The sequence below is a fragment of the Streptomyces sp. NPDC048269 genome, from assembly GCF_040652395.1.
Taxonomy (GTDB): Bacteria; Actinomycetota; Actinomycetes; order Streptomycetales; family Streptomycetaceae; genus Streptomyces.
Genome location: NZ_JBEZLW010000030.1, coordinates 1 through 55,367 on the forward strand (window position 1 = coordinate 1; position 55,367 = coordinate 55,367).

Below are 55,367 nucleotides of genomic sequence, written 5' to 3' on the forward strand. Positions count from 1 at the left end.
CTCCTCACGTCTCGGCGTCCGGCGCCCGTCTGGGGCTGGGAACAGGCCGCCACCAATCGCTACACAGCTGAGGTGACCCGGCGGCGACCACCCCGTCATATGGCTGGTCATAAGCCGCCCGACCCCTCACCTGAGCACTCCCGTCAGGCGTCTGCGGGTAGTTGGGGGTACAGGAAGACGTCTACCGGCACCACAAAAGAGCAGAAAGGGCCGGTGGTGGGCGCCGGGCGGGCACGCCGGCGGGTGCCGGGCGGGCGCGCTGGCGGGGCGCCTTGCGGGCACGATGGCGGGCGCTGTGCGGGCACGCTGGCGGGCGCTGTGCGGGTAGTGCGGGGGCACAAAAGGACGGCTGGGGGAGTGTGGTGCCGGATTTCTCGGTCTCCTACTCCGGGAAGTGATCCACTCACCCTCAACTCGCATCCAAATGGGGGCAAAGTGCCCGCAGTTGCGTCCCTGGGACGTCCGCAGTGATCGTGGGCGGCTTTTGTCCAGCCCCGCACGGGCGTCGGACGCTTGGCGGCGAGAAGCGCGTAGCGATCTGACGCGTCTGCCCGCAGCCGCATGCCGGGAGACGTCCGCAGTGATCGTGGGCGGCTTTTGTCCAGCCCCGGACGGGCGTCGGACGCCTGGCCGTGAGAAGCGCGTAGCGATCTGACGCGTCTGCCCGCTGCCGCGTGCCGGGAGACGTGTGCAGTGATCGTGGGCGGCTTATGTCCAGCCCCAGACGGGCGCCGGACGCCTGGCCGTGAGAAGCGCGTAGCGATCTGACGCGTCTGCCCGCAGCCGCGTGCCCGGTAGACGTCTGCAGTGATCGTGGGCGGCTTATGTCCAGCCCCAGACGGCCGCCGGACGCTTGGCGGCGAGAAGCGCGTAGCGATCTGACGCGTCTGCCCGCCTGCCCGACCCCGAGGGCTCTCTGACCGCTGCCCGGTGCGGGCTGGGCCCGCCCGACCCGGAATCTCTTCCATGCGGGCCGTGTGGGTGTCTGCCCTTGCCCGCGCCCCCACCGCTGACCGGGGGCGGTGAGGTGGCTCGGCTGGCCCTGGGGGGACTGGGTCCTGCGTCCCTGATGGCCCTTGCTCCCCTCTCGAACACTGGTGACCGTTCTTTTGGGGGCTTCCCGTCTGTCCTCGAATGTTCCGGGTCGGGCCGGTCGGTCAAGGGTGGAGCGCAGCGACATCGCGAAGCGACGCGACGAAGGAGCGCCCTTGAGGGACCGGCCCGACCCGGAAGACGATGGGACGGACGGGAAACCCCCAGCCCCACCCTGATCCGGAGTAAGCGGCTCCCGACAACCCGAAGCCCCCGCCACCCCCTCTGATGCCGCTCCGCTGGGGTCCTGTCGCCCGAAGCCCCCGCCCCACTTCCCCGCCGCCGAATCAGTGGCTCCCGCCCCACCAAAGCCCCGCCCCACTTCCCCGCCGCCGAATCAGTGGCTCCCGCCCCACCAAAGCCCCGCCCCACTCCCCCGCCGCCGAGTAAGCGGCTCCCGCCGCCCGAAGCCCCCGCCCCCCCGTCCCCGTCCCCGCCCCCGCCCCCGCCCAAGGTCAGCAACCCGCCGTGATCCCGCCCCGCCCCCCGAAGCCCAGCCCCCCCCTCACCCCCCATACAACCCCCCGATCACCCCCGCATACCGCTCCGCCACAACCCCCCGCCGCAGCTTCAGCGTCGGCGTCAACGTCCCCGCCTCGACCGAGAAGTCCTCCGGGAGGACGTGGAAGGCGCGGATGCGGGCCGGGCGGGAGACCGTGGCGTTCGCTTCCGCCACCGCCGCCTCGATCAGGGCGTGGACCGCCGGGGTGTGTGGACGGGACGGGGCCCAGGTCGTGGTCCTCGCGGGCTGCCCAGGCAGTGATCTCCTCCGAGTCCAGGGTGATCAGCGCGACCGGGTGCGGGCGGTGGTCACCGATCATGACGGCGCGGGAGACGTAGCGGGAGCGCTGGATGGCGAACTCGACCTCCGTCGGGGTGAGGTTCTTGCCCGCCGAGGTGATGATCAGTTCCTTCTTGCGGCCCGTGATGCGCAGGAAGCCGTCACCGTCCAGCTCCCCCAGGTCGCCTGTGTGCAGCCAGCCCTCCGCGTCCAGGGCGTCGGCGGTCGCCGCCGCGTTCGCGTGGTAGCCGGGAAACACCATCGGCCCCCGCGCCAGCACCTCCCCGTCCTCCGCGATCCGCACCTCGCAGCCCGCGATCGGGCGGCCCACCGTCCCGTAGCGCACCGCGCCGGGGTGGTTGAGGGATATGACGCCGCCCGACTCCGTCATCCCGTACCCCTCGAACACCTCGATCCCGCACGCCCGCAGGAAGTCCAGGGTCGCCGGGGCGATCGGGGCGCCGCCGGTGAGCGCCCACTTCAGCCGGCCTCCGAACGCGCCCCGGACCAGCGAGTACAGCGACTTCTCGGCCGCCTCGTACTCCCCCCGCCGCTCCTCCGGCAGCCGCCCCTCCGCCTTTAGCAACCCCACCCGTACCGCCTCCTCGAAGCGCTCCCGCCCACCCTCCTGCGACTCCGCGAGCGCGAGCACCACCGAGTGCAGCTTCTCGAACAGCCGTGGCACGGACGGAAGGTGCGTGGGCCGGACCACCGACAGCTCCGCCAGTACGTCCTCGATCCGGCCGCCGAAGTAGCAGAGCTCCCCGCCCTCCAGCAGCGTCGTGAACTGGATCAGCTGGGCCAGCAGGTGCGCGAGCGGCAGGTAGAGGTACGTCGAGTCGCCCGGGCCGCCCTTGACCAGGGGGAGGGTGGCGTCCTGGATCGCGCCGAGGTTCCCGTGGGTGAGACGGCAGCCCTTGGGGAGGCCGGTGGTGCCCGAGGTGTAGACGATCGACGCGTCTGCCTCCGCTCCGACGGCTGCGGTGCGCGCGAGGAGTTCGGGCTCCGGCACCTGCGGCAGGGCCGGCAGCGCGTCCATCGCCACCACCGCCCGCAGCGCGGGCAGTTTCCCCCGCAGCGCCTCGACCCGTACCGTCTGCGCCTCGTCGTCGCAGACCACGGCCACCGCCTCGGAATCCGCCAGCACCCAGGCGAGCTCCTCCTCCCCCGCTGTCGGATACACGGGTACGAGGACCGCGCCCGCCTCAAGCACCCCGAAGTGGGTGTACGTCCACTGCGGCCGGGTCTCGGCCAGTACGGCGACACGCTCGCCCGCGGCCACCCCGAGACCGAGCAGCGCGCGCCCGACGGCCCGTACCTCCGCGCCGAGTTCCGCGTACGTACGGGTCTGCCAGCCGCCGTCCGGCGCCCGGAACCTGAGGGCCGTCTCCGGCCCGTACCGCGCCTCGGTCCACTGGGTGAACTCCGCCAGCGTGCTCGGCCGACCGTCCATCGCATGCCTCCCCGGGGGTTGGTGACCCCCGATGCTAGGCAGCCGGGACGGCCCGGCGGCATGACCGGAAGCGTCACCCCCGCTGACCGCAGCGCTCAACTCCCGCCCATCGCCCGCCCACCTCCAGTCCACCGCCCGCTCGCCTCCCGCCCATCTCCAGCCTGTCTCCCGCCCATCGCCCGCTCTTCGGGGTGCGCGTTCGGTGTGCGTCCAGTGTCCATCCGGTGTTTGCCCCACACGCCACAGGAGATTCATTCCGGCCACAACCAACAACTTCCGGCCAAGCAATGCGTAGGTAAAGCGCCGTCCGATCCGGGAATGCGCAGGTAGGCGTAAGGAACACCGCTGCAGGCCTTACTCGTTGGCCGTTTCGCCAGTGGTCAAGTGATCGCCTTGTAGGTAACGTTCTGGTGTGCCCGGCGCCCCGAAGCAGGGGTACCGAGCACCGCCGGACTTCTCCCTGACCAGGAGCGGCTCGGCAACGACCAAGTAATCGGGGGAAAGAAGTCCAGGGGGGACCCTTTCGGTTTCCACGCCTGTTCAGGTCGCCCACTCGGGCTTCCTCCCCCTTGCGACAACGCAAGGGAATCAAATGAATCGCAACACCCTGCGGATGGCGGCCGTTTCGGTCGTCGCCGCCATCGCCATCGGGGGAGGCGCGGGCCTGGCCCAGGCCTCCACGGCTTCCGTGGCCGCGCCCCCGACGGTTTCGGCCACCCAGCAGGCCGAGGCTCAGCAGGCCGCGCGCGCCCTGCTGGCCAGCCCGCTGGCGGCCGAGCTCTCGTCCGCCGAGCGGACCGAGATGAACAAGATAGTCAACGGCGAGCTCTCCGCTGCCAGCAAGTGGAGCGCCATCCGGGCCGCCTTCAGCAAGGTCGGCGGCTTCGCCAAGGCCATCGCCGGCAAGTACAGCGACTTCAAGAAGTGGTACGACGGCCTGTCCTGGTGGGTGCGTGCGCCTCTCGCAGCCATCTCCCCGGGCCTGACGCTCCTTGAGATCTACAACGCCCTCCACTGATCGAGTGGCGTGGGCCGGGTCCGTCCGGGTCTTCCCGGGCGGCCCCGGCCCGCTACCTGCCAGGCGGAGACACGTAGAGCAGGCAGAGCAGGCAGAGCACGCAGAGACGGAGCGTCCGGGATGACCGACACCAAGTCCGCCCGACCCCGCGCGGCCGGCGAGAGCACGTGGGCACTGCCCCTGCTGACGCTCGTGCCGGCGACGGCGATCAGGCAGTTCACCGACCATTCCACGCCGTGGCTCGTGATTTCCTGGGTGTCCTGCGCCCTGTCCGCCGTATTGCTGGCGGCCGGCTGGGCGACGGTGACCCGGCACGGGATGCGCGGACCCTTCTCCTGGGCCGTCTGCGTTTTCGCGCACGCGGTTTTCGCCGTGCAATTGATATGGCTCGTCCGGAGCTGAGCACGGAGTCGAATCCAAAACTGCGCCCATAACGGCGCCCAAAACGACATCCGAAACCGGATCCGAATTCACGTCACAATTGAGCAAGTCAATCGGGGGAAGAAACCCGTGGGTGACAACCCTTCGGTTTCCACGCCTGTTCAGGTCGCCGGGTGCGGGCTTCCTCCCCCTTGCGATAACGCAGGGAGACCCTACATGAACCACCGCTCCAGCCATTCGGAGCCGGGTGGTGTGCTGGTCGAGGCGGAAGGCCTCGGCCGGTCCTTCGGCACCAAACGGGTTCTGGACGACGTCTCGCTGACCCTCCGGGCCGGCGAAGTGACCGGCTTCGTCGGTGCGAACGGGGCCGGGAAGTCCACCACGATCCAGCTGATGCTGGGCCTGCTGCACGGTGAGGGCCGGACCTCCTACCTCGGCCGCCCGCTGCGCGCCTGGGGCGCGCCCGGCACCGTCGTCGGCGCCGTCCTGGGAGGCGTCGCGGGCCATGCGAAACATCGCGTCCGCACCCACCTGCGGATGGTGGCCGCGGGCTCCGCCGTACCGGACCGACGCGTCGGGGAACTCCTAAACACCGTCGGCCTCACCGAGGCGGCCGGGCTGCGCCTGGACCAGCTGTCGCTCGGCATGTCCCAGCGGGTCGCCATCGCCCAGGCCCTGCTGGGCGATCCGCCCGTGCTCGTCCTCGACGAGCCCGCGAACGGGCTCGACCCCCATTCCATCCGCTGGCTGCGGGAGTTCCTGCGCTCCCAGGCCGACCAGGGCCGGGCGGTCCTCGTCTCCAGTCACTTCCTGGGTGAAATGGAGCAGTTGGCCGACCGGGTGGTGGTGCTGTCGCGCGGCCGCGTGGCGGCCTCCGCGCCGATGGCGGAGCTGCTGGCCCGCGCGGCCGACCGGCGGGTGGTGAGCGTGGAGTCGCCCGACCTGGCGAAGTTGGCCGCGCTCGTCGAGGCGCGGGGCGGCCGCCTCACCCCCACCGGCACCACCGGCACCACCGGTCCCGAGTGCACCACCGGTCCCGAGTGCACCACCGGTCCCGAGGGCGGCGCCTGCGCGCACATCACCGGAGTGGACCGGGTCCTGATCGGCACCCTCGCGGCCGAGAACGCCGTGCCGCTGTACTGGCTGCACGAGGCGGGTCCGTCCCTGGAGGAGTTCTACCTGGGCATCGCGGAAGAGGAGTTCAAGATCTCGTGAGGTCATCAGCACCGGCGGCCCCCGCGGCCGTTCCCCCCGTCGACGGCCGCCTGCCCCGCACCCCCGTGGCCGTCTCGCCCACGGAGGCCTTCCGCAGGGCCTGCCGGTACGAGGGTCGGCATCTGGCGGGCCTGCGCTCGACGTGGATCCTGCTCGGCATCGTGGCGGTGCTGAGCCTGCTGACGGGCATCACCGTGCTGCTCGACCTCGACGAGGACCGGCCGGTCAGCGCCTCCACCATGGCCGATGTGATCGCGTGGACCCCGCTCGCGATGCAGGTTCCGGCCCTGTGTTTCTTCCTCCTCGTCCTGGGCACCGGCCCGGTCTCGACCGACCTGGTGCGCGGGGGCGCCCGTACGACGTGGCTGGCGGTCAACGGCCGGGGCACGGCCTACGCCGCGAAGTGCCTGGTCGGCTTCCTGGTGGCGGCCGCGACGGCGGCGGGCAGCGCCCTGCTCGGGGCCCTCTCCTCCTCGGCCGTCCTGGCCGCGGGCGGCGCCCCGCAGCCCGCCTGGGGCGGGGTGGTGGTACCGGTGCTGCGCTTCACGCTGTGGATGGGCTGCTGGGCGCTGTTCTGTCTGGCGCTGGTGTCCCTGGTGCGCAGCCGGATCATCCCGGTGCTGGTCCTGTGCATGTGGCCGCTGATCGTCGAGCGGCTGGCGGGCGGGGCGCTCGGCTACCTGCCGGGACTGGACGGGGTGGGCGACTGGATGCCGTTCGCGGCCGGCCGGGCGATGCTGACCGATGTCTCCGCCTACCCGGCCGACGACCGGCCGTTCGCACAGGCGCTGGTCGGGTCCCATCTGTCCTCGGGTACCGCCACGGCGGTGTTCTGCCTGTACACCGCCGTGATCGCGGCGGCCGGGTGCTGGGCGTACTGCCGCCGGGACGCCAGGACCGGCTGATCCTGCCTCACCCCGAGCCGCCGCTTCCGTATCGCCCGGCGGCGCGGGGAGTTACCGTCGGTCCCATGGGGAGGCGGACGATCACCGTGCACCATGTGCGTGCCGTGCTCGCGGGGGCCCGCGGCAGCGGCATCGACACCGTGCCGCTGCTCCAGGAGGCGCAGATCCCGCCGCTGCTGCTGGGCGACGACCGGGCGCGGATCACGCCCGCGCAGTTCGCCCGCTTGTTCCGGGCGCTGTACCGCACCACGCAGGACGAGTTCCTCGGCCTGAGCGCGGTCCCGAGCCGCCCCGGGACCTTCGCGATGATGTGCTACGCCTCGCTCGGCTGCCGGGATCTGGGCGCGGCCATGGCGCGGGCGGCCGCGTTCTACGGGCTGTTCCCCGGCGGGCCGGAGCTGGCGCTCGAAGTCGAGGGCGCCGAAGCCCGGTTCACCGTGCGCAACGACTTCGCCCGGGACGAGGAGCGCTTCCTCACCGAGTGCGTGCTCGCCATCTGGCACCGGCTGAGCAGCTGGCTGGTGGGCCGGCGCATCCCGCTCGCGTACGCCGCCTTCTGCTATCCGCCGCCGCCGCACAAGGACGAGTACGAGGTCCTGTTCGACTGCCCGGTCCGCTTCGGGGCCGGGCGTACGGGCGCCGCCTTCGACGCGCACTGGCTGACCGCGCCGCTCGTACGGGACGAGCCCGCGCTCGACGCGATGCTGCGCCGGGCCCCCTTCGACCTGCTGTCGCGGCCGGAGTACGGGACCACGGTCGCGGAGCAGGTGCGCCGGGCCCTCACCCAGCAACTGCGCGTCTCGCCGCGGCTGCCCGAGCTGGGAGAGGTCGCGGCGCGGCTCGCGGTGTCCCCGGCGACGCTGCGGCGGCGGCTCCAGCAGGAGGGGACGTCCTTCCAGCAGCTGAAGGACCACGTGCGGCGGGACGCGGCGATCGCGGGCCTGGCGGAGAGCGGTGAGCCGATCGCGGAACTCGCGGCGCGGCTGGGCTTCTCGGAGGACACCGCGTTTCACCGGGCGTTCCGGCGGTGGACGGGCACCACGCCGGGCGCGTACCGGATCGCGTCGGGCGGGTAGCGGACCCTTACCCTGCGGGGCAAGGCCGCCGGGATCGCCGCCTGCGGGGCAAGGCCACCGGGATCGCCGCCTGCGGCCCGACCGCGCGAGCCCCCGGGCTCCGCCCGTACCCTGCCGGGCCAGGCCGCCCCGGTCCCCACCTGCGACACCGCCGCGCAAGCGCCCCCGCGCTCAAACGTTGGGGGGCTGAATTCGGTCGGCGTACGCCTGCATGTGGCGGCCGTAAGCCGCGCAATGCCCTGCCAGGCGATCTGGGTGCCACGCAGGGGCAATTCCAGCCCCGCCGGCGTTTGAGGCGACCCCCAAGCCCCGCCGGCGTTTGAGGCGCGAGAGCCCGGGGGCGGAGCCCCCGCAACGGCGCCGCACCCTTGTCCACCGCGGGCCGACTGCCGCGTACCGGCAACTCCAGCCCCGCCGGCGTGTGAGGCGACCCCCAATGCCCCGCCGGCGATTGAGGCGGCAAGACCCGGCAACAATCAGCGGCGGCGCGTGAAAAGGGCGGCCAGCGCCGACAGCGGCAGGCCCGCCAAGCCCAGCGCGGCGAGCGCAAGGGTGCCCAGGTGCAGGGCGGTCTCCCAGGTCTCCGGCCTGCCGTAGGCCCGGTCGCCCAGCACCCGCGCCTCGCCCTCGAAGGCGAGCTTGCCGCCGCCGTCGCGCGTGATCTGGTCGGCGTACGCGTACAGCGTCCCGGTGTGCGCGACCCCGCGGGCCGTCCACCGCGTGCCCTCGCACTTGGCGGTGGCCCGGCTCCCGCCCCCGCCCCCACTCCCGTCCCCGCCCCCGCCGCCACCCCGGACGAAGCTCTCCGTCCCGCAACGTGACGGCAGTTCGACGGTCGTGGCCGTGCCGAAGGCGTACGCGGCGCCCCACCCCGCGGGCTTCTGGGAGGCGCTGCCGACGTAGAAGAAGAGGCCGAGGGCCAGCCCTGCGAGGACGAGGCTGAGCGTCGCCCGCTGCTTGAACTTCTCCCCGCGTGCGGCCACGGAATCCCCCAAGGCGGTTGTGTGCACGTCAAATCGACAGATTCGGGCCACCGGGATGGCCGATTCCCGCCCCTGCGTGTCGCGCGTTTGTACAGCACCCGCGTCCCACCCGACAAGGCCTGCGATTCCCGGCCAGGAAAGCTGAGCTGCGCGGTCAGCGACCTTCTGACCGGTCGGTCACTACCTTCACCTCACCTGCCCCCACACGGACCGTCCTTGGGAGAGCCGCCCATGCGCATCCGCAGCACCGCCCTCGCCGCCGTGGCCGCCCTGGCCGTCTCGGCCTGGATCCCCGCCACCGCCGCCCGGGCCGAAGAAGCCGCCACCCGCCCCGGCGACCTCGTCAGCAGCGCCCCCTCCGCCTTCCACCCGCTGCCCGGCCAGCCCACCAACACCAAGGCCTGGAAGATCCACTACCGCTCCACCACCGCCGACGGCGCGCCGAACACCGTTTCCGGCACGGTCGTCGTCCCGCAGGACGGCCGCACCGGCCCGCGCCCGCTCATCACGTACGCCGTCGGCACCGTCGGCATGGGCGACTCCTGCGCGCCGAGCAACAACCTCCCGTACGGCACCGCCATGGAGGCCAACCTCATCCAGCAGCTCACCCTGCGCGGCTGGGCGGTGGTCGTCACCGACTACGAGGGCCTCGGCACCCCGGGCGTGCACACCTACACGGTGGGCCCCTCCGCCGGGCACGCCGTCCTCGACGCGGCCCGTGCCGCCCAGCGCCTGCCCGAGGCGGGCCTGTCCGTCAGCGGACCGGTCGGCATCATGGGCTACTCCCAGGGCGGCCAGGCCAGCAGCTGGGCCGCCGAGCTGCAGGGCTCGTACGCCCCCGAGCTGCAGGTGAAGGGCACGGCGACCGGCGGAGTCCCCGGCGACCTGCTGGAGGTGGCCGAGTTCAACAACGGCTCCTACGGTTCCGGGCTCATCTTCATGGCGGCGGCCGGACAGGACGCGGCCTTCCCCGAACTGCGGCTGGACTCCTACCTCAACCCGGCGGGCAAGCTGCTGGTCGCCGGAATGAAGGAGAACTGCGTGGCGATCGACTCGATCGCCGGCTCCTTCAAGCGGATCTCCGACCTCACCACGCGCGATCCGCTCGCCCAGCCGGACTGGCAGGCCCGCCTGAACCAGAGCAGGCTCGGGCGGACCGCCCCGGCCGCGCCGGTGTACCAGTACCACGCGCTCGCCGACGAGTTGATCCCGTACGGGGTGGGCCGCCGGCTGCGCTCCGACTGGTGCGCGAAGGGCGCGAACGTCGAGTTCGACACCATCTGGGTCGGTGAGCACGTCAGCGGCGTGATCACCCACTCCCTGGCGGCCGGCAACTGGCTCGCGGACCGCTTCGCCGGACGGGCGACCCACGCCAACTGCTAGGCACTGTCCGGGCGTCAACCCTGCCCGGCCCTGGGCCCGGGCCCTCCGGACCTGACCCTGTCCCCCCTGCCCCGCCGGTCACTCTCCGGCGGGGCAGGACCGCGTCCCGGAGGGCAGCCGGCCATCGAGCAGGAAGCGGTCCGCGTACTCCCGCACGCAGGCCGAGGTGGCGTAGCCGGTGTGCCCGTCGCCCTTGTGGTCCAGGACCACCGCCGAGCCCAGCCGCTCCGCCGTCTCCTCCGTCCACTCGTACGGGGTCGCCGGGTCCCCGCGGGTGCCTACCAGCAGCATCCGCGGCGCGCCCGGGCGGTCGATCTTACGGATGAAGTCGGTGCCCGCGGGGCGCCCGTAGCAGGAGAGCACCGTCATCAGCTGGCGCGGCCCGAAGACCTTGGAGGCCTTGAGGAACTCGGCCTTCAGACCACCCAATTCCCTTTGTATGGCTGCCGGGCTGGCCGTGTCGTTCGACCGGTCCGGGTCGTCCGCGCAGGTCACGGCGGCGAGGGCGGCCTCGGCGTTGTCCGCGGGCACCGTCCCGGGCCCGTCGTCCCGCTCCTCGTCCTCGGGGAGTTCGGCGGGGTCCGTCGGCCCGCCGAGCTGGAGCAGCCCCACCGGGTCGCGGTTCCGCTCGGCCATCGCCAGCGCGTCGGCGAGGGCGGGCCACGTCTGCCGCGAGTACAGGGCGGAGGCGATGGAGCCGACGGCGTCCTGCCCGGTCACGTACGAGCCGTCGTGGCCGACCAGCGGTTCCTGGTCGAGCCGCGTCACCAGCGCGTCGACCTTCTCCCTGGCGGAGCGGGTGTTGCTCCCGTAGACGCAGCCCTCCCTGTGGGCGCACCAGGACAGGAAGTGGTCCAGGGCCCGCTGCTGACCGCGCGCGGTCATGAGGGCCTGTTCCGCAAGTGGTTCCGTCAGGGTGTCGACGCCGTCGAGGACCATGCGGCCGGTGTTCCCCGGGAACTGCGCGGCGTACACGGCGCCGAGCCGGGTCCCGTAGGAGAAGCCGAGGTAGTTGAGCTTGCGGTCGCCCAGCACCTGGCGCATCACGTCCATGTCGCGCGAGACGTTGACGGTCCCGATGTACGGGAGGACCGGGCCGGAGGCGAGTTCGCAGCGCCGCACCACGGCGCGCAGGGCGGCCAGCTGCGCGGCGGCGTCGCCCGCGACCTCGTCGCCGGTCTGCTGGGAGCCGGCGCAGGAGACGGGCTCGCTGTGGCCCACGCCGCGGGGGTCGAAGGCGACGAGGTCGTAGCGCTCGTTGAGGTCGGCGAGGGACGTGGGGTCGGCGGCCAGGCCGGCGATGCCCGGGCCGCCCGGGCCGCCGTAGTTCAGCAGGAGCGAGCCGAGGCGCTCCTTGGGAGCGGAGGCCGGTATCCGGGCCAGGGCGATCTCGACCGTGCCCTTGGCGGGGGCGGCGTAGTCCAGCGGAACCCGGACGGTCCCGCACCGCATCCCGGCGGGCACGGGCTTCTCGGGGCAGTCCCCCCACCGGATGCGCTGCCCGTGGAAACGTTCCAGCGGGTCGCCGACGGCGGCCGTGGGGGCCGGGGCGACCCCGAGGCCGGCCACCAGCAGCACGCAGGCGGCGGTACGCGAGCGGGGGCGCCGACGGTACCGGAGGCTGTGGCGGGGGCTGGGGCTGGGGCTGGGACTGGGGCTGGGACTGGGGCTGGGACTCGGATGCACTGCACCCTCCTCGGGCGGCCCCCCGGACCAGTCTGCCCACCATAAGCGCCTGCCCGGGCCCCCGCCTGCCCAGTCCCGTCCCGGCTCACGTCAGGCGGCGGAGCCCTGCGGGCGGCTCCCCCTCCCGGCGGGGCTGTTTTTGGCCCGTCCGGCGTTTTGAGGACCGGTTCCGGGCAGAGCCCGGGGAACGGTGGAAGGGCGGGGCGGGAGACGGCCACGCGCAGCGGCAGCCCGGCCCGCGGCGGGTCGGACCCGGGCAGCGGCAGCCCGGCCCGCGGCGCAGCCCACCGCACCGGGGGTCACCGGTCGCGCGGCCCCCGGTACAGCTCCTCGATCCGGTCCCGGTAGTCGCGGGCGATCGCGCCCCGCTTGAGTTTCATCGAGGGCGTCAGGTGCCCGCGCGCCTCCGTGAAGTCGCCCGGAAGGACGGCGAAGCGGCGGATCGACTCGGCGCGCGACACCAGCTGGTTTGCCTCGTCGACCGCCCGCTGGAGGTCCGCCAGCAGTGCCTCGTCCCGCACCAGCTCATAGATCGGCACGCCCAGCTTCTTGTGCATCTGCCGCCAGTGCAGCAGCCCGTCCGGTTCCAGGGTGATCAGGGCGGTGACGTACGGCCGGTTGTCGCCGACCACCATGCACTGCCCGACCAGCGGGTGGGCCCGCAGCCAGTCCTCCAGGGGCGCGGGGGCCACGTTCTTGCCGCCGGAGGTGATGATCAGGTCCTTCTTGCGGCCGGTGATGGTGAGGTAGCCGTCGGCGTCGAGTTCGCCGATGTCGCCCGTCGCCAGCCAGCTGCCGGCCGGCAGGCCCTGCCCGCTGTTCCAGTACCCCGCGAAGACGTGGCGGCCGCCGAGCAGCACCTCGCCGTCGTCCGCGATCCGTACGCCCGTGCCCGGCAGCGGCCAGCCGACCGTGCCCGGTCTCGGCCGCTGCGGCGGGGTGACGGTGCTCGCGCCGGTCGTCTCCGTCAGTCCGTAGCCCTCGAAGACCTCGATGCCGGCGCCGGTGTAGAACGCGGCGAGCCGTCGGCCCAGGGGGGAGCCGCCGCTCAGGATGTAGCGGACGCGGCCGCCGAGCGCGGCCCGGATCCGCCGGTAGACGAGCGGGTCGTACAGGGCGCGCGCGGCGCGCAGCCCGAGCCCCGGGGCCTTGCCGCCGACCAGCTCCCCGCAGCGCTGCGCGATCCGCGCCGCCCGGTCGAACGACGACGCCCGGCCCATCTTCTCGGCGGTGGCGCGGGCGGTGTTGTAGACCTTCTCCAGGACGTACGGGATCGCGAGGAGGAAGGTCGGCCGGAATCCGGCGAGGTCGGCGAGGAGGTCCTCGGTGCTGATGCTGGGCGCGTGCCCGAGCTTCACCCGGGCCCGCAGGCAGCCCACGGCGACCATCCGCCCGAAGACGTGGGACAGCGGCAGGAAGAGGAGGGTGGAGGCCGGGTCCTTGCTGACGGACTTGAAGACGGGGTGCAGCAGCTCGACCGCGTTGTCCACCTCGGCGAAGAAGTTGCCGTGCGTGATCACGCAGCCCTTGGGCTGCCCGGTCGTGCCGGACGTGTAGATGAGGGTCGCGACGGAGTCCGGCGTACGGGCGGCCCGGCGCGCGTGCACCACCGCGTCGGGCAGCCGCTCCCCGGCCTTGACCAGCCGGGCGATCGCGCCGGTGTCGAACTCCCACAGGTGCGCCAGCCAGGGCAGGTTGGCCCGCTCGGCGCTGATGATCCGCGCCTGCGCGGTGTCCTCGACGGCGCAGGCCACGGCGCCGGAGTCGTGGAGGATCCAGCGGGCCTGGAGGGCGGAGGAGGTCGGATAGACGGGTACGGTGACCAGCCCGGCGGCCCATCCCGCGAAGTCGAGCAGGGTCCACTCGTAGGTCGTACGGGCCATGATGGCGAGCCGGTCGCCCTCGCGCAGCCCTTCGGCGATGAGGCCCTTGGCCACGGCGAGCACCTCGGCGGCGAACTCGGCGGCCGTGACGTCACGCCAGGTCCCGTCCCGGTCCTTGCGCGCCAGGACCGCCTCGCGGGGGGCCTCCCGGGCGTTGTCGAAGGGGACGTCCCCGAGCGAGCCCCGCTGCGGAACGGGCGCGAGCGCGGGCACTCGCACCTCGCGCACCACCCCGTCGACCACTGTCTTGACGGGCTCGACGGCTCTGACCAGCCTCAGCTCGGCTTCCACGGCGCACTCTCCTCGGTTCGGCACGAGCGTTACCGCCGGTAATCTACGGACCCGTATCTTCGTCCGACACCCCCTGAACCCCTTCTTCACCCACGCTCCACGCCACGCCCGCATGCCGCCGCCCTGCTAATTCGCCGGCCAGCACCGACAGCGGAGGAAAGCTCACGGGGTGACGTACAACCGGGCCCACCATCGCCCTTCCCGAGAACCAGGTCCCCGAGCCCCCGTCGCGGCGGCTGACCTGGGAGGAAATCGATCCTGCGCAGCACGCGTTCGCGTGGGACAAGGACGAGGAGCGTCTGGTCCGCGCCCTCATCGACGCCGCCGTGTCGGCAGCCGTCGGCGGCCGATTCGAGAGGGGGACCGGAACCGGGAGGGAGCTGATCGACTCCGTCGGGGAAGACCTGGCCGTCACCCTCACCAGCCACTTCCCCTACCGGGACCACCCCGAGTACGGCGACCTGGAGCGGGTCCATGACCACACCTGACGGCGGCGCGGGACGGCCGCGGCCCCGTTCGGGCGACGCCTACGCCAAGGGGGGGCCGCGAACGGTAGGTACCGCTTGACCCCGCGCACCGCGGCGGACTTCGCCCGCTGTCTGCGCGACAGCGAGGAGGCGGGTGTGCCCCTGGCGCCCCCGGCGGCCAGTACCTACCTGGACGTGGCGTTCTTCCACCGCCCGTCCCCGAACAGAGCTGGACCTGCAGCTGCTGCCCGACGCCCCGGGCGCGGATTTCTGGAGAGGGTCCGGGCGCCGGGCGGGCCTCGCCGCCGGGGCGGCGGGGATGCGGGCCGGGATCTCTGTCCTGAGGCGGTAGGCGATGAGGGCCGCCGGATGGCGGAGATCGGCGGGAAGGTTCGCGGCCAGGATGTGGCGTACGGCCTCGGGCTCGGCACCGCGGTCCAGCCAGGCCTGCACACCCGGCGCGAGTTGCTTCACGGCCTTTTCCGGGAGCAGCAACCGGGGATCGTCGGCGCGCAGCCGCGCGAGCAGGTCGAAGGCCTCCTGTCGGGCTCGGGCGGTGGGAAGGTCACGCGATCCGGACCTCGCCCTCCGGGAACCGGTCCGCAAGCCTCTTGATGCCGACCTTCGCACCGGCCGGAAGCGACTGGATGTGGAGCGTCAGCCCGATCGCGACCAGCGACAGCGAGCGGTGCTGCGCAAGGTGGTTGCCGACAACCGTCCGACTCTGGGAGACCGCTTCCTTCCCGCACGAACATCGCCACCCTCACCGACCACACCAGTGATGTGGCTTCGGCGGCCTTCAGCCCCGACGGCACAACCCTCGCCAGCGGAAGCAACGACTCCACCATCCGGCTCTGGAGACTCTCCTGACGGCGCCGATGCCGTTTTCCCCGTATTAGCATGCACATGATCCATCATTTCCGGGTCAAGTCAGGGGGAACCACGTGTCGTTCGATACTGAATGGGCTCAGCACAAGGCTGTCGCCCTGGCCGGGCGGCAGTCGCCCGCAATGCGGCTCAACCAGGCGGCGCCCGAGGCGGGCGGCAGCCCGGCCGGCAGCCTGCTGGCCGGGGTCGGGTCCATCAACGGCAACGCCAACCTCCTCATCGAGATCGCCGCGCTCCTGCACGAGGGCCGCCCGGACGGCGACGCGAGCACGATGGCCCGCGCACCCCGGGCGCACACGGACGTCGCGGCCCAAACCCTCCGCTTCGCACAGTTCGCCGACGACCAGTTCAAGGACACGATCGCCCTGTTCGCCGGCCTCGCCACCCGCCTCAAGACCACCGGCACCAGCTTCGCCCACGTGGACCACGGCACCGCCGCGTCCTTCCTCAGCCGCATCGTCGACGAGGGCACGTACGTGAAGCCGGAGGCCAAGTGAGCAGCTTGAGTTACCACAAGGACGTCCAGTTCCTGGAGGAGTGCAGTCCGCCGCTCGTCGAGCGCAACGCGGCGGAGTTCCGCCGGCTGCGCGATCTCCTCGTCCAGGTCGGGGAACCCGCCCGGCGCGCGGAGACCGGTACGCAGTGGCAGAGCGACGGCAGCCACACCTACACCGGCCGCCTCGCCGAGGCCCGGCAGTTGGTGACCCACATGGCCGAGGGCTACGACAAGGCGGCCAGTGCCCTGAACGCGTACGCCGTGGCCCTCACCACGGCCAAGTCCCACTACGGCAACGGCAAGCGCTCGGAGCGGGCGCTCGCCGCGCTGATCGGCACGAAGGGCACCGCGATCACCCGCACGGCGCAGGAGGCGGAGCCGATGCAGCAGTGGGAGGACATGCGGGCCACGACCGGGTTCCTCGACGGCCTGGCAGAGCTCACGATGGACGTGGACGACATCCGGGACGAGGCGAATCGGCTCCACGACGCCGCAGGCGGTGACTTCCACCTGGCCAAGACGGTCGAGCAGGAGGCGCGCAGCACCTGCGTGCACGCGCTGAAGCAGGCGTACGAGCTGTTGCCGGAGTTCAAGCTCAAGGGCGGCGGCAGCCGGCCCGACCTGTACGCGGCGATGGCGGACATCCGCCGGGAGGCGGCGGAGGCCCGCACCAGCCCGCTGACCCACCTGCCGGGCAGCGGTCCGAAGCGGGAGATGTCCGGGCCGGTCGGCCCGGACACCCTGATCTCACCGCAGCTGCAGGACATCCGGATGCGGGTGGCAGGACTGCCCGATGCGGCCGACACCTACTGGATGCCGAACTTCACCGACGGCATGCGTGCCGACTGGATCTCCCAGAACAAGGAGATCCTGCGGGCGGCGGCCGCGCACGCGGGGCTGCCCGAGGACCTCGTCGCGGGTGTGGCCTGGCAGGAGGTCGGGGGCTTCCAGCCCGGCTTCGCCGACGACCTGACGGGGGCGCTTCGCGAACAGGCCGAGGCGCCGTGGGGGTTGAGCCCCATCGCCGCGAAGAACCTCCCGGACCGGCTCGGCGGCGCGTCGGACGAGACCTCGTACGGCCCCATCGCCATCCAGCTGCGGCGCGGTGCCGAAGTGCTGGGCTACGACCCCCAGCACCTCACCGAGCAGCAGCGCGGCCTGGTGGAACAGGCACTCCAGGACCCGAAGCAGAATGCCTTCATCGCCGGGGCCTACCTGGCACAGATCAAGGCGGAGACGAGCTTCGCCGACGTCCCGGCGGACCAGTTGACCGAGGCCCAGAAGCGGGAGATCGCCGCACGCTACAACGGCGGACCCTACTGGGACCTCGGCAAGGCTCAGGGATATGGTGACCGGTTCGTCGACGACCTGGGCCGAGTGAAGGAAGCCATGCGATGACGCACCGGCGCGAGAACATCGACCTGCCCGAGGACCGGGGCTGCCTGCAGTGGGTGCTGGGCGTTCCGCTCGTTCTCCTCTACCTGCCGGCTGCGTACTTCTGTTTCCTCACGCTGTTCGGGCAGGTGGAGCCGGGCGACGACCGTGCGCGCGAGGACGTCCGCTTCATGGCCGACGTGTCGGTCGTCCTGTGTCTTCTGGGGCTGCTGATCACCATCACCCCGGTGTTCCGCCGGACCCTGGGCCGGTGGTGGTTCGCCACGCCGTTCCTGCTCGCGGCGGTCGCGTACCTCCGCGCGCAGACGGTCTGACGCCGGCGCGCGGAAACGCCACAGCCCCCGCCCGGACGGGGGCGGAGGCTGCGGCGAGTTCAGGACGGGCCGGGCGGCCAGGGGTCAGGCGGCCACGGCCACCGGCTCCCGCGCGGCGGCGGGCTCGTCCAGCGGGGAGGCCGAAGCGGTCGCGTAGGCCTCCTTGTCCAGTATTCCCTCGCGGGCCGAGACGATGACCGGGACCAGGGCCTGACCGGCCACGTTGGTGGCGGTGCGCATCATGTCCAGGATCGGGTCGATCGCCATCAGCAGGCCGACACCCGCCAGCGGCAGGCCCAGCGTGGAGAGGGTCAGCGTCAGCATGACCGTCGCGCCGGTCAGACCGGCCGTCGCGGCCGAGCCGATGACCGAGACGAAGACGATGAGCAGGTACTCCTTGATGCCCAGCTGCACGTCGAAAATCTGCGCGATGAAGATCGCGGCGAGCGCCGGGTAGATCGCGGCGCAGCCGTCCATCTTGGTGGTGGCGCCGAACGGGACGGCGAAGGAGGCGTACTCCTTCGGGACGCCGAGGCGCTCGGTGACCTTCTGGGTGACCGGCATCGTGCCGACCGAGGAGCGGGAGACGAAGGCCAGCTGGATGGCCGGCCAGGCGCCCTTGAAGAACTGCAGAGGGCTGACCTTGGCGACGGTGGCGAGCAGCAGCGGGTAGACGCCGAACATCACGAGGGCGCAGCCGACGTAGATGTCGGCGGTGAAGGTCGCGTACTTGCCGATGAGGTCCCAGCCGTACGTGGCGATCGCGGTGCCGATCAGACCGACGGTGCCGATCGGGGCGAGGCGGATGACCCACCACAGGGCCTTCTGGAGGAGCTCCAGGGCGGACTCCGCGAGGTCGAGGACCGGCTTGGCCTTGCCGCCCAGCTGGAGGGCGGCGATGCCGGCGACGACGGCCAGGAAGACGATCTGGAGGACCTTGAGCTCGGTGAACGGCGTGACGATGTCCGTCGGCACGATCCCGGTCAGGAAGTCGATCCAGGAGCCGGCCTTCTTCGGCTCCTTGCCGTCGGCGGCGGTGAGGCCGGTGCCTGCGCCCGGGTCGGTCAGCAAGCCGATCGCGAGGCCGATGCCGACCGCGATCAGCGATGTGATCATGAACCAGAGCAGCGTGCGGGAGGCGAGCCGTGCGGCGTTGTTCACCTTCCGCAGGTTCGTGATGGACACCAGGATGGCGAAGAAGACGAGCGGGGCGATGGCCAGCTTCAGCAGCTGGACGAAGATGTCGCCGACCTTCTCCAGCGTGGTGCCGAGCCAGCTGACGTCCTGGCTGCGGGCTATCCACCCGAAGAGGACGCCCAGGGCCAGACCGGCGATGATCTGGGCCCAGAAGGGGAACTTGAACGAGGACGAGGCCTTGGCGGGGGCCTGGGGGGTCGCGGACACGGACACTCTCCGGAGATGGCGCACGAAGACAGGGGAAGTTCTGCGGTGGTGACGCGGTGCGGCAGCCGCCAGGAAGGGCCGGCCGGGACCGCCAGGACCGCTGCTGGATCGTTTCAGCTCAACAGCAACAGGCCGCGGACACGCGGCGGCAGAGGTCGACGTGCAGGCGCGACACGAGCGGGACGCTCGCGGTCATCGGGTGCGCAGCTGTGGTCGACATGTCGAACACGCTAACACTTCTCCTTTGGGAATCTCAAAGGCGTTCTTTGAGTCAGGCCGCGCGAGGCCCCCGGGCTCTCCTCCGCTCGGCGCCGCAGGGCCCCGGAAAAACCGAACGCCCCAGCGTTACGGGCGGTAGTCCCGTCGCTGGGGCGGTTCGGTGTGTGATGAACCCAACTGGGCTGTTTACGAGTTCGCGCGCGCCGCGTCGTCGGCCAGGTCCTCCTGGCTGCGGTTCTCGGCGAGCTTCTGCTTCGCACCCGCGACGCGGCCGGAGATCTGCTCGGACATTTCGTCGCGCTGCTTGCGCAGGAGGACGAAGGAGAGCGGGGCGGACACCACGAGGGCGAGCAGCACGACCCAGGCGAAGTTCGCGTCCCCGAGCCCGGCGGGCACCCAGCCGAGGCGGACCAGGCCCGCGACGACGACGAGGCACCCGACGAAGATGCCCAGCCGCATCGCGGTGTAGCGGATCGTTGCGCTCGGCTTGAGGGACACGGTGACCCCTTCTCTCTCGTCGTGGTCGTACGGCGGCACGTGCCCGTCCAGTGAAGCACGCCGGGACGCCGCCTCCGCCCGCTGGGGTCAGCGCAGCGGCAGCAGCATCGTGATGTCGTCGCGGTCGTCGCCCGGGGTCACGCGGATGGCGTCGGGGACGCGGCCGACCTCCTTGTAGCCGCAGGCCGCGTAGAAGTGCTCCAGGCCGTGGCCGCCGCGGGCGCCGAGGCGGATCGCCTCGATGCCCTCGATCGAGCGGGCCGCCTCCTCCACCGCGGCCATCAGACCGCGTCCGCCGCCCTTGCCCTGGTGGCGGGGGTGGACCATCACCGTGTACACCCACAGCCAGTGGAGCTGGAGACGGTGCGTGTTGTGGGTGAGGAAGGCGGTGGCGGCGACCCGTCCCTCCTCGTCGTGCCCGACGACCAGGCGGCTGCCCCCGTCGGCGACGGCGGCGAGCTGACGGATCAGCGCCGGGCGGATGTCGTCGGCGGTGACGGGGGGTACGAAGCCCACCGCGCCGCCCGTGTTGGACACGTCCGTCCACAGACTGAGGATCCCCGCGCGCAGGGCGGGGTCGACGACCGGATCCAGAGTGAAGGTAATAGACACAACCCTATGCTACCTATTACATAAATCCGGGTCCAGAGAACCGCCGGGGGCAATGCCAGGTCAGGAAACGCCGGGGCCGGAAACGCCGGATCCGGAAACGCCGGAGCCCCGATCCGGCCGGATCGGGGCTCCGTTGTCGCAGGGCAGACCGTGAGGTCAGAGGCGCATCGCCTGCGGCGCCTCCCGCAGACCCGCGTCCGGGCCGGGGTACTCGCGGATGATCTCGTAGCGCGTGTTGCGCTCGACCGGCCGGAAGCCCGCCTCGCGGATCAGCTCCAGCAGGTCCTCGCGGCCCAGCTTGTTCGGGGTGCCGTAGTTGTCCGCGTCGTGCGTGATCTTGTACTCGACGACCGAGCCGTCCATGTCGTCCGCGCCGTGCTGCAGCGCGAGCTGGGCGGTCTGCACGCCGTGCATCACCCAGAAGACCTTGACGTGCGGCACGTTGTCGAAGAGGAGGCGGGACACCGCGAAGGTCTTCAGGGCCTCGGCGCCCGTCGCCATCGTCGTCCGCGCCTGGAGCTGGTTGCGGACCTTGCCGTCCTGCATGTCCACGAAGTCGTGCTGGTAGCGCAGCGGGATGAAGACCTGGAAGCCACCGGTCTCGTCCTGGAGCTCGCGCAGCCGCAGCACGTGGTCCACGCGGTGGCGCGGCTCCTCGATGTGCCCGTACAGCATCGTCGAAGGGGTCTTGAGGCCCTTCGAGTGCGCGAGCCGGTGGATGCGCGACCAGTCTTCCCAGTGGGTGCGGTGGTCGACGATGTGCTGCCGGACCTCCCAGTCGAAGATCTCCGCGCCACCGCCGGTGAGCGACTCCAGGCCGGCCTCGATCAGCTCGTCCAGGATGTCGGAAGCCGACATCCCGGAGATCGTTTCGAAGTGGTGGATCTCGGTCGCCGTGAACGCCTTCAGCGAGACGTTCGGCAGCGCCTTCTTCAGCTCGGAGAGCGAGCGGGGGTAGTAGCGCCACGGCAGGTTCGGGTGCAGGCCGTTGACGATGTGCAGCTCGGTGAGGTTGTCGTTCTCCATGGCCTTGGCCAGGCGCACGGCCTCCTCGATGCGCATCGTGTACGCGTCCTTCTCGCCCGGCTTGCGCTGGAACGAGCAGTACGCGCACGACGCGGTGCACACGTTCGTCATGTTGAGGTGGCGGTTGACGTTGAAGTGCACGACGTCGCCGTTCTTGCGCGTCCGCACCTCGTGGGCGAGGCCACCGAGCCAGGCCAGGTCGTCCGACTCGTAGAGGGCGATGCCGTCCTCACGGGTCAGCCGCTCGCCGGAGCGGACCTTCTCCTCCAGCTCGCGCTTGAGCCCAGCGTCCATCAGCCGGTCGCCTCCTCTAGAAACCTGTCCTGCAACCCGACCAACCGTACTCTCAGCCTTCCTCGGGCAGTTCCCCGACCCGGTTCTCCCACTTCGTGGAGAGCACGATGGTGGTACGGGTGCGCGAGACGCCCTTGGTGCCGGAGAGCTTGCGGATGATCTTCTCCAGGCCGTCCACGTCGCTGGCGCGCACCTTCAGCATGAAGGAGTCGTCACCCGCGATGAACCAGCAGTCCTCGATCTCCGCGAGGTCGCGCAGCCGCCGGGCCACGTCCTCGTGGTCCGCGGCGTCGGAGAGGGAGATGCCGATCAGCGCCGTGACGCCGAGGCCGAGTTCGGCCGCGGCCACCGTCGCGCGGTAGCCGGTGATGACGCCGGCCGTCTCCAGCCGGTTGATGCGGTCGGTGACGCTGGGGCCGGAGAGGCCCACGAGACGGCCCAGCTCCGCGTACGAGGCACGACCGTTCTCGCGAAGTGCCTGGATGAGCTGCCTGTCCACCGTGTCCATTACGTGGAGCCTTCCATTATTCGGCGATCCTGCAAGTTTAGGTATAGAATCTAAGGCACACAGGGTCAACGCCCTGTGAATCTTTCAACAGATCAATGACGATCTTCAGGAGTGGTTCACCGTGTACACGATCGAGATGGCCTACGCACACATGCGACAGCTCCAGGAGCTGGCCAACCGATCCCGTGCCCACCAGCCCGCCGCCGCCTACCGCGTCGACAAGACCCGCAAGCCGGTCCGGGCCAAGAAGGCCTGACCCGGGGGCGAGTTCCTCCCCCGGCTACCGCTGGGGGTGCCCCCTGATTTCTCCCTCCCAACGGCGGTACAGCCGGTGCGGCACCCCTGCCGCGTCCAGCACCCGCCCCGCGACGAAGTCCACCAGGTCCTGGATGTGCGTCGCGCCCGCGTAGAACGCCGGAGAGGCGGGCAGCACGATCGCGCCCGCCTCGTCCAGCGCCACCAGATGCTTCAGCGTCTGCCCGTTCAGCGGGGTCTCCCGTACCGCGACCACCAGCCGGCGCCGCTCCTTGAGCGTCACGCTCGCGACGCGCTGGAGCAGGTCCTTCGACAGTCCGAGCGCCACCCCTGCCACGCAGGCCGTGGACGCGGGGACGATGAGCATCCCCTTGACGGGGTACGAGCCCGAACTCGGCCCGGCCGCCAGGTCCCCGGCGCCCCAGTACCGGACATCGCCCTCGAAGGGCGGGAAGGTCCCCGGCTTGCCGTCGGCGCCGTACGTCAGCCACTGCGTCAGATCGTCGCGCCAGTGCGCGTCACGGAAGGCGATCCCGGTCTCGTCCAGCAGGGTGAGGCGCGAAGCCCGGCTGACCACCAGGTCGACGCTCTCCCCCGCCGCGAGCAGCCCGCGGAGCACCGCCGCCGCGTACGGCGTCCCGGACGCCCCGGAAACCCCGACCACCCACGGGGTGCGCTTGCGCTCAGTCATACCTCCGAGACTATCCGGCCACCACGGGCGGGCACTCGCTATGGTGGCCGCACGTTCCAGGGGGTGGGACGCACGACGAGGGGAACGACCGTGAGCACGGCTCAGGACACCTGGACACAGGCCGACCGCGCGAAGGCCGCGGCCAAGCTGATGCTCGGCTGGGTGACCCTGCTGTGGGTGATCGAGGTCATCGATCTCGCCACCGGGCACGCGCTGGATCCGTACGGGATCACCCCGCGCGATGCCGACGGACTCGGCGGCATCCTCACCGCCCCGTTCCTGCACTTCGGCTTCGCGCACGTGGCTGCCAACAGCGTCCCGCTGCTGATCTTCGGCTTCGTCGCCGCGCTCAGCGGCATACGTCACTTCCTTGCCGCCAGCGCCCTCGTGATCCTCGGGGACGGGATCGGCGTCTGGCTGATATCCCCCTCGCACACCAACACCGCCGGCGCCTCGGGCCTGGTGTTCGGCCTCTTCGGCTACCTCGTGGTCCGCGGTTTCGTCGAGCGGAAGGTCCTCGGCATCGCGGTGGGAGTGGTGATCGCTGCGATCTGGGGCGGCTCCTTCTTCCTCGGCATGCTGCCGACGAACACCGAGGTCAGCTGGCAGGGCCACCTCTGCGGCCTCGCGGCCGGCGTGCTGACGGCCCTGTTCTTCCGTCGGCCGGCCCGCGGTGGGGCGCTCCCGGTCTAGAAGGTCAGGCCGCGGGCCACCAGGTCCGCCAGGGCGCACACGAACAGGGCGATGCCGATGAAGCCGTTGACCGTGAAGAAGGCGCGGTTCAGGCGGGACAGGTCGTGCGGCTTCACGATGGTGTGCTCGTAGCAGAAGGCGCAGGCGACGATCACCAGGCCCGACCAGAACAGCACCCCCGCCTCCGTGGCGAGTCCGTACCAGACCAGCAGGGCCGTGGTCACGACGTGCGCGCCGCGAGCACCCCAGAGCGCGGCCGGGACGCCGAAGCGGGCCGGGACGGACTTGACGCCCTCCGCTCGGTCCGCGGCCACGTCCTGGGAGCCGAAGATCAGGTCGAAGCCGCCGATCCACACGCCCACCGCGAGTCCCAGGATCACCGCGTCCCAGGACCACTCGCCGGTGACCGCCAGCCAGGCGCCGACGGGGCCGATCGCCTGGGCCAGGCCCAGGATGGCGTGCGGGAAGTTCGTGAACCGCTTGCCGTACGGGTACACCACCATCGGGACCACCGCGACGGGCGCCAGCGCCAGGCAGAGCGGGTTCAGCAGTGCCGCCGAGCCGAGGAAGACGGCGAGCGCGATCCCGGCCCCGGTCCAGGCGGAGCGGACGGAGACCGCGCCGGTGACCAGCTCGCGGCCGGCCGTACGCGGGTTCCGGGCGTCGATCTCGCGGTCGATGATCCGGTTGGCGGCCATCGCGAAGGTCCGCAGGCCCACCATGCAGACGGTGACGAGCAGCAGCTTGCCCCAGTGCACGTTCCGGTCGAGCTGGAACATGGCGGTGAGCGCGGCGATGTAGGCGAAGGGCAGCGCGAAGACCGAGTGCTCGATCATGACGAGCCGCAAGAAGGCCTTGACCTTGCCGGTGGCCTGCGGCGCGGGGCCGGATCCGGGTCCGAGCACACCGTCGGCGGTGGTCATCATGCGAGGCTCCGGCGGAAGTCTTCGAGGTCGGCGCGGAGTGCGGCGACGGGCGCCGGAGGGATCTCCAGGGTGAGCGGGGCCGGTTCCTCGCCCTCCGGCGGGGTGATGTGGACCTGGAAGCCGCAGGCCTCGCCGCCCGGGCCGGGGCGGGCCTGCAGGCGGAGCACCTCGCCCGCCGCGACGATGAACGGGCCGGTCTCGAAGGACAGCTCGGCCAGCAGCCGGTCCGCGAAGTCCTCCGCCTCCGCGTCCCGCAGGCCGGGCAGCTCGAAGCCGCCGCCCTCGTCGCTGTCCTGGTCCCACATCAGCGCCCAGACATTGCCGGGCCCGGCGAACTCCTCGGCCGACACCCCGGCCTGCTCGGCGGCCAGCCGGACGTCCGGGTCGGCCGGGTCGAGGCCCGGGCGCACGAGGGCCACGTACGTCGTGTCGGTGCCGATGAAGAGGGCAGGACCGCCCATGGCGACGGGGCTCACAGTCCGTACTCCTTCCAGCGGCGGTCCACGAGGGCGGCGGTCGCCGGGTCGGACTCGACCATGTCGGGCCAGCCGCCGTCGCGGGTGTACCCCTCCTCGGGCAGCTTCTTCGTCGCGTCGATGCCCGCCTTGCCGCCCCAGAACTGCTGGTACGAGGCGTGGTCGAGGTGGTCCACCGGTCCCTCCACGACGGTCAGGTCGCGGGAGTAGTCGGTGTTGCCCAGCGCCCGCCAGGACACCTCGTGCAGGTCGTGGACGTCGCAGTCGGCGTCCACCACGATGATCAGCTTGGTCAGCGACATCATGTGCGCGCCCCAGATGGCGTGCATGACCTTCTGTGCGTGCTTCGGGTACTTCTTGTCGATCGAGACGATCGCGCAGTTGTGGAAGCCGCCCGACTCGGGCAGGTGGTAGTCCACGATGTCCGGCACGATGATCTTGAGCAGCGGGAGGAAGAACCGCTCCGTCGCGCGGCCCAGCGGCCCGTCCTCGGTCGGCGGGCGGCCGACGACGATCGACTGGAGCAGCGGACGCTTGCGCATCGTCACGCAGTCGATCTTCAGTGCGGGGAAGGGTTCCTGCGGGGTGTAGAAGCCGGTGTGGTCGCCGAAGGGGCCCTCCGGGAGCATCTCCCCCGGCTCCAGCCAGCCCTCGATCACGACCTCCGCGTTGGCCGGGACCTGGAGCGGCACGGTCTTGCAGTCGACCATCTCGATCCGCTTGCCGGCGACGAAGCCGGCGAACAGGTACTCGTCGATGTCGCCGGGCAGCGGAGCGGTCGACGCGTACGTCACCGCGGGCGGGCAGCCGAAGGCGATCGCGACGGGCAGCCGCTCGCCGCGCTTGGCGGCGACCGCGTAGTGGTTGCGGCTGTCCTTGTGGATCTGCCAGTGCATGCCGATGGTGCGCTTGTCGTGCCGCTGGAGGCGGTAGAGGCCGAGGTTGCGTACGCCGGTCTCGGGGTGCTTGGTGTGGGTGAGGCCGAGGTTGAAGAAGGAACCGCCGTCCTTGGGCCAGGTGAAGAGGGCCGGCAGCCGGTCGAGGTCCACGTCGTCGCCGGTGAGGACGACCTCCTGGACGGGCGCGGAGTCGCCCTTCACCTTCTTCGGCGGCACGTGCACCATCGAGCCGAGCTTGCCGAAGGCCTCGCGCACACCGACGAAGCCCTGCGGCAGCTCCGGCTTCAGCAGCCCGCCGATCTTCTCGCTGATCTCGCCGTACGACTTCAGGCCGAGGGCCTTCAGGAGCCGGCGGTCGGTGCCGAAGACGTTCATGGCCAGCGGCATCGCCGAGCCCTTGACGTTCTCGAAGAGGAGGGCCGGGCCCCCCGCCTTGTTCACTCTGTCGACGATCTCCCCGATCTCCAGGTACGGGTCGACTTCGGCCTTGATGCGCTTGAGGTCGCCCTCCCGCTCCAGAGCCCGGAGCAGCGAGCGGAGATCGTCGTAAGCCATAGGGGTCAGTATCCGTCACCAACTACCCTGGAAGCGTCACCGGGGCCCGTCGTGGGCCCGCCGCCACTGCCCGGGAGTCGGTCCCACACCGTGCTGCGCTATCTGCCTTTCCTGCTGATCATCGCGCTGACCATCTACGCCTTCATCGACTGCCTGAACACCCCGGAGGAAGAGGTCAAGCACCTCCCCAAGGTGGTCTGGGTGATCATCATCCTGCTCTTCTCCATCGTCGGACCGGTGGTGTGGCTGGCCGCGGGCAAGAACCGGGCCCCGGTCGGCGGTGGCCGGGGGCGCCGGGCGCAGTGGGTCGCGCCCGACGACAACCCGGAGTTCCTGAAGTCCCTGCGCGACGAGCAGGAGAAGAACAAGGACACGGGCAAGGACAAGGACTAGGACGAGGTCCGGGCGCTCACCGGGCCCAGGGAAGGACGCGGGTGCCCTCGGTGCCCGGGACGGGCGTGCGGCCGGTCTGGGGAACGGCCGGGTGTGCGGCCGGGCTCGTGAGCGGCAGGGCGTGCGACCGGACTCGTGAGCGGCAGGGCGTGCGACCGGACTCGTGAGCGGCAGGGTTACGCCCTGGACAGGGACGCGTAGTCCTCGCGCAGCTCGTCCCGGCGGGCACCCGTCCAGGTGATCCAGTCCACCGGCCGCCCGGCCAGGGCGGACTCCAGCAGTTCGAAGTGCTCGTGCCATACCGCCAGGCAGTCCAGGGCGTCCGGCGAGTCCCGGAAGTCCGCGCGCCCGGCCTCGTCCGGGCCGGCTCTCTCGGTCCCGCCGCGCTCGGTCCCGCCGCGCTCGGTGATGAACCGGATCACCGTCGAGTCGGTCCCCACCGCCTCCAGGTGGAAGCGGATCCGCTCGTCCCCGCCCACCGTGTACTCCACGACCCGCTCGACGTCCCACGCCGTGACACGGCCGGTGTCCAGCATGGGGCTGCCCAGCTGGTGCCATGTGACCGCCCCGCCGAGCCTGCGCTCCAGGACCTCCGCCTCGGCCAGCCAGCCGCGCAGCCCCTCCCGCGTGGTCAGGGCGGGCCACAGCTCCTCGTACCCGTACGGCAGGTGCAGCTCGAAGCGGATCCGCAGGCGGCCTTCGCCGGGGCTCTCGCTGGTGCCATGGCTCACAGGAGGCATGACACCAGCGTCCCACTCCCGCCGGTCAGACGCCCGCGTACGAGTGCTTGCCGCTGAGCAGGATGTTCACGCCGTAGTAGTTCCAGATCCAGCAGGCGAAGGCGAAGAGCGCGAGGTACGCGGCCTTGCGGCCCTTCCAGCCGGCCGTGGCGCGGGCGTGCAGGTAGCAGGCGTAGGCCACCCACGTCACGAAGGACCAGACCTCCTTGGGGTCCCAACCCCAGTAGCGGCCCCAGGCGTCGCCCGCCCAGATCGCGCCCGCGATGATCGTGAAGGTCCACAGCGGGAAGACGGCCGCGTTGATCCGGTACGAGAACTTGTCGAGCGAGGCCGCCGAGGGCAGCCGCTCCAGCACCGAGGTGCGGAACTTGCCCGGCTTGCGGCCCGCCTCCAGGTGGCTCTCGTAGCTGTCGCGGAACAGGTAGAGGACCGCGCCCGCCGCACCGATGTAGAAGACGGCGCCGCAGAAGATCGCGGTGGAGACGTGGATCCACAGCCAGTACGAGTGCAGGGCCGGGACCAGCTGGTCGCTGTCGGTGTAGAGCCAGGTCACGGCGATGCCGAGGTCCAGCAGGACCGTGGTGACCAGGATCAGGCCGAGCCAGCGGACGTTCTTCTTCAGGGCGAGCAGCACCAGGTACGCGCCGACGGCCACCGTGGAGAAGGTGAGCGAGAACTCGTACATGTTGCCCCAGGGGGCCCGCTGCACCGACAGCGCGCGGGCGACGACGCCTGCCGCCTCGATGAGGAAGGCGAGCGCGGTCAACGAGATCGCGATCCGCCCGTACAGGTCGCCCTGCTCGGTGCCTCCCGCGGCACCCGGGCCGTCGGGCACGTCGCGCCGGCCCACGGCGGAGCGGGTGACGACCTTCGGCTTGTCGAGGACGGCGGTGCTGCCCGCCGCGCCGCGTACCTGCACGGCCGGGGCGGCGGCGCCGTCGCCCGCGGTCAGTGCGGAGGCCGTACGGGCCACCTTGCTGCGGCTGCCGAAGGTCCACTCGGCGATGTGCGCGAAGAAGGCGAGCGTGTAGACCGCCATCGACGAATAGACCAGGTAATTGCTGATCTCAGCCAGATTCTCGTTGGCTGCGGCTGCGAGCGGCGTCATCCGCGCTCTCCTTCAGGGGTTTCTTCAACAGGTTCAGGCGCAGTCGGCGCCTGCTGGTGCAAGTGGTCGGCGAGCTCCGCCAGCTCCTGCGGGAGCCTCGCGGACTCGCTGCGGCCGAGGCCCGCCATCTCCACGACGGTGACACCGTCCTCGCCGCGCACCGCGCGGACCCAGACCCGGCGGCGCTGGATGAACAGCGATCCGGCCAGGCCCGCGATGGCGGCGATCGCGCCCGCCAGGGCCAGGCCGCTGCCGGGCTGGTGGGTGACGGAGAAGGTGGCCCACCGCTCGATGCCCTCGAACTTCACGGTGCCCGCGCCGTTCGGCAGGACCATCGATTCGCCGCGCGCCAGCTTCTGCTTGAACAGCTCGCCCGACTCGTCCTTGAACGACTCCATCTTGGAGGTGTCCAGCTGGTACACGTTCTGCGGCAGGCCCGAGTCCACACCGAGGCTGCCGTGCCAGGCACTGAGCATGAGCCGCGGATTGATCAGCTCCGGGAACTGCGAGAACATCACGCCCTGGCCCTCGCCGGCGAAGGTCGGCACGAAGACGGCGTTGAAGCCGAGCTGCTCCTTCTTGCCGTCCTTGTCCTTGTAGCCGTCGGTGACCTTGACGGCTCCGGTGGAGGTGAGGTTGCCGTCCTGCGGGAGCATCGGCACGGCGTCCTTGAAGATCACCTTGCCGCTGGGGTCGGTGACCGAGAGGACGGGCGCGTAGCCGTGCCCGAGCAGGTAGACCTTGGAGCCGCCGACCTCCAGCGGCTCGTTGACCTGGATCTCGCGCTTCTGCGGCTTGCCGTCCGGGCCGTCGCTGAAGGTGACGTACGCCTTGAAGTCGCGCGGGGTGCCCCTCTGCGGGCCGGACATCTCGTACGTGGCGTCGAACCTGTCGAGGGTGAACGAGAAGGGCGGCAGGTCGTCGGGGTCGAAGAGGCTGCCGTACTTGAAGTCGTCGTACTGGGTGAGCGTGTTCGAGAAGCCGCTGCCGCGCAGGACGAGCTTGCCGCCCTCGGACTTGAAGTACTGCCCCCAGGCGAAGGCCACCAGCATCACGATCAGCGCCACGTGGAAGGCCAGGTTCCCGGCCTCGCGCAAGTAGCCCTTCTCCGCGGCGACGGAGTTCCCGCCGCCCGCCTCGGTGCGGAAGCGCCGCCCGCCGAGCAGCGTCCCCGCGTACGAGAGCACCTCGTCGGGGGACTTCTCCGTACGCCACGTCGTGTAGGCGGGCAGTCGGTCCAGGCGCTTGGGGGCGCCCGGTGGGCGGCCGCGGAGCTGACCCACGAACTGCCAGGACCGCGGCAGGATGCAGCCGATCAGCGAGATGAACAGCAGCAGGTAGATCGCGGAGAACCACACCGAGCTGTAGACGTCGAAGAGCTGGAGCTTCTCGGCGACGCCCACCCAGGACGGGTTGTCCCTCTTCCAGACGGCGACCTTCATCGCGTCGACGTTGGTCTGCGGGATGAGGGAGCCCGGGATCGCGCCCAGGGACAGCATGAAGAGCAGGATCAGCGCCACCCGCATGGAGGTGAGCTGCCGCCAGAACCAGCGGGCCCAGCCGATCACCCCGATGCCGACGGCCGGCCCGGTGGGGCTGTCCTCCGACGGGGCGGTGGAGAGCTGGGCGCCGGCCGCGGCCTCGGCGGGGTCAGCCGTGGCGGACTCGTGCGGCGCCTCGGTGGACGCGTTGTCGGTCGTACTCATGTCCGTGTAGTCCTCAGATCCCCACCGTGAAGGTTTGGGTCCAGCTCTGCATGTCGCTGACGATGCTGTCCCACATTCCTGTGACGAGCAGCAGACCGGTCAGGATCAGCATGCCGCCGCCGATGCGCATCACCCACGCATAGTGCTTCTTCACCCAGCCGAACGCGCCGAGCGCCTTGCGGAAGGCGATCGCGGCGAGGATGAACGGCAGGCCGAGGCCCAGGCAGTAGGCGACGGTCAGCAGCGCGCCCCGGCCGGCGCTCGCCTGGTCGAGGGAGAGCGTGGTGACGGCGGCGAGCGTCGGGCCCATGCAGGGGGTCCAGCCGACGCCGAAGAGCACGCCGAGCAGCGGGGCTCCGACCAGGCCCGCCGTCGGCTTCTTGTGGAAGCGGAACTCCCGCATCGTCAGACCCGGGATCGCCCCCATGAAGAAGAGGCCCAGCAGGATCACCAGGCCGCCCAGGACCCGGGAGATGATCTCGTTGTTCTCCCGGAGGGTCTCGCCGAAGTAGCCGAAGAGCGCGCCGGTGGAGACGAAGACGGCCGTGAAGCCGGCGATGAACAGGAGGGCGCCCGCCAGCATCCGCCCGCGCCGGGCCTCGGCGAGGTCGGCGCCGCTGACGCCGGTCACGTAGGAGAGGTAGCCGGGGACCAGCGGGAGCACGCAGGGCGAGAAGAAGGAGACCAGCCCGGCGAGGACCGAGATGGGCAGCGCCAGCAGCAGCGCTCCGTTGAGGACGGTGGTGTTCACGCCGGTCGCTCCGGCGGCGAGCACGTACTCGACCACGAGGTCACCGCTCCGCGAGGATCGGGTCGATCATCGAGCGGAGTTCCTCCTCGCTCACCGCGGACAGAGTGCGGGCGGCGACCCGGCCCTCCTTGTCGAGGATGATCGTGGAGGGGATCGCGTTCGGGTTGAGGGTGCCCTTGGGGAAGCGGAGCATAAGCTTCCCTACGGGGTCGAACAGGCTCGGGTAGGTGATCCCGAAGTCCTGTTCGAAGGAGGCCGCGCTCTGCTTGCTGGTGTCGCGGGTGTTCATGCCGACGAAGGCGACGTCCTTGCCGGCGTCGGCCAGCTCCTTGGACACCTTCGCGAAGCCCGGCGCCTCGGCCCGGCACGGCGGGCACCACGAGCCCCAGACGTTGAGGACGACGACCTTGCCCTTGAGGGTGGTGGTGTCGAGGGTCCCGCCGTCGACGGTCTCGCCGTCGAGCTTCGGGGCCTCGTCCCGCTTGCCCTGGGCCACCCTGGAGATGCCGCTCGGGCCGGTGACGTAGTTGCCACCGGAGCCGGTCGACTTGCCGCCGTCGTCCGAGCCGCCGCAGGACGTCAGGGTCATGACGCCCGCGACGGTCACCGCGGTCAGCAGGGCGGCACGGCCGCTGGTCGAGCGGCGGCTACTTCGACGGACAAGCGCGCGGCTAAGGCTCATGTGAAAAGTTTCGCATGAGCAATTTGTGGATCTACCGCACCCCCCGGTGGGGTGCGGGCGCCCTGGTCAGGCGGCGGCGAGGTACGAGGCCCAGCCGACGGCGGGCGACTCGCCGGGGCCGAGGGCGCGGAGCTTGTCGAGCACCTTGGGGTCCTGGACGTCCAGCCAGTCGGTGAACTGCCGGAAGGACACGAGCCTTACATCCCTTTTGTCCGCCATGCCCTTGAGGGCTTCCTCGACGGCGTCCATGTAGATGCCGCCGTTCCACTCCTCGAAGTGGTTGCCGATGAAGAGGGGCGCGCGGTTGGTCTCGTAGGCCCGCCGGAAGCCGCCGAGGTAGGTGGCGGTGGCCTGGGTGCGCCAGCCCGGGTAATTGGCGGGCACGCCCCTGGTGGTGTTCTTCGACTGGTTGGCGAGGATGTTGTAGTCCATCGACAGCACCTCGAAGGAGTGCCCGGGGAAGGGCAGGGACTGGAGCGGCAGGTCCCAGACGCCCGACCTCTTCACCGGCCAGACCTGCAGGCCGCCGGGCGAGCTGGAGTCGTAGCGCCAGCCCAGCTTCTGGGCGGTCGGCAGCAGGTTGTCCCGGCCGAGCAGGCACGGAGTGCGGGCGCCGGTCAGTTCCTTGCGGTAGTCGAAGGGCAGGGGTTCGAGGTCGGTGAAGCCGGTGTTCGTACGCCAGTTGGTGACGAACGACACGGCCTGGTCGATCTCGCTCTGCCAGTCGTCCGGGGTCCACTTGCCCACCGATCCGGAGCCGCCGCAGAAGTGGCCGTTGAAGTGGGTGCCTATCTCGTGCCCGTCGAGCCAGGCCTGGCGGACGTGCGTGAGGGTGGAGCGGACGTTCTCGTCCTTGAGGTAGCCGATGTCCGAGGCTCCGACGGTATTGTTCGGCGGCCGGTAGAGGCCGCTCTTCGACTCGGGCAGCAGGTAGAGGCCGGAGAGGAAGAAGGTCATCGCCGCGCCGTGGTCCTTGGCGAGCTTGAGGAAGCGGGGGAAGAGGCCGTTGCCGACCTCCCCCGCCCCGTCCCAGCTGAACACGACGAACTGCGGCGGGGTCTCGCCCGGCTGGAGGGGCACGGGCTTGGCGGGCTGGTTGGGCTGCGGCCCGGTGTCGGCGGTGGAGCCGTCACCGATCGGCCTGGCCGCGGGCCTCTCCCCGGGCTTGGGGTTCTTGACCGGCCCGGGTTTACCCAGCTCGGCCCTGCTGCCGCCGCCCAAGCCGCAGCCGGCGATCCCGGCCGCGGCCACGGCCGTGGCCGCGGCGCCGAGTCCGAGGCCGAGCAATCCCCTTCGGCTGAAGTCGCGCATGTCACCGTCCCGTCGTCAGACCCAAAGCCCATCTTCCGTTATATAAACGGACAATTAGCCTGGGCTTGTGTGCTGACACGGTGATTCCCGCGCGTCTTGTATTTATTTAGGTAAAGCTGTAACAGATCGTCACAGGAAGTGGCTCAACGGGAGCGGCCCACGGCTCACGGGCCATGGCCCACGGCTCATGGGCCACAGCTCACGGCCCACGGATCAGGCGCCGAAAGCCTTGGACTTCCCCTTCACCGGCTTCGCCCCGGCCAGCAGGTGCGCCGGCACCAGATCCCGGGCCGGCTCGCTGTAGCCCACGGACACCAGCTGGTCGCCCTGGAACGTGAAGGACGTCATCGAGGCGAGCGTGCACTGGCGGCGGCGCGGGTCGTGCCACAGCCGGCGCTTCTCCGCGAAGCTGCGCACGATCCAGATCGGCAGCTGGTGGCTGACCGCCACCGCCTCGTGGCCGCGGGCCGCGTCACGCGCGGCCTCCAGCGCGCTCATCATCCGGACCACCTGCTCGACGTACGGCTCGCCCCAGGAGGGCTTGAACGGGTTCGTCAGGTGCTTCCAATTGCCGGGCTTGCGCAGCGCGCCGTCGCCGACTCCGAAGGTCTTGCCCTCGAAGACGTTCTCCGCCTCCAGCAGCCGCCGGTCCGTCGCCACGTCCAAGCCCTGGATCTTGGCGATCGGCGCTGCCGTCTCCTGCGCCCGCTCCAGCGGGGAGGACACCACGTAGGTGATGTCCCGGTTCTCCAGGTGCTCCGCGACCCGGTCGGCCATCTGCCGGCCCAGCTCGGACAGGTGGTAGCCGTCCCGGCGCCCGTAGAGGACCCCGTCCGGGTTGTGCACCTCCCCGTGGCGCACCAGGTGCACGACGGTGATCTCGCTGCTGCTCATGCGGTGGCCTCCGCGGCGGCCCGGGCGGCGGCCGGCAGGGCCGCCGCGATCCGCTCGACCGCGCGCTCGTCGTGGGCGGTGGACACGAACCAGGACTCGAAGGCGGACGGCGGCAGGTAGACGCCCTGCGCCAGCATCGAGTGGAAGAAGCCGTTGAAGCGGAAGGACTCCTGCTTCTTGGCGTCGTCGTAGTTGCGGACCTCGTCCTCGGTGAAGAAGACGGAGAACATGTTGGACGCGGTCTGCAGCCGGTGCGCCACGCCCTCCTTGGCGAGCGCCGCGGTGACCAGGCCCTGGATCTCCTTCGAGACCGCGTCGACCTTCTCGTACGCGGCCGCGTCCAGCAGGCGCAGCTGCGCGAGGCCCGCGGCGGTGGCGACCGGGTTACCGGAGAGCGTGCCCGCCTGGTAGACCGGGCCGGCCGGAGCCAGGTACCCCATGACGTCCGCGCGGCCGCCGAAGGCCGCGGCCGGGAAGCCTCCGCCCATGACCTTGCCGAAGGTCATCAGGTCCGGCTTGACCCCGTCGACGCCGTACCAGCCGGCACGGCTCGTACGGAAACCCGTCATGACCTCGTCGGAGATGTACAGGGCGCCGTTCTCGCGGCACAGGTCCGCGAGCCCCTGGTTGAAGCCCTCGGCCGGGGTCACGACGCCCATGTTGCCGGGCGCGGCCTCGGTGATCACACAGGCGATCTCGCCGGGGTGCGCGGCGAAGGCCGTCCGGACCGCGTCCAGGTCGTTGTACGGCAGGACGATCGTGTCGCCGGCCTGCGCACCCGTGACACCGGGGGTGTCCGGCAGCGCGAAGGTCGCGAGCCCGGAACCGGCGGCGGCCAGCAGCGCGTCCACGTGGCCGTGGTAGCAGCCCGCGAACTTCACGACCTTGGCCCGGCCGGTGAAGCCGCGCGCCAGCCGGATCGCCGACATCGTGGCCTCCGTCCCGGAGGAGACGAGCCGCACCTGCTCGACGGGCTCGATCCGCGCGACGATCTCCTCGGCGAGCGCGACCTCGCCCTCGCCGGGCGTGCCGAAGGAGGTGCCGCGGGCGACGGCCGCCTGGACGGCCTCGATCACCTCGGGGTGGGAGTGGCCGAGGATCATCGGTCCCCACGAGCACACGAGGTCGACGTACTCCCGGCCGTCGGCGTCGGTGAGGTACGGACCGGTGCCGGACACCATGAACCGGGGCGTACCGCCCACGGCGCGGAAGGCGCGCACAGGAGAGTTCACGCCGCCGGGGGTCACGAGGGAGGCGCGCTCGAAGAGCGTCTGCGAAACTGGGGCTTCATACGGGTACGGGTTGCTCACACCTGCCATGGTCTCAGAGGCCGCGACAGACTTGCGGACGGGCGTTTCACCGCGCCGCCGCGGGGGAGGTCACTGCCATGATGATCAGGCTGCGTGGCGGGGGCCGCGGGGCCGGGGCAGGCAATACCAGTCGGGTGGAGATATGCAACGCGGTGGTGGACCGGGCGAGGGTACGGACGGCCTCGATCCGCAGCGCGCCCGCGAAGCCCGCGAAGCACGCCGCCGGGGCAAGCACCGCCGCCGCTCCACCGAGGCGCCGGACGCGATCCCGGAGCCCCTGGAAGCGCCGGACGGCCTGCCCAGGGGCCGCGGCATGGGCGTGACCTACAAGTACTTCGGCGCCCCGGACGGCGCCACGGCGGCCCGGGTCCCGGTCACGATGCGGCCGGAGGAGCTCGGCGGAGACGAACTGGGCATGGGCGGCCTGTTCACCAAGATCAAGCCGGAGACGATGGCCGCGATGGTCCTCACCGGCATCGAGGGGATACCCCTGCACCAGGTGCCCCCGCTGGAACTGGTGGTCCTCCACCCCGACTACGCGGTGGTCAAGCTCCCGATGACGGTGGTCGACCCGCTGCGCGGCATCGGCGAGGAATCGGTGGGCGCGGCCGCGTTCATCTGGTCCACGGTCCCGGACCGCGGCGGCCCTCGTGACGCGTTCAACGTCTACCAGCTGCTCCACGAGTGGCAGGACTTCTCGCACCGCCTCCACGAGGCGGGCCACCAGCCGTACTGCCTGGTCTGGCCCTGACCGCGTCTGCCTCTGTTTCTGACCGCGTCCGGTCCTGACGCGCGGGTCGGCCTCGCGCGTCAGCCCTGCGCGGCGTCAGCCCTGCGCGGCGTCAGCCCTGCGCGGCGTCAGCCCTGCGCGGCGGGGCGGTAGAACTCCAGGGCGATGTTGTCCGGATCCCGGAAGTTGAGATGGAGTCCGGACGGGTCCTCGACGATGCCCGTGTGCGCGATCTCCTGCTCGTCCAGCCGGGACTCCCAGGCCTCCAGCGCCGCACGGTCCGCGACGTGGAACGCGCAGTGGTCGAGGCCGACCCGGGCCGGGTCGAAGACGTCCGCCTGGTTCGTCGACGCGTGCCTGCGGAAGCCGAGGACGAAGGCGGGGGAGGCGATGGCCACGAACGGACCGTACTCGTCCTCCATGTCGACGACCGTCTGCGTGTCCAGCAGCTGGTTGTAGAACTCCGCGCTGCGTTTCACATCACTCACCGTCAGGGCGAGGTGCCCGATTCCAAGGGCTTCAGGCATGGACGCCACCTCCTCTCGGTGGTGCACTGTCTCCCTTCCGATGCTACGCCGGGCGCCTTTCACGAGCCGTGGGCGTCTGGCAGCCTGGGCGGATGGAATCCGTACTGCTGACTCCCTGGGGTGACGGGGACTTCTGGCTGCTGGAGCGCAAGAACGAGCCCGCCATGACCGCGCACCTGGGCGGCCCCGAGCCGGCCGAGAAGCTCGCCGACAGGCAGCAGCGCTACGAGGCCCTGAGCGCGCGGGAGCCGGCGGCCGGGCGGATGTTCCGGGTGAGCGCCGACGGCGCCGGTGTCGGCTCGGTCGGCTTCTGGGAACGGGAGTGGCGGGGCGAGCCGGTCTACGAGGCGGGCTGGGGCATCCTGCCGGAGTTCCAGGGCCGCGGCCTGGCGGTGGCTGCGCTGGCCGAACTCCTCGCCTACGTCCGGCGCCACGGCACGCGCGACACCGTCCACGCCTTCCCGGGCACGGACCACCCTGCGTCCAACGCGGTCTGCCGCCGGGCGGGCTTCGAATGTCTGGGCGAGGTCGACTTCGAATACCCGCCCGGGGTCCCGCACCCGAGCTACGACTGGATCTACCGGATCCGGCCGGGGAAACACGGGTAACGGCGGTCGGTCCCGGTGCTGAGCGGCCCCGACCGAACGAGCTGGTCGGGGGCCGTTCGCTGGCGGTGGGTGGGGATTTGAACCCACGGTGACTTGTGCCACGAACGGTTTTCGGCATCGAAGCACCAGGTCAGGGGCTCATCCGCAGTGCGATTCGGGCCCCTGAGCGGATCTGGGGGCTGCCCGGGAAAATGGGAGAGGGGATCTCGGTCAGCGTCTCCCGCCCAGCGGAAGGCAGTGAGCCCAGAAGGGCCGAACTCATGATCATCTTTGGCACCAGGGTATATCTGTACCAGCTCGCGATAATCACGCTGACGTGCCGTCACTGCGGCAACCCTGCCGCGCACACGCTCACGAAGCACGTCGCCAAGTTCACGCTGTTCTTCGTGCCGCTGTTCCCCTTCTCGACGAAGTATGCGACGCAGTGCACCTTCTGCGGCATGGAGCAGGAAGTGCCCAAGGAGTGGGCCGAGCAGTCGCAGGCACACGCTGCAGGCACTGCCGGCGGTGAGCCGTACGGGCAGTGGCAGCAGTCGTACCAGCACCCCGGAGTCTGACTCCAAAGTTTGTGCCGGCCGCGACCATGGCGCGGGGCGCCCGTTGGTCCGGCGGCAGACACCGAACGTGCGCGTACGGCCTACCGGCACCGGCCCTGCCCCCACCACAACCGAACGACCCGTTTCCGCGTCCTTCTCGCAGAGCCCTCTCCGGCCAGCCGGTACGGAGCAGCGCCAACCCTGGAGGGGCATCATCGCCACGCTCACGCCTGACCGGTCCGACCAGACCGTACGGCCCCGTCGGCGGGCCCGGATCGGCACGGCGCTGCTGGGCGGGGTGGCGGGTGTCCTGTTGACCGTCGCACTCATGACGGTGCTGTGGTGGCCGCGGACCGAGGTGACGTACCGCAGCAGCGCGCCCTCGGCAGTGGTCTACGAGGACCAGTGGCCGCACTCCCTGGGGCTGGTGCACGAACACACCCTGTCGGGGCGGCACTCCTACAGGATGGTGATAGGCCGGGATTCCAGCGTGTCCTACGGACACTGGGTGGAGATCGACCCCTACCTGGGAGCCAAGGGGATCGAATCCACCACGTGGACGGAGTCCGGAGTACGCGTCCGCTTCCCGACCGGCCACGAGGTCTTCGTCCCGGCCCGCTTCTTCCAGTACGGCAGGTGACCCCGCGAGACCGTTAAGGCCTGTTCCGAACCGGCCCCCGACCCGCCCCCGGTCCGTGGGATCCGTGGGATCCGTGGGATCCGTGGGATCCGTGGGATCCGTGGGATCCGTGGGATCCGTGGGATCCGTGGGATCCGTGGGATCCGCTGGCCCCGGACCGGGACCGACCCCCGCCCCGCGGACCCTAGCCCCGGACCCGGACCGACCCCCGACCCCCGACCCCCAGCCCCGGACCCGGCCCACGCCGGTCAAGCACCCGCCGGGGGACACCTCACACGGTCAGGACGATCCGCCCGCGCGTCCCCGGAGTCGCCAGGTGGGCGTGGGCCTTCGGGGCGTCCGCGAGCGGGAAGGTGTCCCCCACCCGGAGGGTGAGCCCGCCCGCGTCGACCAGGGACACCAGCCGGGCCAGCTGCTCCCCGTCGGGGGCGACCTCCTGCTCCTCGATCCGGATGCCGCGCTCGGCGGCCGGCGCGGCGCCGGGGATCACGCCCACGTAGACCCCGCCGTCCCGGACGAAGGCCAGCGCGGGCTCCCCCAGGACAGCCGTGTCCAGGACCCCGTCCACCGGCCCGGCCGGAGCCTCGCCACGCGGGACGAACGCGGCCGCGCCCAGGGACCGTACGAGCGCCTCGTCCCCGGCGCCCGCTAGGGCCGTCACCACGAGGCCGGCCCTTGCGGCGAGCTGGACCGCGAGGCCGCCGACGACGCCCGCAGCGCCGGTGACGAGCACCGAGGACCCGGGGGCGAGACCCAGCAGGTCCACCGCCTGTGCGGCGGTGAGCCCGCTCAGCGGGAGCGCCGCCGCGGCCACGGCGTCCCCGCCGGAGGGTGCCGCCGCCACGGCGGAGGCGTCGAGCACCACGTACTCCGCGTGCGTGCCCAGCGGCTTGACCGCCCCGTAGTGCAGCCCCACGACCCGGTCGCCCGGGCTCCAGCCGGTCACCCCCGCGCCGGCCTCGGCTATCTCCCCGGCCACGTCCCAGCCGAGCCCTAGCCGCTGCCCGGCGCCGCCGAAGACGCCGGCCCGGACCGCGCCGTCGACCGGGTTGATCCCGGCGGCCAGCACCCGGATCCGGACCTGGCCAGCCGCGGGCCGGGGCACGGGCACCTCGGCCAGCTCGACCCGCTCCGGCCCGCCGAACTCGTTCACCACGGCCGCCAGCATCGTCGTCTGCTCACTCATGTCGTCTCTCCCCGTTCGGTTCGTTGGCTCGTTTCCGATGAGCACTAACCTAGGGATAGGTACTCTCTTTTCGTAAGTACGCACTTCGGGGTGCGTACCCGACCCGGAAGTGGGGCACCCATGGCCACCCGCACCGCCGCAGCCCGCCGCGAAGAAGCCCGTTCGGCCTACGACGCCTTCCTCAAGGAGTGCCCCACCAGCCAGCTCCTGGCGCGGATCAGCGACAAGTGGGTCGGGCTCATCGTCAGCGCCCTCGGCCAGGCCGAAGGCCGTTCCATGCGCTACAGCGACCTCGGGCGCAAGATCCCCGGCGTCAGCCAGAAGATGCTCACCCAGACCCTCCGCTCGCTCGAACGCGACGGACTGGTCACCCGTACCGTCACCCCCACCGTCCCCGTCCGCGTCGACTACCGGCTCACCGACCTCGGCAGCAGCCTCGGCTGCCTCCTCTCCTCCGTGAAACTGTGGGCCGAAAACCACTTCGACGAGGTCAGCGCCCACCGCGACACCTACGACCGGACCACCTCTCCCTCCTGACCCGGCCTCCCGGACCTCCCGGAGCTCGTGGACCTCCCGGAGCTCGTGGACACCGTGAATTTCGTGGACCGCGTCAATTTCGGGACCGCGTGGACCCCCATGCCTCCCGTACCTCCTAAAACCAGCCGCGTCCACCGCCCCGGCAGTGGCATGCTGACAGGGTGAACGGACCCGGTATTCAGCTCACCCTCGCCCCCGAACTGCGCCTGTTCGCCGCGCCCAGCCGGCGCGCCGAACGCGTACCGACCACGACCGACGGCGCCTCCAGCCTCGGCCACGTCGTCGAATCGGCCGGCGTCCCGCTCACCGAAGTCGGCCGCCTCCTCGTCGACGGCCACGAGGTGCCCGTCTCCTACGTGCCCCAAGACGGCCAGTCCGTCGAGGTGTTCGGCGTCGACCGCCCCCAGCAGATCCCCGGGGCGCCCCTGCGCTTCCTCCTCGACGTCCACCTCGGCACCCTCGCCCGCCGCCTGCGCCTGCTCGGCGTCGACGCCGCCTACGAGAACGAGGACATCGGCGACCCCGCACTCGCCACCCGCTCAGCGGCCGAACAGCGCGTGCTGCTCTCCCGCGACCGCGGACTGCTGCGCCGCCGCGAACTCTTCGCCGGCGCCTACGTCTACAGCGACAACCCCGACGAGCAACTGCGCGACGTCCTCAGCCGGTTCGCGCCCGCCCTCGCACCGTGGACCCGCTGCACCGCCTGCAACGGCCCGCTCCACGAAGCCGACAAGGACAGCGTGGGCGACCGCCTCGAACACGGCACGCACCGCTCCTACGACGTCTTCGCACAGTGCACCGACTGCGAGCGCGTCTACTGGCGCGGCGCCCACCACGCCCGCCTGGAGCGGATCGTCGACGAGGCGCTCGTCGAATTCGGCACCGCCGACTCCGGCACCGTCTGACGCCCGGCTCCTCACCCCGGAGGCCCCCGGCTGGCAGACTGCCGAGGCATGACCGTCGACAAGGACACAGCGGGCACCGAGGACGCCGCGGGCGCAGAGAACACCATCGACGTCGTCGTGATCGGAGCCGGCCCCACCGGACTGCTCCTCGCCGGGGACCTGTCCGCCGCCGGACTCTCCGTCACCCTCATCGAACGCCGCCCCCGCACCGCCGCCAACCTCACCCGCGCCTTCGCCGTGCACGCCCGCACCCTCGAACTGCTCGACGCCCGCGGCCTCGCCGACGAACTCGTCTCCACCGGCCGACGGATCGACCGCGTAAGCCCCTTCGGAGGCATGGCTCTCTCCCTTCAACGGCTGAGCACCCGCTACCCGTTCGCGCTCATCACCCCTCAATATGAGACAGAGAAACTCCTGGAGCGCCGCGCGCTGTCCACAGGCGTGGACATCCGATACGACTGTGAGCTCATCGGACTGAGTCAGGACCGCGACACCGTCACCCTCGACGTGAGGACCTCCCGCGGCGCCCGCACCGCATCACTCCACGCCCGCCACGCCGTGGGCGCGGACGGCGTCCGCTCCACCGTCCGCACCGCCCTCGGCCTGCCCTTCCCCGGCCAGGCCGTCGTCCGCTCCATGGTCCTCGCCGACGTCCGCCTCGCCGCGCCCCCCGAAGACGTCCTCGCCGTCAACGGCCACGCCGACGCCTTCGCCTTCCTCGTCCCCTTCGGCGACGGCTGGTACCGCGCCATCGGCTGGGACCGCGACGGCAACGCCGAAGACACCGACCCCGTCGACCTCGACGAGCTGCGCGCCATCGCCCGCACCGCCCTCGGCACCGACCACGGCATGCACGACCCCCGCTGGATCTCCCGCTTCCACAGCGACGAACGCCAGGTCCCGCACTACCGCTCGGGCCGCGTCTTCCTCGCCGGAGACGCCGCCCACGTCCACTCCCCGGCCGGCGGCCTCGGCATGAACACCGGCCTCCAGGACGCCGCCAACCTCTCCTGGAAGCTCGCCGCCGCCCTCCACGGCCACACCCCCGACCCCGAAGCCCTCCTCGACAGCTACCACCGCGAACGCCACCCCGTCGGCCGCCTCGTCCTGCGCATCAGCGGCGCCCTCGTCCGCGCCGTCACGGCCACCGGCCCCGTCCGCCGCACCGCCCGCAGCCTCGGCGCCGCCCTCCTCCCCCGCCTCGGCCCCGCCCGGGACCGCGCCCTCGGCCTGGTCTCCGGCATCGCGATCTCCTACCCGCCCCCACCCGGTACCCGCCGCCCCGCCGGCCGCCGCGCCCCCGACCTCGCCCTCGTACCCGGCCCGCACGGACAGCGGCTGTACGAGGCCCTGCGCGCCGGCGGCTTCGTCCTCATCACCCCTCCCGGCCCGGCCACCCCGCCCGGAGCCCCGCTCACGCACGTCCACTGGCGCACGGACCGGCGCAGCGCCTGCGTCCTCGTCCGGCCCGACGGGTACATCGCCTGGAGCGCCCGGACGGCCACGGACACCGAACTCGCCGCAGCCGTGGCCACCTGGCTCCTGCCCACCACCCGCACCCCCGGCTCCGGCTACGGCTCCGGCCCCGCTCAGAAGGCGTAGGAGTCGCCCGTGTCCAGCGCCAGCACCACGTGCTCGTTGTTATCGAGGTTCCGGTCCGTCGCACCGCCGTTCCACCACGTGTCGACCCGCACCACCACCTCCGACACCGGCTCCCGCAGCCCCAGCGCCAGCCCGATGTGCCGCCCCCGCCCGTGCAGTGGCAGCGGCCCCGTCTCGCACACCACCTCCCGCAGCCCGGCCCGCGCACAGCCCCCCGCCAGCTCCTGCCGGTCCGCGAGCGGCGCCGACAGCCACAGCCGCACCGTCGCGTTCGGCAACGCCGAGGGCCCCTCGTTCTGCGGGATCAGCAAGATCCGCAACTGCGCGTGGGCCAGCGACACCCGGCCGTGGTAGGCCACGTCCGCCTCCGGCCCGGCATCCACGGGGGCCGCCCCCGCGGGCAGACCACCGCCGAGCACCAGCAGCCCCGCCAGCACCACACTCCGTACGGCAACACGGCGCATCGCCACCACCTCCACGCGCGGACGCTAGCCGCCACCCGACCCAACCGGTCGGACCATCACACGAACGTGGGCACGCCCTCCCGCCATTCGCCCGCCCCGCCCGGCTCCGGCACGCCCACGACCGCCCCAGCGCCAGCACGCCACGCCCCCGCCCCGCTCACCGTGCCTAGGCTTCCGGCCATGCTGATCGCCCGCTCCGCCGCCCTCTTCGCCCTCGCCGCACTGCTGGAGATCGGCGGTGCCTGGCTCGTCTGGCAGGGCGTCCGCGAGCACAAGGGCTGGGCCTGGATCGGCGCCGGAGTCCTCGCCCTCGGCCTCTACGGCTTCGTCGCCACCCTCCAGCCCCAAGGCGACTTCGCGCGCGTCCTCGCCGCCTACGGCGGGGTCTTCGTCGCCGGATCCCTCGTCTGGGGCGTGGTCGCCGACGGCTACCGCCCCGACCGCTGGGACGTGATCGGCGCCCTCGTCTGCCTCGCCGGCATGGCCGTGATCATGTACTCCCCGCGCGGGCGCTGAGCCCCGGCGGCACCGGCAGCCCCACCTATGCTGGCGGGGAATCGCCCGTACGAACGAACCAGGAGCCCCGCACATGAGCACGGCCACCAAGACCGCCGTAGTCACCGGAGCGAGCAGCGGCATCGGCGCCGCCACCGCCCGCCAGCTCGCCGCGGCCGGCTACCACGTCGTCCTCACCGCCCGCCGCAAGGACCGCATCGAAGCCCTCGCCGCCGAGATCACCGCGGCCGGCCACTCCGCCGCCGCCCACGCCCTCGACGTCACCGACCGCCCCGCCGTGGACGCGTTCGCCGCCTCCCTGGAGCGCTACCCCTCCGTCGACGTACTGGTCAACAACGCGGGCGGCGCCATCGGAGCCGAGCCGGTCGCCACCGGCGACCCCGCCGACTGGCGCACGATGTACGAGGTCAACGTCATCGGCACCCTCAACGTCACCCAGGCCCTGCTCCCGGCGCTCACCGCCTCCGGCGACGGGACGGTGGTCGTCCTGTCCTCCACCGCCGGCCACTCCACGTACGAGGGCGGCGCCGGCTACGTCGCCGCGAAGAACGGCGCCCGCGTCCTCGCCGAGACCCTCCGCCTGGAGATCGTCGGCCAGCCCGTCCGCGTCATCGAGATCGCCCCCGGCATGGTCAAGACCGAGGAGTTCGCGACCACCCGCTTCCGCGGCGACACCGAGAAGGCCGAGAAGGTGTACGCGGGCGTCGCGCACCCCCTCTCCGCCGACGACGTGGCCGACACCATCGCCTGGGCGGTGACCCGCCCCAGCCACGTCAACATCGATCTCCTGGTGGTCCGCCCCCGCGCCCAGGCCTCGAACACGAAGGTCCACCGCGAGCTGTAGTCCCTACGGGCCGGCCCGGCCGTCCTCGGACGCGGCACGCGGAGGGGCCCCGACCGTCACCGGTCCGGGCCCCTCCACTCCCCCGACAACTGCACGCAGGCGTCAGCCCTTGATGCAGATGACCTGCTTGAGCTTGGCCACGACCTGCACGAGGTCCGTCTGCTGGTCGATGACCTGCTCGATCGACTTGTACGCGCCCGGGATCTCGTCCACGACGCCCGAGTCCTTGCGGCACTCCACGCCCTTGGTCTGCTCCGCCAGGTCGCGCGCCGAGAACTTCTTCTTCGCCGCCGTCCGGCTCATCTTCCGGCCCGCGCCGTGCGAAGCCGAGTTGAAGGACTTCTCGTTGCCGAGGCCCTTCACGATGTACGAGCCCGTACCCATGGAGCCCGGGATGATCCCGTAGTCACCGCTGCCTGCGCGGATCGCGCCCTTGCGCGTGACCAGCAGGTCCATGCCGTCGTACCGCTCCTCCGCCACGTAGTTGTGGTGGCAGCTGATCTCCCTCTCGAAGGAGACCTTCGCCTTCCGGAACTCCTTCCGGACGACCTCCTTGAACAGGCTCATCATCGCCGCACGGTTGTACTTCGCGTACTCCTGCGCCCAGAAGAGGTCCCGGCGGTACGCCTCCATCTCCGGGGTCTCGGCCAGGAACACCGCCAGGTCCCGGTCGACGAGGTTCTGGTTGTGCGCGAGGCCCCGTGCCACGCCGATGTGGTACGCGGCGAGCTCGTTGCCGATGTTCCGGGAGCCGGAGTGCAGCATCAGCCAGACCGCACCTGACTCATCCAGACAGAACTCGATGAAGTGGTTTCCGGATCCGAGCGTTCCGATCTGCTTCGTGGCACGTTCCTGACGGAACTTGACCGCATCGGTGAGGTAGTCGAAGCGCTTCCAGAGGTCGTCGTACCCGTCCACCGAGAAGCCGTACAGGCGCGACGGGTCCACGGCCTCCTTGTGCAGGCCCATGCCCACCGGAATCGCCTGCTCGATCTTCGACCGCAGCTTCGACAGGTCCCCCGGCAGGTCGTTCGCCGCCAGGGAGGTCTTCACCGCCGACATGCCGCAGCCGATGTCCACGCCCACCGCCGCCGGGCAGACCGCATCCTTCATGGCGATCACCGAGCCGACCGTGGCGCCCTTGCCGTAGTGGACGTCGGGCATGACGGCCAGGCCCTTGATCCACGGGAGGGTGGCGACGTTGCGGAGCTGCTGCATCGCGCCGTCCTCGACCGACGCCGGGTCCGTCCACATCCGGATCGGGACGTTCGCCCCAGGTACCTCTACATACGACATAAGGTCTCAATCCCCCGAAAGCCACAGAAAAATCTCAATACGCAAAAAGCCTCGCTCTTAATCCCAAATGCGACAGGGGACCGGCGCCGGCACCAGCGTGTGCGATAGACATTGTGTCCATCCGCGCGCGAGTCGCGGCAACGCATTTTCCTGACCGACGGCGGGACCGCCGGTCGAAGGGAGCCATTGGACGTGCAGCGCAAGGCGGTACGGCGAGCCCTGCCGGGCATCGCGATGCTCACCGCGCTCGTGGCCGGCGCGGCCGGTCTGACCGGGTGCACGAGCGGGAGCGGGACCGGAAGCACCAGCGACTCGAAGGCCGGCGGCAACGCGGCCGCGCCCGCCGAACCAGGGAAGTACCGCATCCTGCCCGCGCCCTGCAAGGCCGGCGCCGACAGCAAGCGCCTCAAGGCCATGCTTCCGGCCGCGGACTCGCTCACCCCCGCGCAGCGCGACCAGCTCTACGCGGGCACCGCGGACGCCTCGTACGACGGCGACCGCCGCGTCGGCTGCCGCTGGACCGCGCAGACGCCCGAGGAGACCCGGCTGCTGTCGGTCGGCTTCGAGCGCGTGGTCTCGTACGACCGGGCCGTCGCCAGCGACGACGACAAGGCGCGCCAGGTGTACGTGCGCCAGCTCACCGACGCCCACCTGCCCTTCCCCGGCCCCAGCCCGAGCCCCACGCCCAGCGGCGCGCCCGCCGGCACGCCCGCAAGTGCGCCCGCCTCCACTCCCCCGGCGGCCAACGCCCCCGCGGCCACGCCCGCCTCAGGATCGCCCTCCCCGGGCGGAAGCCCGTCCGCCCCGCCCGCCGAGCTCGGCTCCCGCGTGCTGGAGGGCCTCGGGAGCGAGGCCTTCATCGACGACAAGCTGAGCCCCGCCGGGGCCACCGCGGCGCAGTCGCGCACCGTGCGGATTGTGTTCCGTACCTCGAACGTCATCGTCACGCTGGAGTACAGCGTGCAGCCCGCGCTGCCCGGCACGATTCCGTCGAGTGCCGAAACCCAGGACAAAGCAAGGCAGTTGGCGCTGGCTCTGGTGGAGCGCCTGGGCGAGTGAACGGGGCGCGCCGCGGCCCGGGGTGACGGCGCGCACAGCATGCCGCCACCCGATCGGGCTAACGTTGCCCGGGTTCCCCGTCCGAAGTACACCCATAGACGCACTGAAGGAAACATGCACCGATCAGCCTCGCGCCTCACCCGCGTTCTCGCCTGCGCAGCCGTCCCGGTGATCCTCACCGTCGCCGGGTGCTCGTCCGACTCGGGCAAGGAGTCGGGCTCGGACGGCGCCAAGAAGCCCAACTCCTCCTCGTCCTCCAAGCCCGGCGGGAAGCCGTCCGCGGCCCTGGAGAAGGCGGCGTTCGCCACGCTGCCCGACCCGTGCAAGGCGGTCCAGGGCGGGACGATCGACACGCTCGTCCCGGAGGCGAAGGACAAGAACGGTTCGGCGACCAAGTCGAACGACCTGACCAGCCGGGCCAGCTGCTCCTGGAACGGTCTCGACGAGGACGGTCTGAAGGGCTCGCAGTACCGCTGGCTCTCGATCTCCTTCTTCCGCTACGACTCCCACGCCTCCCTCGGCAGCGCGAACAAGCGCGCCGAGGAGCAGTACAACAAGCAGGTCGAGCTGTCGAAGGCGTCCGAGGGCGCGCAGAACGTGAAGGCGGAGGCCGCGGGCGGGATCGGCGACCAGGGGACGTCGGTCGTCTACAACGTGAAGAAGGACGTCGACTTCTTCAACACGACGATCGTGGCGCGCACCCAGAACGTGGTCGTCACGCTCGACTACAACGGTGCGGCGTACGAGGGTGCCGGCGCTCCGGACCAGGCGAAGCTGCTCCAGGACGCGATCGCGGCGGCGAAGGAGGCCGTGGCCTCGGTCGACGCCGCCAACAAGCAGCAGCCCGAGCAGCCGAAGTCGGAGCAGCCCCAGTCCCCGCAGCCCGCGCAGTAGCGGGAGCGAGGGGAGCGAGTACGGGAGTGCCGGGGCTGGCGGAGCACTGACACGCAGTCACCCGTACGCTGTGCCTGCCGCAGCTCGGTAAAGGCTGGGTAAGGTCTCAGTGCTCGGCATGCCATCGGCATGTGCTCGACAAGGGGAGGGGGTCGCGGGTGGCCGCGATGGAGCTCACTCGAACGCACCGGATACTCATCGGCGTCGTGGTCGCCGGAGCCGTCGTCATCGCGGCGATCGGCTTCGCGGGCTCGTACTCCGCGGTGCGCGCGCTCGCCCTGCAGAAAGGCTTCGGCAGCTTCTCGCTGGTGTTCCCGATCGGCATCGACGCGGGCATCTGCGTACTGCTCGCGCTCGACCTGCTGCTGACCTGGATCCGGATCCCCTTCCCGCTGCTGCGCCAGACCGCGTGGCTGCTGACGATCGCGACGATCGCCTTCAACGGCGCCGCGGCCTGGCCGGACCCGCTGGGCGTCGGCATGCACGCGGTGATCCCGATCCTGTTCGTGGTGACGGTGGAGGCGGCCCGACACGCGGTGGGCCGGATCGCGGACATCACCGCGGACCGGCACATGGAGGGCGTCCGCATCACCCGCTGGCTCCTCTCCCCGGTCCCCACCTTCAAACTGTGGCGCCGGATGAAGCTGTGGGAGCTGCGCTCCTACGAGCAGGCGGTCGGCATGGAGCAGGACCGGCTGATCTACCAGGCCCGGCTGCAGGCGCGCTACGGGCGCTTCTGGCGGCGCAAGGCCCCGGTGGAGGCGCTGATGCCGCTGCGGCTGGCGCGGATCGGCGTGCCGCTGTCGCGGACGGCGCCGGAGGCGCTGGCGGTGACGGGCATCGAGCCGCCCGTGCTGCCGCCGCTGGAACAGCAGGCCCGGCCGGAGCAGCAGCTTCCGTCGGCGGCGGCCCTGGAGGCCCCGGCTCCGGCGGAGGCCGGCGGCCAGCCCCAGGTCCCCGCCCCGGCGGCCGCCACCCACGCTCCGCCGCCCTTCGCGGTGGAGCCGACGGCCATGCCCGCCGCCCATGACAGCGCCTGGTTCGCGGCTCCGCTCGCCCCGCAGGCGGCGTACGAGGGCGGTTACAACCCCCAGTACGTCGAAGGCCTGGAGCCGATCCCGGTCATGCCCCCGTCGGGCCCGGAGGAGCAGCAGGGGCCGCAGCAGGAGCAGTGGCCGATGCCGGCTCCCCGCCACGAGGAGGTTCCCGAGGAGCTCCCGGCCCAGGCCATCGACGAGGTGAAGTTCGCGGAGGCCGCGTACGAGGTCTTCCGGGCGTACATCGAGGAGAACGGCAAGGTCCCCAGCCCCGAGCAGGTCGACATATACCTGTCGGACCGCCACGGGATCGTGCACCCGCGCAGCTTCACCACGATCACCCGGCTGATGCCGGATCTGAAGCAGCGCTACCAGCGCGACCTGGAGAACGAGCACATAGCCTGAGCCCCCCTCTCCCGAGCCCGCTCATCCGAGGACCCTCGCCCGAGACCTCGCCGGACGGCCCCGTACGTGAACGGGCCCGCACCCCAAGGGGTGCGGGCCCGTTCACGTCACACGGTGTCTCAGACGGTGAGCAGCTTGCGCACCCGGTCCGCGCCCACCGCCAGCAGCAGCGTGGGCAGCCGCGGCCCGGTCTCCCGGGTCACCAGGAGCCGGTACAGCAGCGCGAAGAACGTGCGCTGCGCGACCTTGAGCTCCGGCGTCGGCTTGGCGTCGGGTTCGAGCCCGGCCATGACCTTCGGCACGCCGTAGACCAGCGTGGTCAGCCCGTCCAGCGACCAGTGGGAGTCGAGTCCCTCCAGCAGCAGGCGCAGGGACTCGCGCCCCTCGTCGTCCAGGGACGACAGCAGCTCCGCGTCGGGCTCCTCGCGTACGAGGGTCCGCTGGTCGGCGGGGACCTGGGTGGTGATCCAGTTCTCCGCGCGGTCCAGGCGCGGCCGCACCTCGTCGAGCGAGGTGAGCGGCTTCTCCGGCTCCAGGTCGCTCAGGATGCGCAGGGTCTGCTCGTCGTGCCCGGCGGTGATGTCGACGACGGACGCGAGCGTCCGGTACGGCATCGGCCGCGGGGTGCGCGGCAGCTCGCCGGCCGCGGTGCGCACGGCGCGGCTGTGCGCGGCCGCGTCGGCGGGCAGTACGGAGCCGTCGGCGACCTTGGACTCCAGCTTGTCCCACTCGTCGTAGAGCCGCTGGATCTCCTGGTCGAAGGCGATCTTGAAGGACTGGTTCGGGCGGCGGCGCGCGTACAGCCAGCGCAGCAGCTGCGGCTCCATGATCTTCAGCGCGTCGGCCGGGGTCGGGACCCCGCCCTTGCTGGAGGACATCTTCGCCATGCCGCTGATGCCGACGAACGCGTACATCGGTCCGATCGGCTGCTCGCCGCCGAAGATGTGCACGATCTGGCCGCCGACCTGGAAGGACGAGCCGGGCGAGGAGTGGTCGACGCCGGAGGGCTCGAAGATCACGCCCTCGAAGGCCCAGCGCATCGGCCAGTCGACCTTCCAGACGAGCTTGCCGCGGTTGAACTCGCTGAGCTTGACCGTCTCGGTGAACTCGTCCTCGGTGCAGACGTAGGTCATCTCGGTCGTCTCGTCGTCGTACGAGGTGACCTTGGTGAAGTCCTTGCCGCATTCGCCGCAGTACGGCTTGTACGGGAAGTACCCGCCCTCGCCGGTGCTGCCGTCGTCCTCGGCGGCCGCGCCGGAGCCCTCGGCGGCCTCCAGCTCGGCCTCGTCGACCTGCTTCTGCTGGGGCTTCTTGCCGCCCGGCTTCTGCTTGGTGCGGTACTGGTCGAGGATCGCGTCGATGTCACCGCGGTGCTTCATCGCGAACAGCACCTGCTCGCGGTAGACGCCGGCGGTGTACTGCTCGGTCTGGCTGATCGGGTCGTACTCGACGCCCAGCTCGGCCAGCGCCTCGACCATGACGGCCTTGAAGTGCTCGGCCCAGTTCGGGTACGCCGATCCGGCCGGGGCGGGCACGGCGGTCAGCGGGCGCCCGATGTGCTGGGCCCACGACTCGTCGACGCCGGGGACACCCGCCGGCACCTTCCGGTACCGGTCGTAGTCGTCCCACGAGATCAGGTGCCGGACCTCGAATCCCCGGCGGCGGATCTCGTCCGCGACCAGGTGCGGGGTCATGACCTCGCGGAGGTTGCCCAGGTGGATCGGGCCGGAGGGGGAGAGTCCGGACGCGACGACGACAGGTTTGCCGGGTGCTCGGCGCTCCGCCTCGGCGATGACCTCGTCCGCGAAACGGGAGACCCAGTCGGTCTCGGTGCTGCTCTGAGCCACGACACGTCCTTCTATCTCGAATGCTGGCTTCAGCCATTCTCCCAGACGGAACGGGCCACCCCGGGGTTGCTTTCCCCGAGCGAATCTCCCGAGAAACGAAGGTGCCCCGCGTGGGATACTCGGCACTTGTCGGAACAACCAAGTGCATCCACCGGCACAACCTCACAGGAACGGCAGCTCATGGCCTCGGTCCCTTCCCTCGCTTCTTCCGTCAATCAGCGCGTCGCGGACGCCCTCGCCTCGGCCCTGCCGGAGGCCGGTGGCGCCGACCCGCTGCTGCGACGAAGCGACCGGGCCGACTTCCAGGCCAACGGCATCCTGGCGCTCGCGAAGAAGGCGAAGGCCAACCCGCGCGAGCTGGCGACGACCGTGGTCGAAGGCATCCCGACCGGTGACCTGATCCAGGAGATCGAGGTCTCGGGCCCGGGCTTCCTCAACATCACCATCACCGACAAGGCGATCATCGAGACCCTCGCGGCGCGGGCGCTCGACGACCGCCTCGGCGTCCCGCTCGCGCAGAACCCGGGCACGACGGTGATCGACTACGCCCAGCCGAACGTCGCCAAGGAGATGCACGTCGGCCACCTGCGCTCCGCCGTGATCGGCGCGGCGATGGTGGAGATCCTGGAGTTCACGGGCGAGAAGGTGGTCCGTCGCCACCACATCGGCGACTGGGGCACCCAGTTCGGCATGCTCATCCAGTACCTGCTGGAGCACCCGCACGAGCTGGACCACAAGTCGGACGAGGTCTCCGGTGAGGAGGCCATGTCCAACCTGAACCGCCTGTACAAGGCCTCGCGCGCGCTCTTCGACTCCGATGAGGAGTTCAAGACGCGGGCCCGGGCCCGGGTGGTGGACCTCCAGGCGGGCGAGCCCGAGACCCTGGCGCTGTGGCAGCGCTTCGTGGACGAGTCGAAGATCTACTTCTACTCCGTCTTCGACAAGCTGGACATGGACATCCAGGACCCGGACGTGGTCGGCGAGTCGGGCTACAACGATATGCTGGTCGAGACGTGCAAGCTGCTGGAGGAGTCGGGCGTCGCCGTCCGCTCCAACGGCGCGCTGTGCGTGTTCTTCGACGACGTCAAGGGTCCGGACGGCAACCCGACCCCGCTGATCGTGCAGAAGTCGGACGGCGGCTTCGGTTACGCGGCGACCGACCTGTCGGCCATCCGCGACCGCGTGGGCAACCTGGGCGCGACCGAGCTGATCTACGTGGTGGACGCGCGGCAGTCCCTGCACTTCAAGATGGTCTTCGAGACGGCGCGCCGGGCGGGCTGGCTGAACGACGGGGTCAAGGCCGTCCAGCTGGCCTTCGGTACGGTCCTCGGCAAGGACGGCAAGCCGTTCAAGACCCGTGAGGGCGAGACGGTCCGGCTGGTGGACCTGCTGGACGAGGCCGTCGAGCGGGCGACCGCCGTGGTCCGGGAGAAGGCCGCGAAGGTGGGCCTGACCGAGGCGGAGATCATCGAGAACGGCCAGTACGTCGGCATCGGCGCGGTGAAGTACGCCGACCTGTCGACCTCGGCCGCGCGCGACTACAAGTTCGACCTGGACCAGATGGTCGCGCTGAACGGCGACACCTCGGTGTACCTCCAGTACGCGTACGCCCGGATCAAGTCGATCCTGCGCAACGCCGGCGACCGCGAGCCGGTCGCGCACCCGGAGCTGGAGCTGGCCCCGGCCGAGCGCGCGCTGGGCCTGCACCTGGACCAGTTCGGCGAGCTGATCGCCGAGGCGGCCGCGGACCACGCCCCGCACAAGGTGGCCGCGTACCTGTACCAGCTGTCCTCGCTGTTCACGACGTTCTACGACCAGTGCCCGGTCGTGAAGCCGGAGCCGGAGCTGGTCGTGGGCGAGAACCGCCTGTTCCTGTGCGACCTGACGGCCCGCACGCTCACCAAGGGCATGTCGCTCCTCGGTATCCGGACGCCCGAGAAGCTCTGACGGCTCCCGGACACCCACGGTGGCCCCGCCTCCCTCCCGGGAAGCGGGGCCGCCGTCGTTCCAGGGGTTGCGTGGGTCCGGACGGAACACCGCCTCAGAGCCCTGGCGGCCGACGCGAAGCGGACCTCACGTGACCCGTACGGCCCGGTTCGGGTCGTACGGGCCGGGTAGGGGACGGCCCGTCCGTCCCCCATCCGACGGGAGAGCCCCGTGCCCGACATGAACGGCCCCTACAAGCCCGGCACCCCGTGCTGGATCGACCTGATGGTCCCCGACCAGCAGGCGGCCCTCGACTTCTACTGCGGTCTCTTCGGCTGGCAGGGCGAGATCGGCCCGCCCGAGCAGGGCGGGTACTCCGTCTGCACCCTCAAGGGCAAGCCGGTCGCCGGGATCATGAAGGCGATGAACCCGGACGGCAGCGTCCCCGACCCGATGCCGCCGACCGTGTGGACGACGTACCTGTCCACCGACGGCCTCGATTCCACCCTCAAGTCGCTCACCGACGCGCGCGGCCAGGTCCTGATGGGCCCCGTGGAGGTCATGGACCTCGGGCGGATGGCCGTGGCCGCCGACCCGACCGGTGCCGTCTTCGGCCTGTGGGAGCCGGGCACCTTCGACGGCGCGGGCATCGTCAACGAGCACGGCGCCCTGATCTGGAACGAGCTCAGCACCGGCGACACCGAGGCCGCCGGCGCGTTCTACTCCGCCATCCTGCCGGTCACCACGGCCGCGTCCCAGATGGAAGGCGGCCCGGCGTACACGGAGTTCAAGGTCGGCGGTCGCTCGGTGGCCGGGATGACGGGCCTCGACAACCTCCCGCCCGGCACGCCCCCGAACTGGCTGCCGTACTTCCACGTCGACGACGTGGACACCGTCCAGGCCGCGGCAACCGAGGCCGGCGGCAGGATCGTGGCCCCCGCCTTCGACATGGTGGCGGGGCGGATGGCCATCCTGGCCGACCCGCAGAACGCGCCGTTCGCGGTGATCACGGCGAAGGCTCCGGAGCAGCCCGCCTGACCACTGTCCGGAGCGGCGGAACCCGCACCACACCCCCTCGCCCGGCGCCCGGGACACCACGCCCCGGGCACCGGCGAGGGCGGCGACGAGCGTCGGCGCGCCGGCGGTCAGCGCCGGAGGGCCTCTGCGGGCTGGATGCGGGCGGCGCGCCAGGCGGGATAGAGGCCGGCCAGCAGACCGGTCACCATGCCGAGGAGCGGCGCGGTCACGACGGTTGCCGGGTGGACGACGGGAGTCCAGTCGCGGATCACGGCGACGCCCACCACGGTGAGGGTCCCCAAGGAGGTGCCGACGAGCCCGCCGAGGGTTCCCAAGGCGCCCGATTCGGCGAGGAACTGGGTGGTGATGTGGCGTCCGCGTGCGCCGAGGGCACGGCGCAGGCCGATCTCGCCCGTGCGTTCCAGGACGGCGACCAGCGTGGTGTTGGCGATGCCGACCGCGCCGATGACCAGGCAGATCCCGGCCAGGATCAGGAAGAGCTGCTCGAGGTCGGAGGTGACCCCCGTACGCAGGGTGCGCGGATCGGGCGGTGGTACGGCCTTGAGGTATTCGGGATGGTCGGGGCGCAGCGCGGTGGGGGCGAGGCCGGCGACCTGCTGGGCGGCTCCCACGTCCGTCGCGATGAGCATGGTGGTGCCGGCACCCTCGTGCGGGCCCCAGATGTCCTCGGCGGTGGTGCGGGGCACCACGACCGAGAGGAGGAGCTCGGCCTTGCGCTCCACGTCCTGGATGATCCCGATCACGGTGAACGGCTCGTCGCCGATGAAGACGGCCGGACGGGTGTCCAGCGTGGTGATGCCGAGCCGGGCGGCGATGCTCGAGCCGAGGAGAGCCACGCGTTGCTTGGTGCCGGAGTGGTACTCGTCGTAGAGGCGGCCCTGGGACAGCCGGGGAACCGCGGCCCGCAGCGCGCCGGGTGAGGCCGCCACCACGTCGGCGCGCTCACCTGCGCCCGCAGCACCGCCGACGGGGGCGGCGCGGACGCCGCCGGCGGCGGCATCGAGGCGGACCGAGTAGTAGACGCCCGCGTGCCGGACCCCGCCCAGGCCCTCGACGCGGGCGTCGGCGTCCGCCGGGAAACCGGGTCCGGCGAATTCGTTCCGCTCCTGGGC

55 protein-coding genes and 1 pseudogene (1 of these 56 running past the window's edge) are annotated in these 55,367 nt (G+C 71.2%); 28 read left to right on the plus strand and 28 right to left on the minus strand.

Going from position 1 to position 55,367, the window contains the following annotated elements; translation table 11 throughout:
• Positions 1–1,547: 1,547 nt before the first annotated feature.
• A complete protein-coding gene (locus tag AB0D48_RS26280) occupies positions 1,548–3,326 on the minus strand; it encodes an AMP-dependent synthetase/ligase (RefSeq protein ID WP_362401745.1) in 1,779 nt (592 codons plus the stop codon).
• A 592-nt stretch (positions 3,327–3,918) separates the two neighbouring features.
• Between AB0D48_RS26280 and AB0D48_RS26285 the strand changes: the two genes are divergently transcribed.
• From AB0D48_RS26285 to AB0D48_RS26305, 5 genes are all read left to right on the plus strand, one after another.
• Positions 3,919–4,344 (plus strand): hypothetical protein, encoded by a 426-nt coding sequence (locus AB0D48_RS26285; RefSeq protein ID WP_362401748.1) that lies wholly within the window; start codon positions 3,919–3,921, stop codon positions 4,342–4,344.
• Between the two features lie 120 nt (positions 4,345–4,464).
• The gene (locus AB0D48_RS26290; RefSeq protein ID WP_362401750.1) at positions 4,465–4,746 is read left to right on the plus strand and encodes a hypothetical protein; all 282 of its coding nucleotides are present in this window, start codon (positions 4,465–4,467) and stop codon (positions 4,744–4,746) included.
• A 195-nt stretch (positions 4,747–4,941) separates the two neighbouring features.
• Entirely contained in the window at positions 4,942–5,940 is a 999-nt protein-coding gene (locus AB0D48_RS26295) for an ATP-binding cassette domain-containing protein (protein WP_362401753.1), read from the plus strand.
• Entirely contained in the window at positions 5,937–6,845 is a 909-nt protein-coding gene (locus AB0D48_RS26300) for a hypothetical protein (RefSeq protein ID WP_362401756.1), read from the plus strand. Before AB0D48_RS26295 ends, AB0D48_RS26300 begins: the two co-directional genes overlap by 4 nt.
• Before the next feature lie 65 nt (positions 6,846–6,910).
• The gene (locus AB0D48_RS26305; protein ID WP_362401759.1) at positions 6,911–7,921 is read left to right on the plus strand and encodes an AraC family transcriptional regulator; all 1,011 of its coding nucleotides are present in this window, start codon (positions 6,911–6,913) and stop codon (positions 7,919–7,921) included.
• A 476-nt stretch (positions 7,922–8,397) separates the two neighbouring features.
• On the opposite strand, the gene AB0D48_RS26310 is transcribed toward AB0D48_RS26305, so the two are convergent.
• Positions 8,398–8,916 (minus strand): hypothetical protein, encoded by a 519-nt coding sequence (locus tag AB0D48_RS26310; protein WP_362401762.1) that lies wholly within the window; start codon positions 8,914–8,916, stop codon positions 8,398–8,400.
• Positions 8,917–9,135: 219 nt separating this feature from the next.
• Between AB0D48_RS26310 and AB0D48_RS26315 the strand changes: the two genes are divergently transcribed.
• Entirely contained in the window at positions 9,136–10,287 is a 1,152-nt protein-coding gene (locus AB0D48_RS26315) for a lipase family protein (protein ID WP_362401765.1), read from the plus strand.
• Positions 10,288–10,365: 78 nt separating this feature from the next.
• On the opposite strand, the gene AB0D48_RS26320 is transcribed toward AB0D48_RS26315, so the two are convergent.
• Positions 10,366–11,865: an alpha/beta hydrolase gene (locus tag AB0D48_RS26320; RefSeq protein ID WP_362401768.1), complete on the minus strand. Its 1,500-nt coding sequence runs from the start codon at positions 11,863–11,865 to the stop codon at positions 10,366–10,368.
• 407 nt (positions 11,866–12,272) lie between these two features.
• A complete protein-coding gene (locus tag AB0D48_RS26325; protein ID WP_362401771.1) occupies positions 12,273–14,147 on the minus strand; it encodes a long-chain fatty acid--CoA ligase in 1,875 nt (624 codons plus the stop codon).
• Between the two features lie 326 nt (positions 14,148–14,473).
• Here AB0D48_RS26325 and AB0D48_RS26330 point away from each other — a divergent pair, with 326 nt between their 5' ends.
• Complete coding sequence (locus tag AB0D48_RS26330) at positions 14,474–14,635, plus strand: hypothetical protein (protein ID WP_362401774.1); 162 nt, start codon at positions 14,474–14,476, stop codon at positions 14,633–14,635.
• 321 nt (positions 14,636–14,956) lie between these two features.
• On the opposite strand, the pseudogene AB0D48_RS26335 reads toward AB0D48_RS26330, so the two are convergent.
• Positions 14,957–15,296 (minus strand): annotated as a pseudogene (locus AB0D48_RS26335) (helix-turn-helix domain-containing protein); the annotation flags it as partial.
• 71 nt (positions 15,297–15,367) lie between these two features.
• Here AB0D48_RS26335 and AB0D48_RS26340 point away from each other — a divergent pair.
• From AB0D48_RS26340 to AB0D48_RS26355, 4 genes are all read left to right on the plus strand, one after another.
• A complete protein-coding gene (locus AB0D48_RS26340) occupies positions 15,368–15,484 on the plus strand; it encodes a hypothetical protein (RefSeq protein ID WP_362401983.1) in 117 nt (38 codons plus the stop codon).
• 74 nt (positions 15,485–15,558) lie between these two features.
• Entirely contained in the window at positions 15,559–15,999 is a 441-nt protein-coding gene (locus AB0D48_RS26345; RefSeq protein WP_362401777.1) for a hypothetical protein, read from the plus strand.
• Entirely contained in the window at positions 15,996–17,396 is a 1,401-nt protein-coding gene (locus tag AB0D48_RS26350) for a hypothetical protein (RefSeq protein ID WP_362401780.1), read from the plus strand. The genes AB0D48_RS26345 and AB0D48_RS26350 overlap by 4 nt, the downstream gene beginning before the upstream one ends.
• The gene (locus tag AB0D48_RS26355; protein WP_362401783.1) at positions 17,393–17,707 is read left to right on the plus strand and encodes a hypothetical protein; all 315 of its coding nucleotides are present in this window, start codon (positions 17,393–17,395) and stop codon (positions 17,705–17,707) included. The genes AB0D48_RS26350 and AB0D48_RS26355 overlap by 4 nt, the downstream gene beginning before the upstream one ends.
• A gap of 84 nt (positions 17,708–17,791) precedes the next feature.
• On the opposite strand, the gene AB0D48_RS26360 is transcribed toward AB0D48_RS26355, so the two are convergent.
• The 5 genes from AB0D48_RS26360 to AB0D48_RS26380 all read right to left on the minus strand — a co-directional run bounded on the left by AB0D48_RS26360 (position 17,792) and on the right by AB0D48_RS26380 (position 22,268).
• On the minus strand, positions 17,792–19,117 hold the full coding sequence (locus AB0D48_RS26360) for a dicarboxylate/amino acid:cation symporter (RefSeq protein WP_362401786.1): 1,326 nt from the start codon (positions 19,115–19,117) through the stop codon (positions 17,792–17,794).
• A 399-nt stretch (positions 19,118–19,516) separates the two neighbouring features.
• On the minus strand, positions 19,517–19,789 hold the full coding sequence (locus tag AB0D48_RS26365) for a DUF4229 domain-containing protein (protein ID WP_362401986.1): 273 nt from the start codon (positions 19,787–19,789) through the stop codon (positions 19,517–19,519).
• Positions 19,790–19,915: 126 nt separating this feature from the next.
• On the minus strand, positions 19,916–20,440 hold the full coding sequence (locus AB0D48_RS26370) for a GNAT family N-acetyltransferase (protein WP_362401789.1): 525 nt from the start codon (positions 20,438–20,440) through the stop codon (positions 19,916–19,918).
• Between the two features lie 156 nt (positions 20,441–20,596).
• Entirely contained in the window at positions 20,597–21,760 is a 1,164-nt protein-coding gene (mqnE, locus tag AB0D48_RS26375) for an aminofutalosine synthase MqnE (RefSeq protein ID WP_362401792.1), read from the minus strand.
• 52 nt (positions 21,761–21,812) lie between these two features.
• Positions 21,813–22,268, minus strand: a complete 456-nt coding sequence (locus AB0D48_RS26380) for an Lrp/AsnC family transcriptional regulator (protein ID WP_031145086.1) — start codon at positions 22,266–22,268, stop codon at positions 21,813–21,815.
• A 121-nt stretch (positions 22,269–22,389) separates the two neighbouring features.
• Between AB0D48_RS26380 and AB0D48_RS26385 the strand changes: the two genes are divergently transcribed.
• The gene (locus AB0D48_RS26385; protein ID WP_362401796.1) at positions 22,390–22,524 is read left to right on the plus strand and encodes a hypothetical protein; all 135 of its coding nucleotides are present in this window, start codon (positions 22,390–22,392) and stop codon (positions 22,522–22,524) included.
• A 24-nt stretch (positions 22,525–22,548) separates the two neighbouring features.
• On the opposite strand, the gene AB0D48_RS26390 is transcribed toward AB0D48_RS26385, so the two are convergent.
• Positions 22,549–23,214, minus strand: coding sequence for a UbiX family flavin prenyltransferase (locus AB0D48_RS26390; RefSeq protein WP_362401799.1), 666 nt, complete (start codon positions 23,212–23,214; stop codon positions 22,549–22,551).
• A gap of 150 nt (positions 23,215–23,364) precedes the next feature.
• On the opposite strand from AB0D48_RS26390, the gene AB0D48_RS26395 reads away from it, so the two are divergent.
• Complete coding sequence (locus AB0D48_RS26395) at positions 23,365–23,907, plus strand: rhomboid family intramembrane serine protease (protein ID WP_362401989.1); 543 nt, start codon at positions 23,365–23,367, stop codon at positions 23,905–23,907.
• Here AB0D48_RS26395 and mqnP read toward each other — a convergent pair.
• Genes mqnP through AB0D48_RS26410 form a run of 3 tightly spaced genes read right to left on the minus strand, consistent with a single transcriptional unit; the run spans position 23,904 to position 26,763 of the window.
• Positions 23,904–24,830, minus strand: a complete 927-nt coding sequence (gene mqnP, locus AB0D48_RS26400; RefSeq protein WP_362401992.1) for a menaquinone biosynthesis prenyltransferase MqnP — start codon at positions 24,828–24,830, stop codon at positions 23,904–23,906. The two genes, AB0D48_RS26395 and mqnP, sit on opposite strands and share 4 nt — an antisense overlap.
• Positions 24,830–25,309, minus strand: a complete 480-nt coding sequence (locus AB0D48_RS26405; protein WP_362401802.1) for a hypothetical protein — start codon at positions 25,307–25,309, stop codon at positions 24,830–24,832. The genes mqnP and AB0D48_RS26405 overlap by 1 nt, the downstream gene beginning before the upstream one ends.
• Positions 25,306–26,763, minus strand: coding sequence for a menaquinone biosynthesis decarboxylase (locus AB0D48_RS26410; RefSeq protein WP_362401804.1), 1,458 nt, complete (start codon positions 26,761–26,763; stop codon positions 25,306–25,308). The genes AB0D48_RS26405 and AB0D48_RS26410 overlap by 4 nt, the downstream gene beginning before the upstream one ends.
• Positions 26,764–26,853: 90 nt before the next feature.
• Between AB0D48_RS26410 and AB0D48_RS26415 the strand changes: the two genes are divergently transcribed.
• On the plus strand, positions 26,854–27,156 hold the full coding sequence (locus AB0D48_RS26415) for a PLD nuclease N-terminal domain-containing protein (RefSeq protein ID WP_362401806.1): 303 nt from the start codon (positions 26,854–26,856) through the stop codon (positions 27,154–27,156).
• Between the two features lie 176 nt (positions 27,157–27,332).
• On the opposite strand, the gene AB0D48_RS26420 is transcribed toward AB0D48_RS26415, so the two are convergent.
• From AB0D48_RS26420 to hemL, 8 genes are all read right to left on the minus strand, one after another.
• Positions 27,333–27,896, minus strand: coding sequence for an SRPBCC domain-containing protein (locus tag AB0D48_RS26420; RefSeq protein ID WP_362401809.1), 564 nt, complete (start codon positions 27,894–27,896; stop codon positions 27,333–27,335).
• Between the two features lie 25 nt (positions 27,897–27,921).
• Positions 27,922–29,004: a c-type cytochrome biogenesis protein CcsB gene (gene ccsB / locus AB0D48_RS26425; RefSeq protein ID WP_362401813.1), complete on the minus strand. Its 1,083-nt coding sequence runs from the start codon at positions 29,002–29,004 to the stop codon at positions 27,922–27,924.
• Positions 29,001–30,710, minus strand: a complete 1,710-nt coding sequence (locus tag AB0D48_RS26430) for a cytochrome c biogenesis protein ResB (RefSeq protein WP_362401815.1) — start codon at positions 30,708–30,710, stop codon at positions 29,001–29,003. Before AB0D48_RS26430 ends, ccsB begins: the two co-directional genes overlap by 4 nt.
• A gap of 13 nt (positions 30,711–30,723) precedes the next feature.
• The gene (locus AB0D48_RS26435) at positions 30,724–31,497 is read right to left on the minus strand and encodes a cytochrome c biogenesis CcdA family protein (RefSeq protein ID WP_362401818.1); all 774 of its coding nucleotides are present in this window, start codon (positions 31,495–31,497) and stop codon (positions 30,724–30,726) included.
• A 4-nt stretch (positions 31,498–31,501) separates the two neighbouring features.
• Positions 31,502–32,143, minus strand: coding sequence for a TlpA disulfide reductase family protein (locus AB0D48_RS26440; RefSeq protein ID WP_362401821.1), 642 nt, complete (start codon positions 32,141–32,143; stop codon positions 31,502–31,504).
• A 66-nt stretch (positions 32,144–32,209) separates the two neighbouring features.
• Positions 32,210–33,454, minus strand: coding sequence for a hypothetical protein (locus AB0D48_RS26445; RefSeq protein WP_362401824.1), 1,245 nt, complete (start codon positions 33,452–33,454; stop codon positions 32,210–32,212).
• Between the two features lie 213 nt (positions 33,455–33,667).
• Entirely contained in the window at positions 33,668–34,348 is a 681-nt protein-coding gene (locus AB0D48_RS26450; protein ID WP_362401827.1) for a histidine phosphatase family protein, read from the minus strand.
• Positions 34,345–35,667, minus strand: coding sequence for a glutamate-1-semialdehyde 2,1-aminomutase (gene hemL, locus AB0D48_RS26455; RefSeq protein ID WP_362401830.1), 1,323 nt, complete (start codon positions 35,665–35,667; stop codon positions 34,345–34,347). Before hemL ends, AB0D48_RS26450 begins: the two co-directional genes overlap by 4 nt.
• A gap of 304 nt (positions 35,668–35,971) precedes the next feature.
• On the opposite strand from hemL, the gene AB0D48_RS26460 reads away from it, so the two are divergent.
• A complete protein-coding gene (locus tag AB0D48_RS26460) occupies positions 35,972–36,409 on the plus strand; it encodes a hypothetical protein (protein ID WP_362401995.1) in 438 nt (145 codons plus the stop codon).
• A gap of 107 nt (positions 36,410–36,516) precedes the next feature.
• Here the strand turns inward: AB0D48_RS26460 and AB0D48_RS26465 are convergent, their stop codons facing one another.
• Positions 36,517–36,915: a VOC family protein gene (locus AB0D48_RS26465; RefSeq protein WP_362401832.1), complete on the minus strand. Its 399-nt coding sequence runs from the start codon at positions 36,913–36,915 to the stop codon at positions 36,517–36,519.
• Positions 36,916–37,007: 92 nt separating this feature from the next.
• Here AB0D48_RS26465 and AB0D48_RS26470 point away from each other — a divergent pair, with 92 nt between their 5' ends.
• From AB0D48_RS26470 to AB0D48_RS26480, 3 genes are all read left to right on the plus strand, one after another.
• The gene (locus AB0D48_RS26470; protein ID WP_362401835.1) at positions 37,008–37,523 is read left to right on the plus strand and encodes a GNAT family N-acetyltransferase; all 516 of its coding nucleotides are present in this window, start codon (positions 37,008–37,010) and stop codon (positions 37,521–37,523) included.
• Positions 37,524–37,783: 260 nt separating this feature from the next.
• Complete coding sequence (locus AB0D48_RS26475) at positions 37,784–38,080, plus strand: zinc-ribbon domain-containing protein (protein WP_362401838.1); 297 nt, start codon at positions 37,784–37,786, stop codon at positions 38,078–38,080.
• A gap of 292 nt (positions 38,081–38,372) precedes the next feature.
• Positions 38,373–38,699 (plus strand): hypothetical protein, encoded by a 327-nt coding sequence (locus AB0D48_RS26480; protein WP_362401841.1) that lies wholly within the window; start codon positions 38,373–38,375, stop codon positions 38,697–38,699.
• A 271-nt stretch (positions 38,700–38,970) separates the two neighbouring features.
• On the opposite strand, the gene AB0D48_RS26485 is transcribed toward AB0D48_RS26480, so the two are convergent.
• Positions 38,971–39,867, minus strand: coding sequence for an NADP-dependent oxidoreductase (locus tag AB0D48_RS26485; RefSeq protein WP_362401998.1), 897 nt, complete (start codon positions 39,865–39,867; stop codon positions 38,971–38,973).
• A gap of 138 nt (positions 39,868–40,005) precedes the next feature.
• Between AB0D48_RS26485 and AB0D48_RS26490 the strand changes: the two genes are divergently transcribed.
• The 3 genes from AB0D48_RS26490 (at position 40,006) to AB0D48_RS26500 (ending at position 42,929) form a co-directional block, all read left to right on the plus strand.
• Entirely contained in the window at positions 40,006–40,422 is a 417-nt protein-coding gene (locus tag AB0D48_RS26490) for a helix-turn-helix domain-containing protein (protein WP_362401844.1), read from the plus strand.
• A gap of 161 nt (positions 40,423–40,583) precedes the next feature.
• Entirely contained in the window at positions 40,584–41,327 is a 744-nt protein-coding gene (locus tag AB0D48_RS26495) for a Mut7-C RNAse domain-containing protein (RefSeq protein WP_362401847.1), read from the plus strand.
• A 48-nt stretch (positions 41,328–41,375) separates the two neighbouring features.
• The gene (locus AB0D48_RS26500; RefSeq protein ID WP_362401850.1) at positions 41,376–42,929 is read left to right on the plus strand and encodes an FAD-dependent oxidoreductase; all 1,554 of its coding nucleotides are present in this window, start codon (positions 41,376–41,378) and stop codon (positions 42,927–42,929) included.
• On the opposite strand, the gene AB0D48_RS26505 is transcribed toward AB0D48_RS26500, so the two are convergent.
• Positions 42,917–43,393, minus strand: a complete 477-nt coding sequence (locus tag AB0D48_RS26505; protein ID WP_362401853.1) for a hypothetical protein — start codon at positions 43,391–43,393, stop codon at positions 42,917–42,919. The two genes, AB0D48_RS26500 and AB0D48_RS26505, sit on opposite strands and share 13 nt — an antisense overlap.
• A gap of 180 nt (positions 43,394–43,573) precedes the next feature.
• Between AB0D48_RS26505 and AB0D48_RS26510 the strand changes: the two genes are divergently transcribed.
• Entirely contained in the window at positions 43,574–43,909 is a 336-nt protein-coding gene (locus AB0D48_RS26510; RefSeq protein WP_362401856.1) for a YnfA family protein, read from the plus strand.
• Between the two features lie 73 nt (positions 43,910–43,982).
• Entirely contained in the window at positions 43,983–44,753 is a 771-nt protein-coding gene (locus tag AB0D48_RS26515) for an SDR family oxidoreductase (RefSeq protein WP_362401859.1), read from the plus strand.
• A gap of 102 nt (positions 44,754–44,855) precedes the next feature.
• Here AB0D48_RS26515 and AB0D48_RS26520 read toward each other — a convergent pair whose 3' ends face one another.
• Complete coding sequence (locus AB0D48_RS26520) at positions 44,856–46,049, minus strand: RtcB family protein (protein ID WP_362401861.1); 1,194 nt, start codon at positions 46,047–46,049, stop codon at positions 44,856–44,858.
• Positions 46,050–46,241: 192 nt separating this feature from the next.
• Between AB0D48_RS26520 and AB0D48_RS26525 the strand changes: the two genes are divergently transcribed.
• The 3 genes from AB0D48_RS26525 (at position 46,242) to AB0D48_RS26535 (ending at position 49,444) form a co-directional block, all read left to right on the plus strand.
• Positions 46,242–47,108 (plus strand): DUF3558 domain-containing protein, encoded by an 867-nt coding sequence (locus AB0D48_RS26525; protein ID WP_362401864.1) that lies wholly within the window; start codon positions 46,242–46,244, stop codon positions 47,106–47,108.
• A 114-nt stretch (positions 47,109–47,222) separates the two neighbouring features.
• Positions 47,223–48,002 (plus strand): DUF3558 domain-containing protein, encoded by a 780-nt coding sequence (locus tag AB0D48_RS26530; protein WP_362401867.1) that lies wholly within the window; start codon positions 47,223–47,225, stop codon positions 48,000–48,002.
• A 167-nt stretch (positions 48,003–48,169) separates the two neighbouring features.
• On the plus strand, positions 48,170–49,444 hold the full coding sequence (locus AB0D48_RS26535) for a DUF2637 domain-containing protein (protein ID WP_362401870.1): 1,275 nt from the start codon (positions 48,170–48,172) through the stop codon (positions 49,442–49,444).
• Between the two features lie 119 nt (positions 49,445–49,563).
• Here the strand turns inward: AB0D48_RS26535 and lysS are convergent, their stop codons facing one another.
• Complete coding sequence (gene lysS / locus AB0D48_RS26540; protein ID WP_362401874.1) at positions 49,564–51,291, minus strand: lysine--tRNA ligase; 1,728 nt, start codon at positions 51,289–51,291, stop codon at positions 49,564–49,566.
• Positions 51,292–51,471: 180 nt separating this feature from the next.
• Between lysS and argS the strand changes: the two genes are divergently transcribed.
• Both argS and AB0D48_RS26550 read left to right on the plus strand, forming a co-directional pair.
• The gene (argS, locus tag AB0D48_RS26545; protein WP_362401877.1) at positions 51,472–53,238 is read left to right on the plus strand and encodes an arginine--tRNA ligase; all 1,767 of its coding nucleotides are present in this window, start codon (positions 51,472–51,474) and stop codon (positions 53,236–53,238) included.
• 219 nt (positions 53,239–53,457) lie between these two features.
• Entirely contained in the window at positions 53,458–54,255 is a 798-nt protein-coding gene (locus AB0D48_RS26550; protein ID WP_362402001.1) for a VOC family protein, read from the plus strand.
• A gap of 107 nt (positions 54,256–54,362) precedes the next feature.
• Here the strand turns inward: AB0D48_RS26550 and AB0D48_RS26555 are convergent, their stop codons facing one another.
• Positions 54,363–55,367, minus strand: the 3' portion of a protein-coding gene (locus tag AB0D48_RS26555) for an ABC transporter permease (RefSeq protein ID WP_362401880.1). Its footprint extends 270 nt past the window's final position; only the last 1,005 of its 1,275 coding nucleotides appear in the window; its start codon lies off the right edge, out of view; the stop codon is at positions 54,363–54,365.

What these genes read in the sequence shown, in the direction of transcription:
- AB0D48_RS26295 (WP_362401753.1), top strand. Translation starts at nt 4,942, where the DNA reads ATGAACCACCGCTCCAGCCATTCGGAGCCGGGTGGTGTGCTGGTCGAG.
- AB0D48_RS26445 (WP_362401824.1), bottom strand. Translation starts at nt 33,454, where the DNA reads ATGCGCGACTTCAGCCGAAGGGGATTGCTCGGCCTCGGACTCGGCGCC.
- AB0D48_RS26460 (WP_362401995.1), top strand. Translation starts at nt 35,972, where the DNA reads ATGGGCGTGACCTACAAGTACTTCGGCGCCCCGGACGGCGCCACGGCG.
- AB0D48_RS26550 (WP_362402001.1), top strand. Translation starts at nt 53,458, where the DNA reads ATGAACGGCCCCTACAAGCCCGGCACCCCGTGCTGGATCGACCTGATG.
- mqnP (WP_362401992.1), bottom strand. Translation starts at nt 24,830, where the DNA reads ATGACCACCGCCGACGGTGTGCTCGGACCCGGATCCGGCCCCGCGCCG.
- hemL (WP_362401830.1), bottom strand. Translation starts at nt 35,667, where the DNA reads ATGGCAGGTGTGAGCAACCCGTACCCGTATGAAGCCCCAGTTTCGCAG.
- ccsB (WP_362401813.1), bottom strand. Translation starts at nt 29,004, where the DNA reads ATGACGCCGCTCGCAGCCGCAGCCAACGAGAATCTGGCTGAGATCAGC.
- AB0D48_RS26505 (WP_362401853.1), bottom strand. Translation starts at nt 43,393, where the DNA reads ATGCGCCGTGTTGCCGTACGGAGTGTGGTGCTGGCGGGGCTGCTGGTG.
- AB0D48_RS26500 (WP_362401850.1), top strand. Translation starts at nt 41,376, where the DNA reads ATGACCGTCGACAAGGACACAGCGGGCACCGAGGACGCCGCGGGCGCA.
- AB0D48_RS26380 (WP_031145086.1), bottom strand. Translation starts at nt 22,268, where the DNA reads ATGGACACGGTGGACAGGCAGCTCATCCAGGCACTTCGCGAGAACGGT.
- AB0D48_RS26285 (WP_362401748.1), top strand. Translation starts at nt 3,919, where the DNA reads ATGAATCGCAACACCCTGCGGATGGCGGCCGTTTCGGTCGTCGCCGCC.
- AB0D48_RS26535 (WP_362401870.1), top strand. Translation starts at nt 48,170, where the DNA reads ATGGAGCTCACTCGAACGCACCGGATACTCATCGGCGTCGTGGTCGCC.
- AB0D48_RS26395 (WP_362401989.1), top strand. Translation starts at nt 23,365, where the DNA reads ATGCTCGGCTGGGTGACCCTGCTGTGGGTGATCGAGGTCATCGATCTC.
- argS (WP_362401877.1), top strand. Translation starts at nt 51,472, where the DNA reads ATGGCCTCGGTCCCTTCCCTCGCTTCTTCCGTCAATCAGCGCGTCGCG.
- AB0D48_RS26450 (WP_362401827.1), bottom strand. Translation starts at nt 34,348, where the DNA reads ATGAGCAGCAGCGAGATCACCGTCGTGCACCTGGTGCGCCACGGGGAG.
- mqnE (WP_362401792.1), bottom strand. Translation starts at nt 21,760, where the DNA reads ATGGACGCTGGGCTCAAGCGCGAGCTGGAGGAGAAGGTCCGCTCCGGC.
- AB0D48_RS26520 (WP_362401861.1), bottom strand. Translation starts at nt 46,049, where the DNA reads ATGTCGTATGTAGAGGTACCTGGGGCGAACGTCCCGATCCGGATGTGG.
- AB0D48_RS26475 (WP_362401838.1), top strand. Translation starts at nt 37,784, where the DNA reads ATGATCATCTTTGGCACCAGGGTATATCTGTACCAGCTCGCGATAATC.
- AB0D48_RS26470 (WP_362401835.1), top strand. Translation starts at nt 37,008, where the DNA reads ATGGAATCCGTACTGCTGACTCCCTGGGGTGACGGGGACTTCTGGCTG.
- AB0D48_RS26530 (WP_362401867.1), top strand. Translation starts at nt 47,223, where the DNA reads ATGCACCGATCAGCCTCGCGCCTCACCCGCGTTCTCGCCTGCGCAGCC.
- AB0D48_RS26355 (WP_362401783.1), top strand. Translation starts at nt 17,393, where the DNA reads ATGACGCACCGGCGCGAGAACATCGACCTGCCCGAGGACCGGGGCTGC.
- AB0D48_RS26490 (WP_362401844.1), top strand. Translation starts at nt 40,006, where the DNA reads ATGGCCACCCGCACCGCCGCAGCCCGCCGCGAAGAAGCCCGTTCGGCC.
- AB0D48_RS26290 (WP_362401750.1), top strand. Translation starts at nt 4,465, where the DNA reads ATGACCGACACCAAGTCCGCCCGACCCCGCGCGGCCGGCGAGAGCACG.
- AB0D48_RS26465 (WP_362401832.1), bottom strand. Translation starts at nt 36,915, where the DNA reads ATGCCTGAAGCCCTTGGAATCGGGCACCTCGCCCTGACGGTGAGTGAT.
- AB0D48_RS26305 (WP_362401759.1), top strand. Translation starts at nt 6,911, where the DNA reads ATGGGGAGGCGGACGATCACCGTGCACCATGTGCGTGCCGTGCTCGCG.
- AB0D48_RS26390 (WP_362401799.1), bottom strand. Translation starts at nt 23,214, where the DNA reads ATGACTGAGCGCAAGCGCACCCCGTGGGTGGTCGGGGTTTCCGGGGCG.
- AB0D48_RS26510 (WP_362401856.1), top strand. Translation starts at nt 43,574, where the DNA reads ATGCTGATCGCCCGCTCCGCCGCCCTCTTCGCCCTCGCCGCACTGCTG.
- AB0D48_RS26440 (WP_362401821.1), bottom strand. Translation starts at nt 32,143, where the DNA reads ATGAGCCTTAGCCGCGCGCTTGTCCGTCGAAGTAGCCGCCGCTCGACC.
- AB0D48_RS26410 (WP_362401804.1), bottom strand. Translation starts at nt 26,763, where the DNA reads ATGGCTTACGACGATCTCCGCTCGCTGCTCCGGGCTCTGGAGCGGGAG.
- AB0D48_RS26515 (WP_362401859.1), top strand. Translation starts at nt 43,983, where the DNA reads ATGAGCACGGCCACCAAGACCGCCGTAGTCACCGGAGCGAGCAGCGGC.
- AB0D48_RS26420 (WP_362401809.1), bottom strand. Translation starts at nt 27,896, where the DNA reads ATGCCTCCTGTGAGCCATGGCACCAGCGAGAGCCCCGGCGAAGGCCGC.
- AB0D48_RS26315 (WP_362401765.1), top strand. Translation starts at nt 9,136, where the DNA reads ATGCGCATCCGCAGCACCGCCCTCGCCGCCGTGGCCGCCCTGGCCGTC.
- AB0D48_RS26430 (WP_362401815.1), bottom strand. Translation starts at nt 30,710, where the DNA reads ATGAGTACGACCGACAACGCGTCCACCGAGGCGCCGCACGAGTCCGCC.
- AB0D48_RS26365 (WP_362401986.1), bottom strand. Translation starts at nt 19,789, where the DNA reads ATGCGGCTGGGCATCTTCGTCGGGTGCCTCGTCGTCGTCGCGGGCCTG.
- AB0D48_RS26280 (WP_362401745.1), bottom strand. Translation starts at nt 3,326, where the DNA reads ATGGACGGTCGGCCGAGCACGCTGGCGGAGTTCACCCAGTGGACCGAG.
- AB0D48_RS26485 (WP_362401998.1), bottom strand. Translation starts at nt 39,867, where the DNA reads ATGCTGGCGGCCGTGGTGAACGAGTTCGGCGGGCCGGAGCGGGTCGAG.